The 57,121-nt window shown below is 71.7% G+C and carries 53 protein-coding genes and 1 riboswitch (2 of these 54 cut by a window edge); of the genes, 30 read left to right on the forward strand and 23 right to left on the reverse strand.

The features are described from left to right. Positions 1–1,607, reverse strand: partial view of a ThuA domain-containing protein gene (locus ACLQ23_RS15220; protein WP_425880747.1) — the 5' portion only. Its footprint begins 4,237 nt before the window's first position; 1,607 of the gene's 5,844 nt are visible here — the first part of the coding sequence; its start codon is at positions 1,605–1,607; its stop codon lies off the left edge, out of view. A gap of 293 nt (positions 1,608–1,900) precedes the next feature. Further along, positions 1,901–2,009, forward strand: a riboswitch (TPP riboswitch). Here ACLQ23_RS15220 and thiE point away from each other — a divergent pair. From thiE to thiC, 7 genes are all read left to right on the forward strand, one after another. Then, positions 2,004–2,630 carry a thiamine phosphate synthase gene (gene thiE / locus ACLQ23_RS15225; protein WP_425880748.1) on the forward strand — a complete coding sequence of 209 codons (627 nt, stop codon included), beginning with the start codon at positions 2,004–2,006 and terminating at the stop codon, positions 2,628–2,630. (Overlaps the previous riboswitch by 6 nt.) Next, a complete protein-coding gene (gene thiO / locus ACLQ23_RS15230; RefSeq protein WP_425880749.1) occupies positions 2,624–3,838 on the forward strand; it encodes a glycine oxidase ThiO in 1,215 nt (404 codons plus the stop codon). The genes thiE and thiO overlap by 7 nt, the downstream gene beginning before the upstream one ends. Continuing rightward, positions 3,829–4,029, forward strand: a complete 201-nt coding sequence (gene thiS / locus ACLQ23_RS15235; RefSeq protein WP_355590505.1) for a sulfur carrier protein ThiS — start codon at positions 3,829–3,831, stop codon at positions 4,027–4,029. The genes thiO and thiS overlap by 10 nt, the downstream gene beginning before the upstream one ends. Then, positions 4,026–4,805 carry a thiazole synthase gene (locus tag ACLQ23_RS15240; protein WP_355590508.1) on the forward strand — a complete coding sequence of 260 codons (780 nt, stop codon included), beginning with the start codon at positions 4,026–4,028 and terminating at the stop codon, positions 4,803–4,805. The genes thiS and ACLQ23_RS15240 overlap by 4 nt, the downstream gene beginning before the upstream one ends. A gap of 92 nt (positions 4,806–4,897) precedes the next feature. After that, the gene (locus tag ACLQ23_RS15245; RefSeq protein WP_425734894.1) at positions 4,898–5,551 is read left to right on the forward strand and encodes a thiamine phosphate synthase; all 654 of its coding nucleotides are present in this window, start codon (positions 4,898–4,900) and stop codon (positions 5,549–5,551) included. Continuing rightward, a complete protein-coding gene (gene thiD / locus ACLQ23_RS15250; RefSeq protein ID WP_355590511.1) occupies positions 5,548–6,333 on the forward strand; it encodes a bifunctional hydroxymethylpyrimidine kinase/phosphomethylpyrimidine kinase in 786 nt (261 codons plus the stop codon). The genes ACLQ23_RS15245 and thiD overlap by 4 nt, the downstream gene beginning before the upstream one ends. Positions 6,334–6,350: 17 nt before the next feature. Continuing rightward, positions 6,351–7,943 (forward strand): phosphomethylpyrimidine synthase ThiC, encoded by a 1,593-nt coding sequence (gene thiC, locus ACLQ23_RS15255; protein WP_355631810.1) that lies wholly within the window; start codon positions 6,351–6,353, stop codon positions 7,941–7,943. A gap of 5 nt (positions 7,944–7,948) precedes the next feature. On the opposite strand, the gene ACLQ23_RS15260 is transcribed toward thiC, so the two are convergent. From ACLQ23_RS15260 to ACLQ23_RS15275, 4 genes are all read right to left on the reverse strand, one after another. After that, positions 7,949–10,705, reverse strand: a complete 2,757-nt coding sequence (locus ACLQ23_RS15260; RefSeq protein ID WP_355631809.1) for a hypothetical protein — start codon at positions 10,703–10,705, stop codon at positions 7,949–7,951. Positions 10,706–10,783: 78 nt separating this feature from the next. Next, entirely contained in the window at positions 10,784–11,092 is a 309-nt protein-coding gene (locus ACLQ23_RS15265) for a cupin (RefSeq protein ID WP_355590520.1), read from the reverse strand. Next, positions 11,089–12,039, reverse strand: a complete 951-nt coding sequence (locus ACLQ23_RS15270; protein ID WP_355591369.1) for an LLM class F420-dependent oxidoreductase — start codon at positions 12,037–12,039, stop codon at positions 11,089–11,091. Before ACLQ23_RS15270 ends, ACLQ23_RS15265 begins: the two co-directional genes overlap by 4 nt. A 2-nt stretch (positions 12,040–12,041) precedes the next feature. Then, the gene (locus ACLQ23_RS15275; RefSeq protein WP_355590523.1) at positions 12,042–12,827 is read right to left on the reverse strand and encodes an ABC transporter ATP-binding protein; all 786 of its coding nucleotides are present in this window, start codon (positions 12,825–12,827) and stop codon (positions 12,042–12,044) included. A gap of 269 nt (positions 12,828–13,096) precedes the next feature. Between ACLQ23_RS15275 and ACLQ23_RS15280 the strand changes: the two genes are divergently transcribed. Then, on the forward strand, positions 13,097–14,128 hold the full coding sequence (locus ACLQ23_RS15280; protein WP_355590526.1) for an ABC transporter substrate-binding protein: 1,032 nt from the start codon (positions 13,097–13,099) through the stop codon (positions 14,126–14,128). A 163-nt stretch (positions 14,129–14,291) separates the two neighbouring features. Continuing rightward, the gene (locus ACLQ23_RS15285; protein ID WP_425880783.1) at positions 14,292–15,089 is read left to right on the forward strand and encodes an ABC transporter permease; all 798 of its coding nucleotides are present in this window, start codon (positions 14,292–14,294) and stop codon (positions 15,087–15,089) included. A 141-nt stretch (positions 15,090–15,230) separates the two neighbouring features. Here the strand turns inward: ACLQ23_RS15285 and ACLQ23_RS15290 are convergent, their stop codons facing one another. Continuing rightward, on the reverse strand, positions 15,231–16,412 hold the full coding sequence (locus ACLQ23_RS15290) for an ABC transporter substrate-binding protein (protein WP_355590532.1): 1,182 nt from the start codon (positions 16,410–16,412) through the stop codon (positions 15,231–15,233). Positions 16,413–16,858: 446 nt separating this feature from the next. Between ACLQ23_RS15290 and ACLQ23_RS15295 the strand changes: the two genes are divergently transcribed. The 4 genes from ACLQ23_RS15295 (at position 16,859) to ACLQ23_RS15310 (ending at position 21,495) form a co-directional block, all read left to right on the forward strand. Continuing rightward, complete coding sequence (locus ACLQ23_RS15295; protein ID WP_425880750.1) at positions 16,859–20,035, forward strand: nitrate- and nitrite sensing domain-containing protein; 3,177 nt, start codon at positions 16,859–16,861, stop codon at positions 20,033–20,035. After that, positions 20,032–20,439, forward strand: coding sequence for a roadblock/LC7 domain-containing protein (locus ACLQ23_RS15300; protein ID WP_007465177.1), 408 nt, complete (start codon positions 20,032–20,034; stop codon positions 20,437–20,439). Before ACLQ23_RS15295 ends, ACLQ23_RS15300 begins: the two co-directional genes overlap by 4 nt. An 86-nt stretch (positions 20,440–20,525) precedes the next feature. Further along, positions 20,526–20,891 carry a DUF742 domain-containing protein gene (locus tag ACLQ23_RS15305; protein ID WP_007465174.1) on the forward strand — a complete coding sequence of 122 codons (366 nt, stop codon included), beginning with the start codon at positions 20,526–20,528 and terminating at the stop codon, positions 20,889–20,891. Beyond that, a complete protein-coding gene (locus ACLQ23_RS15310) occupies positions 20,872–21,495 on the forward strand; it encodes a GTP-binding protein (protein WP_053653883.1) in 624 nt (207 codons plus the stop codon). Before ACLQ23_RS15305 ends, ACLQ23_RS15310 begins: the two co-directional genes overlap by 20 nt. Positions 21,496–21,535: 40 nt before the next feature. Here ACLQ23_RS15310 and ACLQ23_RS15315 read toward each other — a convergent pair whose 3' ends face one another. The 5 genes from ACLQ23_RS15315 to ACLQ23_RS15335 are packed head-to-tail and all read right to left on the reverse strand — an operon-like array spanning position 21,536 to position 29,112. Beyond that, a complete protein-coding gene (locus ACLQ23_RS15315; protein WP_355590538.1) occupies positions 21,536–22,624 on the reverse strand; it encodes a uroporphyrinogen-III synthase in 1,089 nt (362 codons plus the stop codon). Further along, on the reverse strand, positions 22,624–22,971 hold the full coding sequence (gene nirD / locus ACLQ23_RS15320) for a nitrite reductase small subunit NirD (protein WP_355590541.1): 348 nt from the start codon (positions 22,969–22,971) through the stop codon (positions 22,624–22,626). Before nirD ends, ACLQ23_RS15315 begins: the two co-directional genes overlap by 1 nt. After that, positions 22,968–25,472, reverse strand: coding sequence for a nitrite reductase large subunit NirB (nirB, locus tag ACLQ23_RS15325; RefSeq protein WP_355590544.1), 2,505 nt, complete (start codon positions 25,470–25,472; stop codon positions 22,968–22,970). Before nirB ends, nirD begins: the two co-directional genes overlap by 4 nt. Next, positions 25,469–26,911, reverse strand: a complete 1,443-nt coding sequence (locus ACLQ23_RS15330) for an FAD-dependent oxidoreductase (RefSeq protein WP_355631481.1) — start codon at positions 26,909–26,911, stop codon at positions 25,469–25,471. Before ACLQ23_RS15330 ends, nirB begins: the two co-directional genes overlap by 4 nt. Beyond that, positions 26,908–29,112 carry a molybdopterin oxidoreductase family protein gene (locus ACLQ23_RS15335; protein ID WP_425880751.1) on the reverse strand — a complete coding sequence of 735 codons (2,205 nt, stop codon included), beginning with the start codon at positions 29,110–29,112 and terminating at the stop codon, positions 26,908–26,910. The genes ACLQ23_RS15330 and ACLQ23_RS15335 overlap by 4 nt, the downstream gene beginning before the upstream one ends. Positions 29,113–29,349: 237 nt before the next feature. On the opposite strand from ACLQ23_RS15335, the gene ACLQ23_RS15340 reads away from it, so the two are divergent. The 7 genes from ACLQ23_RS15340 to glmM all read left to right on the forward strand — a co-directional run bounded on the left by ACLQ23_RS15340 (position 29,350) and on the right by glmM (position 34,796). Further along, entirely contained in the window at positions 29,350–30,057 is a 708-nt protein-coding gene (locus ACLQ23_RS15340; RefSeq protein WP_355631487.1) for a class I SAM-dependent methyltransferase, read from the forward strand. 50 nt (positions 30,058–30,107) lie between these two features. Further along, the gene (locus ACLQ23_RS15345) at positions 30,108–30,395 is read left to right on the forward strand and encodes a DUF6364 family protein (protein WP_355631490.1); all 288 of its coding nucleotides are present in this window, start codon (positions 30,108–30,110) and stop codon (positions 30,393–30,395) included. Then, positions 30,385–30,678 carry a hypothetical protein gene (locus ACLQ23_RS15350; protein WP_053653868.1) on the forward strand — a complete coding sequence of 98 codons (294 nt, stop codon included), beginning with the start codon at positions 30,385–30,387 and terminating at the stop codon, positions 30,676–30,678. Before ACLQ23_RS15345 ends, ACLQ23_RS15350 begins: the two co-directional genes overlap by 11 nt. A gap of 126 nt (positions 30,679–30,804) precedes the next feature. Further along, complete coding sequence (locus ACLQ23_RS15355) at positions 30,805–32,184, forward strand: MFS transporter (RefSeq protein WP_355631493.1); 1,380 nt, start codon at positions 30,805–30,807, stop codon at positions 32,182–32,184. A gap of 209 nt (positions 32,185–32,393) precedes the next feature. Further along, positions 32,394–32,837, forward strand: a complete 444-nt coding sequence (gene rplM / locus ACLQ23_RS15360; protein WP_053653864.1) for a 50S ribosomal protein L13 — start codon at positions 32,394–32,396, stop codon at positions 32,835–32,837. A 20-nt stretch (positions 32,838–32,857) separates the two neighbouring features. Further along, positions 32,858–33,322, forward strand: coding sequence for a 30S ribosomal protein S9 (rpsI, locus tag ACLQ23_RS15365; protein WP_139582597.1), 465 nt, complete (start codon positions 32,858–32,860; stop codon positions 33,320–33,322). Between the two features lie 118 nt (positions 33,323–33,440). Then, positions 33,441–34,796: a phosphoglucosamine mutase gene (glmM, locus tag ACLQ23_RS15370; RefSeq protein WP_355590563.1), complete on the forward strand. Its 1,356-nt coding sequence runs from the start codon at positions 33,441–33,443 to the stop codon at positions 34,794–34,796. Between the two features lie 142 nt (positions 34,797–34,938). On the opposite strand, the gene ACLQ23_RS15375 is transcribed toward glmM, so the two are convergent. After that, complete coding sequence (locus ACLQ23_RS15375) at positions 34,939–36,132, reverse strand: pyridoxal phosphate-dependent aminotransferase (protein ID WP_355590566.1); 1,194 nt, start codon at positions 36,130–36,132, stop codon at positions 34,939–34,941. Positions 36,133–37,074: 942 nt separating this feature from the next. Here ACLQ23_RS15375 and glmS point away from each other — a divergent pair. Beyond that, entirely contained in the window at positions 37,075–38,988 is a 1,914-nt protein-coding gene (gene glmS / locus ACLQ23_RS15380; RefSeq protein WP_425880752.1) for a glutamine--fructose-6-phosphate transaminase (isomerizing), read from the forward strand. A gap of 3 nt (positions 38,989–38,991) precedes the next feature. On the opposite strand, the gene ACLQ23_RS15385 is transcribed toward glmS, so the two are convergent. Together ACLQ23_RS15385 and ACLQ23_RS15390 are read right to left on the reverse strand one after the other, a co-directional pair. Then, on the reverse strand, positions 38,992–40,584 hold the full coding sequence (locus ACLQ23_RS15385) for an alpha/beta hydrolase (RefSeq protein WP_355631496.1): 1,593 nt from the start codon (positions 40,582–40,584) through the stop codon (positions 38,992–38,994). Then, entirely contained in the window at positions 40,581–40,877 is a 297-nt protein-coding gene (locus ACLQ23_RS15390; protein ID WP_355590575.1) for a hypothetical protein, read from the reverse strand. The genes ACLQ23_RS15385 and ACLQ23_RS15390 overlap by 4 nt, the downstream gene beginning before the upstream one ends. Before the next feature lie 239 nt (positions 40,878–41,116). On the opposite strand from ACLQ23_RS15390, the gene ACLQ23_RS15395 reads away from it, so the two are divergent. From ACLQ23_RS15395 to ung, 5 genes are all read left to right on the forward strand, one after another. After that, positions 41,117–42,589: an NAD(P)H-hydrate dehydratase gene (locus ACLQ23_RS15395; protein ID WP_355631499.1), complete on the forward strand. Its 1,473-nt coding sequence runs from the start codon at positions 41,117–41,119 to the stop codon at positions 42,587–42,589. 85 nt (positions 42,590–42,674) lie between these two features. Then, positions 42,675–43,796: an alanine racemase gene (alr, locus tag ACLQ23_RS15400; protein ID WP_425734834.1), complete on the forward strand. Its 1,122-nt coding sequence runs from the start codon at positions 42,675–42,677 to the stop codon at positions 43,794–43,796. A gap of 55 nt (positions 43,797–43,851) precedes the next feature. Beyond that, on the forward strand, positions 43,852–44,952 hold the full coding sequence (locus tag ACLQ23_RS15405) for an alpha/beta fold hydrolase (protein WP_355590584.1): 1,101 nt from the start codon (positions 43,852–43,854) through the stop codon (positions 44,950–44,952). Next, positions 44,949–45,431: a tRNA (adenosine(37)-N6)-threonylcarbamoyltransferase complex ATPase subunit type 1 TsaE gene (gene tsaE / locus ACLQ23_RS15410; protein WP_355590587.1), complete on the forward strand. Its 483-nt coding sequence runs from the start codon at positions 44,949–44,951 to the stop codon at positions 45,429–45,431. The genes ACLQ23_RS15405 and tsaE overlap by 4 nt, the downstream gene beginning before the upstream one ends. 69 nt (positions 45,432–45,500) lie before the next feature. Further along, on the forward strand, positions 45,501–46,202 hold the full coding sequence (ung, locus tag ACLQ23_RS15415) for a uracil-DNA glycosylase (protein WP_355590590.1): 702 nt from the start codon (positions 45,501–45,503) through the stop codon (positions 46,200–46,202). 87 nt (positions 46,203–46,289) lie between these two features. On the opposite strand, the gene ACLQ23_RS15420 is transcribed toward ung, so the two are convergent. Further along, entirely contained in the window at positions 46,290–46,994 is a 705-nt protein-coding gene (locus ACLQ23_RS15420) for a helix-turn-helix domain-containing protein (RefSeq protein WP_355590593.1), read from the reverse strand. A gap of 519 nt (positions 46,995–47,513) precedes the next feature. On the opposite strand from ACLQ23_RS15420, the gene tsaB reads away from it, so the two are divergent. The 4 genes from tsaB to ACLQ23_RS15440 are packed head-to-tail and all read left to right on the forward strand — an operon-like array spanning position 47,514 to position 49,981. Continuing rightward, entirely contained in the window at positions 47,514–48,191 is a 678-nt protein-coding gene (gene tsaB, locus ACLQ23_RS15425) for a tRNA (adenosine(37)-N6)-threonylcarbamoyltransferase complex dimerization subunit type 1 TsaB (RefSeq protein ID WP_355590596.1), read from the forward strand. Further along, complete coding sequence (gene rimI / locus ACLQ23_RS15430) at positions 48,188–48,673, forward strand: ribosomal protein S18-alanine N-acetyltransferase (RefSeq protein ID WP_355590599.1); 486 nt, start codon at positions 48,188–48,190, stop codon at positions 48,671–48,673. Before tsaB ends, rimI begins: the two co-directional genes overlap by 4 nt. Then, positions 48,666–49,712, forward strand: a complete 1,047-nt coding sequence (tsaD, locus tag ACLQ23_RS15435; protein WP_355631505.1) for a tRNA (adenosine(37)-N6)-threonylcarbamoyltransferase complex transferase subunit TsaD — start codon at positions 48,666–48,668, stop codon at positions 49,710–49,712. Before rimI ends, tsaD begins: the two co-directional genes overlap by 8 nt. 14 nt (positions 49,713–49,726) lie before the next feature. Further along, on the forward strand, positions 49,727–49,981 hold the full coding sequence (locus tag ACLQ23_RS15440) for a hypothetical protein (protein ID WP_053660576.1): 255 nt from the start codon (positions 49,727–49,729) through the stop codon (positions 49,979–49,981). Between the two features lie 30 nt (positions 49,982–50,011). Here ACLQ23_RS15440 and ACLQ23_RS15445 read toward each other — a convergent pair whose 3' ends face one another. The 8 genes from ACLQ23_RS15445 to ACLQ23_RS15480 form a co-directional block, all read right to left on the reverse strand. After that, the gene (locus tag ACLQ23_RS15445) at positions 50,012–50,752 is read right to left on the reverse strand and encodes a DUF4142 domain-containing protein (RefSeq protein WP_355590605.1); all 741 of its coding nucleotides are present in this window, start codon (positions 50,750–50,752) and stop codon (positions 50,012–50,014) included. Positions 50,753–50,876: 124 nt separating this feature from the next. After that, positions 50,877–51,185 (reverse strand): DUF1707 SHOCT-like domain-containing protein, encoded by a 309-nt coding sequence (locus ACLQ23_RS15450; RefSeq protein ID WP_355590607.1) that lies wholly within the window; start codon positions 51,183–51,185, stop codon positions 50,877–50,879. A gap of 19 nt (positions 51,186–51,204) precedes the next feature. Next, the gene (locus tag ACLQ23_RS15455) at positions 51,205–52,386 is read right to left on the reverse strand and encodes an ROK family protein (RefSeq protein ID WP_355590609.1); all 1,182 of its coding nucleotides are present in this window, start codon (positions 52,384–52,386) and stop codon (positions 51,205–51,207) included. A 24-nt stretch (positions 52,387–52,410) separates the two neighbouring features. Further along, positions 52,411–53,673, reverse strand: a complete 1,263-nt coding sequence (locus ACLQ23_RS15460) for a sugar ABC transporter permease (RefSeq protein WP_425880753.1) — start codon at positions 53,671–53,673, stop codon at positions 52,411–52,413. Beyond that, a complete protein-coding gene (locus tag ACLQ23_RS15465; protein WP_355590613.1) occupies positions 53,670–54,494 on the reverse strand; it encodes an ATP-binding cassette domain-containing protein in 825 nt (274 codons plus the stop codon). The genes ACLQ23_RS15460 and ACLQ23_RS15465 overlap by 4 nt, the downstream gene beginning before the upstream one ends. Positions 54,495–54,603: 109 nt before the next feature. Continuing rightward, a complete protein-coding gene (locus ACLQ23_RS15470) occupies positions 54,604–55,698 on the reverse strand; it encodes a sugar ABC transporter substrate-binding protein (protein ID WP_355590615.1) in 1,095 nt (364 codons plus the stop codon). Between the two features lie 178 nt (positions 55,699–55,876). Continuing rightward, on the reverse strand, positions 55,877–56,356 hold the full coding sequence (ybaK, locus tag ACLQ23_RS15475; protein ID WP_355629024.1) for a Cys-tRNA(Pro) deacylase: 480 nt from the start codon (positions 56,354–56,356) through the stop codon (positions 55,877–55,879). Positions 56,357–56,366: 10 nt separating this feature from the next. Beyond that, positions 56,367–57,121 carry the 3' portion of a THUMP-like domain-containing protein gene (locus ACLQ23_RS15480; protein WP_355629021.1) on the reverse strand. 442 nt of this gene lie beyond the right edge of the window, so 755 of the gene's 1,197 nt are visible here — the last part of the coding sequence; its start codon lies beyond the right edge, outside the window; it ends in the stop codon at positions 56,367–56,369.

The following is a 57,121-nucleotide window of genomic DNA, read 5'->3' on the forward strand; positions in this document are numbered from 1 at the left end:
TTCGGGTTGTCCGAGTTGGCGTCCGGCCCGTAGTCCGCCACGTACAGCGTGTTGGTCTTGGGGTCGGTGCCGATCCGGAACGGGTTGCGGAAGCCCATCGCGTAGATCTCCGGACGGGTCTTCTCGGTGCCCGGTGCGAAGAGGTTGCCCGCCGGGACGGTGTACGTCCCGTCGTCCTCCGGGTGGATCCGGATCACCTTGCCGCGCAGGTCGTTGGTGTTGCCAGAGGTGCGCTGCGCGTCGTAGTCCTGGCGGCCCGGCCGCTCGTCGATAGGCGTGTACGCGCTCGACTCGAACGGGTTGGTGTTGTCACCGGTGGCCAGGTACAGGTTGCCGTCGCTGTCGAAGGTCATGCTGCCGCCCGCGTGGCAGCAGGTGTTGCGCTGGGTGTCGACCCGCAGCACCTGCTTCTCGCTTGCCGCGTCGATGGTGTCGCCAGTCACCGTGAACCGGGACAGCAGGTTGCGGGCGACGTTGTCGTTCGGGGCGTAGTAGAGATACACCCACTTGTTCGTGGCGAAGTCCGGGTCGAGCCGGATGCCGATCAGGCCGTCCTCGTTGCCGGTGAAGACGTCCAGGTCGATGGCGGTGACGGTGTTGCCGGTGTCCGGCTTGATGATCTGGACCCGACCGTCGCGCTCGATGTAGAAGACCCGCCCGTCCGGGGCGATGTCCAGCTCCATCGGGTTGCTGGTGTTGCTGTCGAGGGTGACCTTCTCGAAGTTTGAGGTCTTCGAGGCGCCGCAGTCGGCGTCGACAACGCCGGCAGCCGTCTGGATGCCACCGAGCAGATGGCTGAGGAACTCCGGCTCGGCGAACGACTCACGCGTGTGCCCGCCCCCGGTGTACCAGGAACGGCCGCCGTCGAAGTCCTGACACCAGGCCGTCGGGTGATCGGCGCCCATCGCGCCGGCGCCCGGGCTGTAGCTCTTCTCGTCCAGGCTGGCCAGCACGTGCACGTCCGGCCGCGGGTTGGTCTGGAAGTTGTACCACTCGTCGAAGCGGGACCAGCGGTCGGGCAGCTCCGCAGTGGACGGGTGGGCGTGGTCCTCCACCTTGACGGTGGCCTGCTGGTTGGCCGGGTGGTTGGCGAAGTACGCGCCGACCAGATCGCCGTACCAGGCCCAGCTGTACTCGGTGTCCGAGGCGGCGTGGATGCCGACGTAACCGCCGCCGGCCTGCACGTACCGCTCGAACGCCGCCTGCTGTTCGGCGTTGAGGACGTCGCCGGTGGTGGAGAGCCAGATCACCGCCTTGTACTTGGCGAGGTTGGCGTCGTTGAACGCCGCGCCGTCCTCAGTGGCGTCCACTGTGAACCCGTTCGTCGCCCCGAGCTGCTGGATGGCGGCGACGCCGGTGGGGATGGAGTCGTGCCGGAATCCGGCGGTCTTGGAGAAGACCAGGACCGAGAAGGGATCAGCGGCGGCGGCCTTCGGTGCCTTCGGCACCACCTGACTGACGGGGGTGACGGCCTGCGCGTCCCGCGGGGGGACCTGGGCGGGGGCCGGGGCTGCCTGTGCGGGCAGGCCGAACAGGGTGGTCGAGACGAGGGCCAGGGAGAGCAGGGTAGCGGTTAGTGGTACGCGGGCACGACGAGATCGTGACACGCCGCCTCCTATGTCGCGGTGGACAGGAAATGCGGGGGGCGGCTCGCCGAAGACCGTCCCAGATGGAGCCGGGTGAGGCACCGTGCCAGGGTGCCCGCGCCGGCATTTTTGTCGAATCGCTGAACAAATTAATTCCGTTGGATCTATGTCGGGCAAGATGCCGGCGGGTAACGGTTCTGCAACGGTGGGCGACATTCCTGGCAGGACCGGGATGAAGTGCCCGACGGATCCCGCCATCTGAGCCGGGGCATCCCGCCCTTGGCACGTCAACAGAACTGTCGTACGGTGATGTGCAAGTAACCCACGGGAGCCCGGTGTGCCGGGCTGAGAGGGGGGCTGAAGCCCCCGACCGTCGAACCTGATCCGGGTAATGCCGGCGCAGGGAGGAGAGTTGCCGTGCCGTCCCTCGGTCGACTGCATCTGATCACCGACACCCGCCCCGGGCAGGACCCCCTAACAGTCGTCCGGGCCGCCCTCACCGCGGCCCGCGCCGACCTGGTCGTCCAGGTGCGGGTCGAGGACTCCGCCACCGACCGTGAGGCGTACGACCTGGCCCGCCGGGTCCTCGCGCTCTGCACGCCGTACGGGGCGACGTGCCTGGTCAACGACCGCCTGCACGTGGCGCTCGCGGTGGGAGCCGCCGGTGGCCACGTCGGCGCCGACGACCTGCCGGTCGCCGCCGGACGCCGGGTGCTCGGCCCCACAGGCGTGCTGGGCGCCACCGCCCGGGCGCCGGAAACAGCGATCGCTGCCATCGCGGCGGGCGCCGACTACCTGGGCGTCGGCCCGTGCCACGCCACCACCACCAAGACCGGGCTGCCGGACCCGATCGGCCCCTCAGGGGTACGCGCCGTCGTCGACGCCGTCGACGTACCCGTCATCGCGATCGGCGGGGTGACCGCCGCCCGGGTGCCGGCACTGCGCGACGCCGGGGCGTACGGGGTGGCTGTCGTCGGCGCGGTCTCCGCAGCCGCCGACCCCGCTCAGGCCACTGCCGAGCTGCTGCAGGCGCTGACGTGTTAAGAGGGGGCCCTTCCTCTACAGCAGCCGTTAACAAGGGGCCCTTCCTTGCGGACGTGGCGGTGGTGGGGGCGGGGCCGATCGGGTTGGCGATCGCCTGGCGGTGCGCCGTACGCGGCCTGCGGGTGGCGCTGCACGACGCGGCACCCGGGTCGGGCGCATCCGCAGTGGCCGCCGGGATGCTCGCCCCGGTCTCCGAGGCGTACTTCGGCGAGCGGCAGCTCACCGACCTGCTGGTGGCCTCCGCCGCCCGCTGGCCCGCGTTCGCCGCAGAGCTGACCGAGACGACAGGCGCCGACCTCGGCTATCGGACCGACGGCACACTGCTCGTCGGGTTGACCGGCGACGACCTGGCCGAGGCGCGCCGGCTGTGGGCGTACCAACAGGGTCTGGGATTGCCGGTGACCCCGCTGCGTCCCAGCGAGCTGCGCCACCACGAGCCGGCGCTCGCGCCACGGGTGCGCGGTGGCGCGCTCGCACCCACCGACCACCAGGTCGACCCACGGCTGCTGGTGCCGGCGCTGCGCACTGCCGCGCAGCGGGCCGGCGTGGTCTTCGTGCCGAGCGCCGTCGACCGTCTGTCCGATGTGGACGCCGACCTCATCGTGGTCGCCGCCGGCTGCGGCGCCGCGGCACTCACCGGTCTGCCCGTGCGGCCGGTGAAGGGCCAGATCCTCCGGCTACGCGCGCCCGGCGGCGTCGCGCCGGGCTTCCGGCACGTGATCCGGGGGTACGCCGACGGGGAGCCCGTCTACCTGGTGCCCCGCGCGGACGGTGAGGTGGTGCTCGGCGCGACAGTCGAGGAGCGCTCCGACACAGGCGTCACCGCCGGTGCCGTGCAGCGGCTGCTGCGCGCCGGTGTCGACCTGCTGCCCGAGCTGGCCGAGTACGACATCGTCGAGGCCGTCGCGGGCCTGCGCCCCGGCACCCCTGACAACGCGCCGATCCTCGGGCCGCTGCCCGGACGGCCCGACGTGCTCGCCGCCACCGGCCACCACCGGCACGGCATCGTGCTCACCCCGATCACCGCAGACCTGATCGCCGACCTGGTGGTCACCGGTGTGGCCGACCCGCTGCTCGCGCCCTTCGGGGCGGACCGGTTCGGCACCTCGGATCGCGAGGGACGCGTTGCCGGCGGGGTGCACGTTCCCGCCGGAGCGGTCGGTGTGGGCGGACCTGAACGGACGATGGAGGAGAACCGGTGGAGTTGACGGTGAACGGGACCGGCCGCAGCGTGGCCGGTGGGACGTCGGTGGCCGACCTCGTCGGCGACATCGCCGGGCAGCACCGCGGGGTGGCGGTGGCGGTGAACGGCGAGGTGGTGCCCCGGGCCGGCTGGCCGGCGACCGTGCTGCGCGACGGCGACCGCGTCGAGGTGCTCACCGCCGCGCAGGGTGGGTGAGCTGCGTGCCGTTCGAACTGGGCGGGGTCACGTTCACCTCGCGGTTGATCCTCGGTACCGGCGGGGCCGCGAACCTGCATGTGCTGGAGCAGGCGATCCGTGCCTCCGGCACCGAGCTGGTCACAGTGGCGCTGCGCCGCGTGGACACCGCACCGGGAACCGCCGGTGGGCTGCTGGACCTGCTGGAGCGGTGCGACGTACGCCTGCTGCCGAACACCGCTGGCTGCTACACGGCTACCGAGGCGGTGAAGGTGGCCCGGCTGGCCCGGGAGGCGTTCGACACCGACTGGATCAAGCTTGAGGTGATCGGCGACGAGCGGACCCTGTTGCCCGACGGCGTGGAGTTGCTCCGCGCCGCCGAGGAACTCGTCGCCGACGGCTTCACAGTGCTGCCGTACACGAGCGACGACCCGGTGCTCGCCCGTCGACTCGCCGACGTGGGCTGCGCCGCAGTGATGCCGGCCGGCTCGCCGATCGGCTCCGGGCTCGGCATCGGCAACCCGCACCACATCCGGCTGATCCGGCAGAGCGTTGACGTGCCCGTCATCCTCGACGCCGGCATCGGCACCGCGTCCGACGCGGCCCTGGCCATGGAGTTGGGCTGCGACGCCGTCCTGCTTGCCAGCGCTGTCACCCGGGCCGCCGACCCGGTGGGGATGGCGACGGCGATGCGGTACGCGGTCGAGGCGGGCCGCCTGGCCGCTCGCGCGGGCCGGATCGAGCGGCGCTTCCACGCCCTCGGATCCACCCCGGACGAGGGAAGACCCGACCTGTGACCCCCCACCCGCTCGCCGCTGATCACCCACGTGCAGATCTTGGAAGCGAACTGCCCCGCACGGGGCCGAATCCTTCCAAGATCTCGGCGGGGATCGTGCCGTCAGGTGTCGTGCTGCTCACCGATCGGCTTGTCGCGTCGGGACCACTCGACCTGGTTGTCGCTCGGGCGGTGGCCGGGGGAGTGCGGTGGGTCGTCCTGCGGGAGAAGGACCTGCCCCGCGTCGAGCGCCTCGCCCTCGCCGGCGACCTGCGCGCGATCCTCGCCGACGTGGGCGGAACCCTCATCGTGGCTGGCCCGGATCCGCTCGACGGTGACGCCGTCCACCTGCCCGCCGCTGGCCCGTACCCGCCGTCGACCCACACAGTCGTCGGCCGCTCCTGCCACGACCGGGCCGAGCTGGCCCGGCTGACCACCGAGCACTACGCCACCATCTCCCCGGTCTATCCCACAAGGACGAAACCCGGGTACGGCCCCCCGCTGCGACCCGACGGACTCCGCAACCTGATCCAGGTCAGCGGCGTGCCAGTCCTCGCCCTCGGCGGCGTGGAAACACCGGAGCAGGTCAATGCATGCGTGCGCGCGGGAGCCGCCGGAGTGGCCGTGCTGGGCGCGCTCATGCGAGCAGAAGACCCCACCGAAACAGCCACCACGCTGACCAGAGCGTTCAAGGAGGCGGTCGCCCCAAGCTCGCGCAGAGGCAGCCAGGTCCCAACGCCCCAAAGCGCAACCAAAGAGGGAACATGACCCCGCGCACAGTCCTCACCATCGCCGGCTCCGACTCCGGCGGTGGCGCCGGCATCCAGGCCGACCTCAAGGTCTTCGCGGCGCTCGGCGCGTACGGCACAAGCGTCCTCACGGCGATCACCGCGCAGAACACCCAGGGTGTCGACGCCGTACTGCCGCTGCCCCCGCGCACGATCACCGAGCAGATGGACAGCGTGCTCGCCGACTTCACAGTGAGCGCTGTCAAGACGGGAATGCTCGGCACACCCGCCGTCGCCGACGCTGTGGCACAGGCCGCCCGCGACGGCCGGCTGCCACAGCTCGTCGTCGATCCGGTGCTCGTCGCCACGAGTGGCCACCGGCTCGGCGTGGTGGCGTCGGTGGAGCGGCTGCTGCCGTACGCGAGGGTGGCGACGCCGAACTGCGCGGAGGCCGCGGCGATCACCGGACGCCCTGTGGACGACGTGGCCGCGATGGTCGTGGCGGCCGAAGCACTCGGTGCCGGCGGCCCGGAACACGTCGTCGTCACCGGCGGCGACCTGGACGGCGACGAGGCGGTCGACGTGCTGTGCGGCGGTGGCGTCACCACGGTGCTGCGCGGGCCACGGGTGGACACCCGGCACACCCACGGCACCGGGTGCTCGTTCTCGGCGGCGATCGCCGTGCGGCTCGCGCTCGGCGATCCGGTGCCGGCGGCGGTCGCTTCCGCAAAGGAGTACGTGCTCCGCGCGCTTACCGGTGGGCGGGGTTGGGAGCTGGGTGCGGGCCGCGGGCCGCTTGATCACTTCGGCTGGTCCGCTTGATCACCAGGGAGGCTGTCATGCAGGCACGAGGCAAGGTGTACGTCGAAGGGTCGCGCCCCGATGTCCGGGTGCCGTTCGCCGAGGTGACGCTCACCGGTGATCACCCGCCGGTGCGCCTCTACGACACGTCCGGGCCCGGTTCCGACCCGGAGGTGGGGCTTCCGCCGCTGCGCGGGCCGTGGATCGCCGAGCGCGGTGACGTGGCGCCGGTGCGGGGCGCGGGCACGCCGCTCGCCGGGGCGGACGGTCGCCGACCCACCCAACTCGCGTACGCGCGGGCCGGTGTGGTGACGCCGGAGATGGAGTTCGTGGCGATCCGGGAGAACGTCGACGCGGAACTGGTCCGGGCCGAGATCGCCGCCGGCCGGGCGGTGCTACCGCTGAACGTCAACCACCCGGAGTGCGAACCGGCGATCATCGGCAAGGCGTTCCTGGTGAAGGTGAACGCCAACATCGGCACCTCGGCCGTCAGCTCGTCGGTCGCCGAGGAGGTGGAGAAGCTCACCTGGGCCACCCGCTGGGGCGCGGACACCGTGATGGACCTGTCCACCGGCAAGCGGATCCACGAGACCCGCGAGGCGATCGTGCGGAACTCGCCGGTCCCGATCGGCACGGTGCCGATCTACCAGGCCCTCGAGAAGGTCGGCGGCGACCCGGTGAAGCTGAGCTGGGAGGTCTTCCGCGAGACGGTGATCGAGCAGGCCGAGCAGGGCGTCGACTACATGACGGTGCACGCTGGCGTGCTGCTGCCGTACGTGCCGCTGGCAGTGGACCGGGTCACCGGGATCGTCTCGCGGGGCGGCTCGATCATGGCGGCGTGGTGCCTGGCCCACCACGAGGAGAACTTCCTCTACACGAACTTCGCCGAGCTGTGCCAGATCCTGGCGCGCTACGACGTGACGTTCTCCCTCGGTGACGGGCTGCGCCCCGGCTCGATCGCCGACGCCAACGACGAGGCGCAGTTCGCCGAACTGCGTACCCTCGGCGAGCTGACGACAGTCGCCTGGGAACACGACGTACAGGTGATGATCGAGGGGCCGGGGCACGTGCCCATGCACAAGATCAAGGAGAACGTGGATCTCCAGCAGGAGTGGTGCCACGAGGCGCCGTTCTACACGCTCGGCCCGCTGACCACTGACATCGCGCCAGCGTACGACCACATCACCTCGGCGATCGGCGCCGCGATGATCGGCATGTTCGGCACCGCGATGCTCTGCTACGTCACCCCGAAGGAGCACCTCGGCCTGCCCGACCGCGACGACGTCAAGGCGGGCGTGATCGCGTACAAGATCGCGGCCCACGCGGCGGACCTGGCCAAGGGACACCCGGGTGCGCAGGCGTGGGACGACGCGCTGTCGAAGGCGCGGTTCGAGTTCCGCTGGGAGGACCAGTTCAACCTCTCACTGGACCCGGAGACGGCGCGCTCCTACCACGACGCGACGCTGCCCGCCGAGCCGGCGAAGACGGCGCACTTCTGCTCGATGTGCGGCCCCAAGTTCTGCTCCATGAAGATCACCCAGGAACTCAAGGAGTACGCGGCACGCGGCATGAAGGACAAGTCGGAGGAGTTCGTCTCCGGTGGTGGACGGGTCTACCTCCCGCTGGCCTGATCAGCTCAGTCGCGGTGGTGGCGGCCGGTGGAGCGCAGGGAGCGCCGGCCGTCCTCCTGCTCCGGTTCGTTGTCCGCGACAGGCTTGCCGAGGCCGGCGACCCAGTCGACGAACTCTTCGTCCTGCGTGGGCAGCGGCTCCGACGCAGCCGTCCCGGGTCGATTCTCCGCCTCGGTCCGGGACCGGCCGCGCCGGAACAGGCTGCCGAGCCGTTCGCGCCGGCTGGGCTGCTCCGCGTCGCCGCTGGTCGGCCCGTCGGTGGTGCCGGGCTGTCCCGGTACCACAGTGGACGCGCCTGGTCCGGCCGGGGCTGCCGTCTCGGAGGCAGCACCTTGCTCGGAGTCGTCGATGGCACTGGTGGCCTGGCCGGGAGTCCGTGGGACTGCCGTCGGACCGGGCTGCGAAGCCGTCGGGTCGGTGCGGCGGGCCGTGTTGAAGGCGTCCCAGCTGCTGACCCGGCTCAGGTCCGGCAGCGGTGCCCGGTGCCGGGGCCGGGGTGTCCACCCGGACGACTCCTCGGAGGTGCCCGACGTGCCCGGAGCAGGCGCTGCGGTGTCATCGACCTGCGGTGACGTCGTCCACGTCGGGGCCACGGGCCAGGCCGGCGGAGCCGGCGTCCAGCGGTCGGTCCCCGGATCTGCGGCGGCCGGCGTGCCGAACAGCGAGCCGCCGGCAGCAGCTTCGGTCGCGGGCTGGGCGGCGCGGGCCGCATTGGACGCGTCGGCGATCGCGGGCTCGCTCGTCGGCCCGGCTGTGGCGTCCGGCTGCGCTGCCGGCCCTGCGTCGGAGGTGCCTGCGGTAGCAGTGGTTGTGGAACCGGTCATGGCCCGCTGACCCTTTCGGCCGGTCGTGGTGGCCCGGCCCGCCTTTTCGCGGGTCGGCGTGGCCTGGCTCTCGCCGGCCGGCTGAGCGTCGCCCTCTTCGCCGGGGCGAGTGCCGCCCTCCTCTGCCGGGGCGTCGGCGCTGATGTCGGCGCTTACCCTGCCGGACCGGGCGGACTTGCGGGCGCGGCCGGCAGCCGGTGCCGCCGCGACAGCGGGTCCGTCCTGCGCGGCGCTTTCGGTGACGGTGCCGGGCGCGGGCACGGCCTCGGTGCCGGATGCGGCGGCCTCGGTGGTGCTTGTCGCTGCGGCCTTCGTCTTGTGGGTCCGACGCGGCTTGGGGGCCGGCCCGTCGCCCGCACTCCCGGTGGCCGCGCTCGCACCTGTCGCATCGGTGCCGGCTGTGCTCGCGCCCGGCGTGCTCGTGCTCGTCGGGACCGTGCCCGCGTCCGCCGTACCTGTGCCTGTCTCGACGCCCGTCCTGCCCGTGGTCGGGTGGTCTGTCAGCACGCTGTCGCTTGTCGGCTGGGCCGCGCCACTCGTGGCCGTCGCCGCGCTGGCGGCGAGGCCGCCATCGGCCGTGCCGTCCACTGGGCCTGCGTCTCCGGTGCGACCAGTGTCTCCGATGTGCCCTGCGGCTGCGGCGCGGCCTGTGTCGCCGATACGGCCGGCCGGGACGCTTGACGTCGAGGTGGTGCCGGCCGAGCCGATGATCTCGGTGCTGGCCGTTCCGGACGGCCCGGAGAGGCCGTCGCCTGTCGTACCGGTCGGTGGGGAAGCATCTGTCGACGCGCCCGCTCGCGCCGGGCTGGTGGTGGCTGGCCCGTACTGACCGCTGGCCGTGGTCGTCGGCCAGTCCCAGTGGGCGGGGACGGTGCGTACGGCGGCGATGTCGTCGGTGGCGCGCGGGCCTGGACGGGCCCCGGCCAGCTCGGCGCCGACGGTGGTCGGGTCGGTGGCCGCTGTGGTGTCGCCGTCGCCCGCCGGATCCGCCGATGTCGCAGGCGCGGTGCCCGGTAGCGCCGGGCCGGCGGCGAGCGGACGCAGGATGTCGGTGGGCTCGATCGCCTGTCGACCGGAGGTGCTGCCGGCACCGATGGGCCAGCGCAACAGGGCGGCCGCGGCGGCTCCGAGCGCACCGGCGAGAACCGCGATCAACGCGCCGTAGTAGGGGGTTGCCTGGTAGCGGTCCACAGCATCGCCGGGGCCGGCGGTCAGGTAGGCGAACGCCACAAGGACCGGACCGGCCACCCCTGTCGCGCCGCTGACCAGCGGAACCTGGCCGCGCGAGCGGGCCAGCGCGGCTGTCGCCGCTCCCGCGAGCAGCGCCACGATGGGCAGCAGGACGAGCGCCAGCCGTTGCGCTGCGGCGTCGTCCAGCCAGCTCGGTTCGAGTACGCCGAGTCGGACCGTGGGCAGCGGGCCGACTGTGCCGAGGGACGGCAGGACGGAGATCAGCGCCAGGAGCCAGACCGCGCCGGCCACGGCCGCCATGTTCCAGCCCAGTTCGGGTCGGAGCAGGACGGCGATCGCCGCACCGGCCCCGATCACCGCGCCGAGCACGGCGCAGATGCCGACCGCCCAGACCGGGTCGACGGAGATAAGCTCGGCGGCCCGTGCGGGCTGCATGCAGAGCGGGGCGACCACCGTGGCGCCGAGCGCGGCGGCACCGCCGACGGCCAGTTGCCGGCCGGTGCTGGCCGTCGGGGCGTCCCGGCGGGCCAGGCGACCGGTAAGGACGGCGCCGGCCACTGCCGCGTTCGCGGCGAACCAGCCGACCCACACGAGCTGGGCCGGCCACTGGTTGACGGTCGTGCCGGTGAACGCGCCGGTGAGTCGGACGATGCCGAAGCCGTACGCGACGCCGAGCTGGCCCGCTCCGGCCAGCACGCTCACCCCAAGCGCCGTGAGCAGGAGCTTGCCCCAGGTCCGATAGGCCATGTCGGGCACGTTACGCACCCGGTACACCCGATCGCCACCGGCGCGCCGCGCGGCGCGCCGAGGCGCGCTACGGCGGGTCTACTTGAGTTCGACCAGGCGGGCCAGGTATGTCGTGTCCCCGACATTGGTGAGCATATGCACCGCTCCGGGGTCGCGGTAGACGACACCGCCGGTGGGTTCGTCGGCGTCGATCCGCGTGCCGTCGATGGTCTGCACGATGTTCTTGGCGCCCTGAACCGCGATCACCAGGTAGGGGTGGTCGTGCCGGTGCAGGGGCTGCCGCTCGCCCGGTTCGAGCCGGATGTGCCACACCCGGACCCGGTCGTTCTCGTACACGATCTCCTGGCCCACCGGCCCGAGTTCGGTTTCGTCGATCGTTTCGCTCATCGTGCACCGTCCAGTTGCGGGAGCACCTCGGCGGCGATCAGCTCGAGGTGGTCGAGGTCTGAGAGGTCGGTCATGCGCAGGTGCACCCGGGTGGTGCCGATCTCGGCGAACTCACCGATCCGCTGCACGAGCTGTGCGGGCGAGCCGACCACCGGGTCCTCCGGCGGCAGCGCGCTCTTCTCGTGCAGTGGTGCGGCCCGCCGCTGCGCCTCCGCGTCGGTACGCCCGATGGCCACCACGATCCCGGCGGACAGCACCAGCGGCGGGCGCCCCGATTCGGCACGGGCGGTACGGGCGCACGCCTCGCGTACGCGGTCGTACGCGCCGGAGGTCTCCGCCACGGACTTGAAGGGCATGTTGAACTCGGTCGCATAGCGGGCGGCCAGGTCGGGGGTGCGCTTGGGGCCGCGTCCGCCCACGATGATCGGCGGGCCGGGCACCTGCACGGGCTTGGGCAGGGCGGGCGCGTCGACCAGCTGGTAGTGGTCGCCGGTGAAGCTGTACGTCTCGCCCGGCGGGGTGGTCCACAGGCCGGTGAGCACCTCAAGCTGCTCGGCAAGCCGGTCGAAGCGCTCGCCGACGGCCGGGAACGGGATGCCGTACGAGGTGTGTTCGCGGGCGTACCAGCCGGCGCCGATGCCCAGCTCGATCCGGCCCCCGCTCATCTGGTCGACCTGCGCGACCATCACCGCCAGCGGGCCGGGCAGGCGGAACGTCGCCGACGTCACAAGGGTGCCGAGGCGGATCCGTTCGGTCTCGCGGGCAAGCGCGGCGAGGGTCAGCCAGGCGTCAGTGGGGCCGGGCAGACCCGGGTCGTCACCCATCGCCTGGTAGTGGTCGGCGCGGAGGAAACCCTCGTAGCCGGCGGCCTCCACGAGGCGGGCGAACCGCAGTTGGTCGTCGTAGCTTGCGCCCCGGTGCGGCTCGGTGAACACCGACACCCGCATGGTCATCGTCCTTCCGCGCCGGCCGCGGCCGGCTGGTCGCGTTCCATCAACAGCTCGTGCAGGTCGGCGCTGACCTGGGCCACGTCGGCGAGGTGGGCGTTGCGGCCCAGGGTGCGGGGTCGGGGGATGTTCACCTCGACGACCTTGCGGATCCGCCCGGGGCGAGGGCTCAGCACGACCACCCGGTCGGCGAGCAGGACCGCCTCGTCGATCGAGTGGGTGACGAAGACGATCGTGGGCTTGTTCTCCATGTGCACGCGCTGGAGCTCGCCGGAGAGTTCCTCGCGGGTGAGCGCGTCCAGCGCCGAGAACGGCTCGTCCATCAGCATCACCCGGGGGTCGCCGATCAGCGACCGGCACAGCGACACCCGCTGCTGCATGCCGCCGGAAAGCTCGTGCGGCAGCCGCTTCTCGAACCCGGCAAGCCCTGCCACGTCGAGCAGTTGCTGGGCCCGCTCGCGGTGCTTGGCGCGGCTCCAGCCGAAGATCTCCACCGGCAGCAGGACGTTGTCGAGCACTGTGCGCCAGGGCAGCAGGGCCGGCTTCTGGAACAGCATGGCGATGTCCCGGCGGGGACGGGTGATCGGCGTACCGGCCACTGTGATCTCGCCGGCGGTCAGCGGGATCAGCCCGGCGATCAGCCGCAGCAGCGTGGACTTACCGCAGCCGGAGCGCCCGAGCACGGCGACGAACTCGCCCTCGGCGACGTCGAGGTCGATGCCGCGCAGCGCCTCCACACGGCCGGACCGGCCCTCGAAGGTACGCGACACCCCGGACAGTCGGATCATCTCCGGCGGACCTCCGCTGAGTGGACGGTCAGGAATCCGACAAAGGCTAGCGGTCGCGTCTCGGTATCGCACCGTCCGGGGTGGTCGTCATGTTGTTTCCGTTCCGCAACCCGATATGCCTGGCGTCGCAACTGTGGGTTTCTCGTACGCTGTGCCCGCGAAGAGTCCCCTCACGACGGCGGTGCCCGGCTTCTACCCCTCCTGCCGGTTCCGTCGCGACAACCCCTCCGTGGCCTGCGGCCCCGGTCGGAAAGGACATGGTGCTACTGATGAGAAGGCTGACCCGTACGGTCGCTACGGCCGCGTTGGCCACTGCCCTCGCCCTCGTCTCCGCCTGCAGCAGCGGGTCGGACTCGTCGGACGACGCCAAGGGCGGCAACGGCGGGACGTTGGAGAAGGTGACCTACCTCACCTCCTTCGGCAACTTCGGCCGCGACTCCTACGCCTGGGTGGCGAAGGAGAAGGGCTTCTTCAAGGACGCCGGGTTCGACGTAGAGATCAAGGCTGGTCAGGGCACCGGCGGCGTGATCCAGACCGTCGTCGGCGGCCAGGCCGACTTCGGGCCGATCGACCTCACCGGCGGTCTGCTCCAGCTCGGCAACGGGCAGGCGAAGGACTTCGTGGCGGTGGCCGCGATCCAGCAGCGCACGATGGCCGCCATCGCCACCGTCGAGGGCAAGAACATCAACTCTCCGAAGGACCTCGAGGGCAAGAAGCTTGCCGACACGCCGGGGTCCGTGGTCCGCAACCTGTTCCCGACGTACGCCCGGCTCGCCGGTGTGGATGTCAGCAAGGTGACCTGGGTCAACGGTGAGGCGCAGGCGCTGATCGGCACGCTTGCCAACGGTTCGGTGGACGGCATCGGCCAGTTCGTCGTCGGCCAGCCGACCATCGAGGCGGTGTCCAAGAAGAAGGCAGTCATGCTGCCGTACAGCAACGTGATGCAGGACCTCTACGGCAACGTGCTGATCACCTCCTCGAAGATCGCCAAGGAGAAGCCCGACATGGTGAAGCGCTTCACCGCGGCGCTGCTCAAGGGCCTGGAGTACAGCCTGGCGAACTCCAAGGAGGCCGGCGAGATCCTGAAGAAGAACGTCGACGCCGCCAACCCGGCCGCCGCCGCCGCGGAGCTGGACCTGATGGCCGCCTACGTCCGCTCGGGTAACTCGGGCACCGCGATCGGCACGCTGGACAGCGGCCGCGTCGCGAAGAGCATCGCGATCCTGCAGGGCGCTGGCGCGCTCAAGCAGAACATCGCCCCGGAGCAGATCATCGACTTCAGCCTCGCGCCGAAGGCCTGATCGTCCGGTCGTCACAAGGGGGGTACGTCGCGCCGGTTCCGGCGTGACGTACCCCCGTCGCTCGTCGGCCCCAAGGGCCTTCGGATATCGAGGAGGAAAGATGGCCGACGTCCGGTCAGCGGAGCCGGCGGTGACGGCGGCCCCATCCCCGGGCACCGGGCCGGTGGCGGGGTCGACGGGTCGGGGCTCCGGCCTGCGTGCCGGGACCGGAGCGGCGTTGCTGCCCGTGGCCGGCCTCCTGATCGCCTTGGCGGTGTGGTGGCTGGTCGCCCGGCTGGAGCTGGTGCACCCGGCTGCGCTGCCGCCGCCGGGGGACGTGCTCACCGCGTTCGTTGACAAGCCCGTCCAGATGCTGGAGCACACTTGGGCCACGCTGCTGGAGATCCTGATCGGCTTCGCCCTCTCGGCGGTCGCCGGTGTCCTGATCGGACTCTCCCTGGCCAGCTCCCGCACCGTGGAGCAGATGTTCACGCCGCTGCTTGTCGCGATCAACGCCGTACCCAAGATCACGTTGGGTCCGCTGCTGGTGGTGGCGCTCGGGTGGGGTCAGAAGCCGATCCTGACCATGGTGTTCCTGCTCTGCTTCTTTCCGATCGTGCTCTCCACGGCGACCGGGCTGACCACCACGCCGGCCGATCTGGCCGAGCTGGTCCGCTCCTGGAACGCCTCCCGCTGGCAGGCGTTCCGCAAGGTACGGTTCCCGGCCGCGCTGCCGCAGATCTTCGTCGGGCTCAAGGTGGCGATGCCGCTGGCCGCGATCGGCGCGGTGATCGGTGAGTTCCAGGCCGGCGAGGACGGCCTGGGCTACGTGATCCTCCAGTACGCGGGTGTCGGCGACACAGCGACCGCCTGGGCGGCGATCATGCTGGTGGCGCTGGTGAGCATCCTGCTGTATGCGGCGCTGCTGCTCATCGAGCGGCTCGCCCTGCCCTGGGTCCGAGAAACCACAAGCAGCCACTGAGAAACCAAAGATCAACCCACAAAACGCAAAGGGCCGGCCCCAACCAGGGGCCGGCCCTTTGCGTTCGACGCTGCCCCACCCCACCACCCGGCACACGACGAGAGCCAAGCCGGACGACAAGAACCAAGGAGGCCCGGCGCGTTACCCAGCCAACCGCCACCGGCCGTTGCGGGCGACAAGCGTGGTGAGTGCCTGCGGCATCAGTCCGGAGTGGTTGTCGGGCGTCATCCGGATGGGGCCGGACAGGCCGTCCATCTGGGACGTCTCCAGCACGTCACGGATGCCGTCGCGGTCGACCTGACCGATCGGGCCGCCGGCACGCAGCTCGGCGTCGGCGATGAGCTGGATCGCGTCGGCGGCGAAGGACGAGGACCCGTTGTACCCGCCGAAGCGTGCCGTGTACTCCTGGAACCACTGGCGTCGGGCAGCCTTCGCCGGTGTGGTGGCAATCACGTCGTCGATCACCATCGTTTGAGTGAAGATCAACGTAGCTCGTTCGGTGGCCCGGGCCGCCGCGCCGAGGAAGAGGTCGCCGGCCGCTGCGGCGTCGAAGAAGAGCGCCCCCCGGAAGCCAGCCTGCTGGGCGCTGGTGGCCGTGAGGGCTGCCTGCTCCGGCGGGGTCCAGACCACCAGGGCGTCGGGCTTGAGCCGGTTGAGCTTGCCGACCTGCTGACCGACCTCCGTGTCGGTGTTCTTCACCGACTCCTCACCGGCGGCCTTGATGTTGGCCTTGGTCAGTTCGCGGCGTAGCGCTACCACGCCCTCCCGGCCGTAATCGTCGTCGCTGTAGAGCAGGCCGACCTTGCGGATGTTCTTGCGGCGCAGTTCGGCGGTGAGTGCGGCGGCGCTGTCGACGGCGTTCGGACCGAGCTTGAACACGTAACGCCGCTGGGCGACCGGGCTGGCGATCGCCCCGGAAGCGGCTAGCGCAATGGTGGGAATCCGCTTCTCGTTGATGACGCCAACCGCGCCGACAGCGCATTCGTTGCAGCCGCCCATGATGATGGCGCTGACCCGGGAATCGCTGCTGAAGTCGGCGATGTTGCGCAGTGACTCGGCGGCGTCGGAACGGTTGTCCTTCACCTTCAGCTCGATCTTCCGGTCATTCAGTGCTCCGGAGGAGTTCAACTGGTCTCTCTTGAGTTCCAGCGCGCGCTGGTATGCCCGGCCGACGGGTGCGGCGGCGCCGGACAGTTCGAGGTCGGCGGCGATCACGATCGGACTCGTGTCCCGCTCCGCTCCGCCGAACTGGCAGCCGGTGAGCGTGGTGGCCACTACGGCCGATGCGAGCGCCGCGATGGTCGCGGAGCGGATGGGGCTCAACTCAGTCCTCCAGGTGCGGGCGCGGGCGCTGCCCGGTCACCGCCGCTAATCCGTCCTCAGTGGAGGACGGGATCTCCTCTGCCGTACGGTGTGTGCGCGAAGCGTGCAAAACCTTGCCAATGGCTGGCGCTGTGGTCAAGCGCGGACCCCGGTCGCATTTTCGGGACGGCCATCCCACATGCTGGGGTAGCGCAATGTTTGCAAAAGCTCACTTTGCATACACGCGTGACCACTCTGGAGTTACATGCCCTGTTCAGGGGCTTGCGGAAATGAAGGTATCAGTTGACCGGATCACGGGTTCCGCGCCGTCCGACCGTTTCCTACCGCCCTGCGGCTTCCCAAACAGGATCTTCTCTGATGAAATCGCGGCCGTGCCGCGCGTGGTCCCCTCCGCTTACGGCATGGTTCGGCGGGTCAAGCGGGGAAGAAACGACGGAGGCGATGTCGTGAGCACCGGACCGACGACCCTGCCCGCGCCCGGCGACGCCGCTGGGCGTACGCGCCGGAGGCTGCCGAGACTGCGGGACGCCCGGATCCGGTCCAAACTGGCGCTGATCCTGGTCGTTCCGGTGGCCGCGGTGATCGCGCTGGCCACCGTCCGGCTCATCTCGGTGGGCGAGGGCGCCTTCGACGCCACCCGGGCGCGGTCGCTCACCGCGCTCTCCATCGACGTCAGTGCGCTGACCCAGGATCTCCACGCCGAGCGGATGGCCGCAGCCGCCTATCTGGCTGCCCCGCAGCAGCCGGCCGACGCCTACAACCTGCGGGTGCGGCAGACGCAGCAGCGGACGGACGAGTACCGCGCCGAGCGCGCCCGGATCGGCGAGGTGCCGGCGGCGCTGCGAGGCCGGCTCAAGGCCATCGACGACCACCTGGCCACACTGGACGGCACCCGCCAGGAGGTGCTGGACCGCCGGCAGATGGCCGTCGCCGAGGCGTTGCTGCGCTACGGCGTCATCCTCACCGACCTGGTCGCCTACGGCGACGGGCTGGCTCAGCTGCCCGGCGACGAAGGCCTCTCGGACAGCCGCCGGGCGGTCGCCGCGTTCGCCCATGCCAAGGCGGCCGTCGCCGAGGAGGAGGCGGTCGCCTTCTCGGCGCTGACCGCCGGCCAGCTCGACCCGGAACAGTTCTCGTCCTTCGTGGCAACGTTGACCAGCCAGCAGGAGGCCCTTGTCGCCTTCTCACTCGCCGCCGACCCCACGCAGCGGTCGCTGGTCAACAGCACGGTGGCCGGTGACGCGGTCGGCCTGGCCGACCGGGTGGCGAGCGACATCACCCGCTCCGTCGGGCAGCGTCCGCTGGTAAGCGCCCAGGACGCCACCGCCGCCATCGGCGCGGTGAACGACCTGATGCGCTGGGCCGAGATCCAACTTCAGGACCGGCTGCTCGCGCAGGCCGACGAGGCGCGTGCGGCAGTCATCCGGCAGGCAGTGGTCGAGTCCATCCTGGTGCTGCTCACCCTCATCATCGCCATCTCGCTGGCCGTGGTGCTGGCTCGTTCGCTCAACCACTCGCTGCGCCGCCTCCGTGAGGGTGCGCTCTCGGTGGCCAACCACGACCTGCCCGACGCCGTGCAACGCCTACAGAACATGGGCAGCGTCGGTGACGGCGGGGTGGAGGAGATCGTCCGGCAGGTCCGGGACCCCATCCAGCTCAACAACCGCGACGAGGTCGGCCAGGTGGCATTGGCCTTCAACGTCGTCCACCGCGAGGCGGTACGGGTCGCGGCCGAGCAGGCAGCTCTGCGTACCAGCGTCTCGGCGATGTTCCTCAACCTGGCCCGCCGCAGTCAGACCCTGGTCGACCGGATGATCGGCGAGCTGGACGCGATCGAGCGCGGCGAGGAGGACCCGAAGCGGCTGGCGCAGCTCTTCGAGCTGGACCACCTGGCCACCCGAATGCGCCGCAACGACGAGAACCTGCTGGTCCTGGCCGGCGCAGACTCCGCAGTGCCGCGCCGCGACGACGCGCTTGTCGTGGACGTCCTGCGCGCCGCCCAGTCCGAGGTGGAGCTGTACAACCGCATCGAGTTCGGCACCGTCGACACCGACATCTCGGTGGCCGCGCACGCCGTCAACGACGTGGTACGGCTCGTCGCCGAACTGCTCGACAACGCCACAAGGTTCTCGCCGCCGAACACCACTGTCGTCGCCGACGGTCGCCGCATCCGCGACTACGTGCTGATCCAGATCGAGGACCGCGGCCTCGGCCTCAGTGACGAGCAGCTCGAATCGCTCAACCGGCGACTGGCCGCGCCACCGAGCGTGGACGTCGCCGCGTTCCGCCTGATGGGTCTCGCCGTGGTGAGCAAGCTCGCCGCCCGCTACAGCATCCGGGTGGAGCTGCGCCGCAACGTCGAGGGCGGCACCGTCGCCCAGGTGACACTGCCCGCCGCCACAGTGGTGCTGCCCACCAACCGGGGGCGCGAGCAGACGCTCACCCGGCAGCGCCAGCCGATGGCAGTCGAGCAGACGCCGCTCACCCCCGTCGGCCACGCCGAGTCGTACGCCGGAGCCACCACCTCGGCCCCGACGTTGCCGGACCAGTGGCGGACCAGCGCGCCGGCACCGGCGCCGGCACAGTGGCAGTCCCCGCTCGACACGCGGGACACCACTCCCGCCGTGCAGGCCGGCGGCTTCGCCGGAGCACGCCCGACGGCACCGCCCGCCGCGGCACCCGCCGCCCCGCTTCCACCGGCCCGGCCCGCGTACAGCAACGGCGCGGGCACCTCGATGGGCAGCCCGACAGTGGCGTACCCGACCATCGCCCCGCTGCCCCGGCGCAGCGCGACGGCCGACCCCGCCGACGGTCGGAACGCACCGGTGCTGCCGGTCGGACCGGTCGCCGGCCCCGGTGCCGTCGCGCCGCCCGCCGCCCCGCCAGCCCGGCCGGTCGCGCCGCCCACGCCGCCCGCCCCGGTGACCAACCGGCCGGACTTCCCGGCAGAGGCACCGATATTCCGGGAGATGGAGGCGGTCTGGTTCCGGTCACACGGGGACGACGCCACAGCGATCTTCACCCGGCCGCAGTTCGACACGCCGCCTGCACCCGCCGACGCAGGCCTGGCGAATGCCGGGATGCGCGCGAGCACCGCAGGCCAGACGGCCGCCGCGTCCGCGCCGACAGTGACACCGGCCCGGCCGCCGCTGCCGACGCGTACCCCGGGTAGCTCCGGCGACGGCACCGGAACGGCAGGCGGGGGGAGCATGGACGGGTTCAGCAGCGGAAGCAACGGCGGCCGCGACGCCGCGCCGTCGACGCCACCACCGTCGTACACGCCGCCGCCGGCCGCCCGGCCGGTGCCGGCAGCGGCCACCCCTCCGCCCGCGCCCCCCGCCCCCGACGCGGACGCCTGGCGGACCGCGGCGGACGAGGGCTGGTCCCGCGCCAGCCGGGCCGCCGAGCCGGCGCCGGCGGGCACCACCCGCTCGGGTCTGCCCAAGCGGGTGCCGCAGGCGCAGCTCGTGCCGGGCGGCATCGAACCCAAGGGTGGCCGGGACCGCAGCCGGCGGACCCCCGATGAAGTACGCGGCCTGCTGTCGGCCTACCACCGCGGCGTGCAGCGCGGCCGGTCGGCCGGCACGGACCTGAACAGCACCTCGACCAAGGAGAGCCGATGAACAGGCCAGCTGCCATGCAGGACATGGGTTGGCTGCTCACCAACTTCGCCGACAGCGTGGCGGGGATCGCCCACGTGGTGGCGGTGTCCGCCGACGGGCTGCTGCTCGCCTCCTCCCGGGACCTGCCGGGGGACCGGGCGGACCAGCTCGCCGCCATCACCTCCGGCGTGGTGAGCCTGACCGAGGGCGCGGCACGGATGTTCAGTGCGGGCGGGGTGTTGCAGACCGTCATCGAGATGGACAGCGGCTACCTGTTCCTCATGTCGATCAGCGACGGCTCGTCGATGGCAGTGCTCGCGGCGCGCAGTTGCGACGTGGGCCAGGTCGGCTACGAGATGGCGCTGCTTGTGGAGCGGGTGGGTGCCGCGCTGGTGCCGCTGCCGCGAGACGCGGTGCGCTCGTAGCGCCGAAACCGGATGCGGACCGCGTGCCGGAACAGGGATGGGAGGCGGTGTGCGCCGACTCCACCACGACGAGGAGGTGATCGGGGATGGACCAACGACGCGCTGACCCGCGCGGCGCTCTGGTACGTCCGTACGCGGTCACCCGCGGTCGTACCGAGCCCCGGCAGGACATCGCCCTCGAGGCGGTCCTCACGGCCTCCCCCACCCAGGTTGCCGAGTCCCGCTTCGCGGGGCACGACAAGCACCGCATCGCCACGGTCTGCGAGGGCCGGGCGCAGTCGCTGGCGGAGATCGCCGCGTACACCCGGATGCCGCTTGGCGTCGCCCGGGTGCTGGTCGCCGACATGGTGGCCGAGAGCCTGCTGACGTTACACACTGCTGCTCCCGCCGAGGGGTTCGAGGAGCGGATGGAACTGCTTGGAAGGGTGCTAAGTGGACTTCGCAGGCTATGACCCCGCTGGGGGGCGGCCGGGCCGGGGAATCGTCTCCGCGAAGATCGTTGTCGCGGGCGGGTTCGGCGTCGGTAAGACGACCCTTGTCGGTTCGATCTCCGAGATCCAACCGCTGACGACAGAGGCGGTGATGACCGCGGCCGGTGTCGGCATCGACGACCCGTCCAAGGTGCCGGGCAAGGAGACCACAACGGTCGCCATGGACTTCGGCCGCATCACGATGGCCCAGGACCTGATCCTGTACCTCTTCGGTACACCGGGTCAGACCCGCTTCTGGTTCATGTGGGACGAGATCATCCGGGGCGCGGTGGGTGCCGCAGTGCTTGTGGACACCCGACGGATCACCGACGCGTTCGCCCCGCTCGACTACTTCGAGAACCGCAACCTGCCGTACGTGGTGGCGCTCAACCACTTCGACGGCGCTCCGCAGTACGAGCTGGACGAGGTCCGCGAGGCGTTGGCCATCTCGCCGCAGGTGCCGCTGGTGATGACCGATGCCCGGCACCGGGACTCGGTAAAGCAGGTGCTGGTGACTGTCGTCGAGCACGCCATGCTCCGGTTGCAGGCCGAGCACGGTCGCGGGTTCCCCACGCCGGTCGGCTGACCGTCCCGGCCGGCCGGCGTACACCGGCCGGCCGGGCAGCTCAGTCGACCCGGAGCCGGTAGCCGCGTTTGACCACGGTCTGCACCACACGTGGCGCGCGCAGGCCGGCCCGCAGCCGGGCCACCGCCATCTCCACGGCGTGCTCGTCCGCGCCCCGGGGCAGGGTCCGCAGCAGTGCCGTACGCGACAGCACCCGACCGGGGGACTGGGCCAGCGCCCGCAGCACCGCCATCGGCGCGGGTGCCAGGGGTCGCAGCTCGCCGTCGATCACCGCTGCGTGCCCGCGCAGGGTGAGCAGGTGCCCGCCGGCCTTGAACGTCACGGTCCGGCGAGGTAGCTCGTCGGCGATGGTCCGCACCAGCGCGCCCAGCCGTGCCCGCCCCGGCGCGCTCACCGGAACCCCGTGCCGCAGCAGGGGTTCGGCCGTCACCGCGCCGACGCAGCTGGCGAGCACGTCGCTGCGGAACGCCGACACCACCGCGTCGGTGCGGTCGCCGGCCGCCCGCAGCAGCGCCTCGGCCGCCGGCGCCGAGGTGAACGTCACCGCGTCCACCAGCCGGCCGGCGATCAGGTCGATGAGCCGGTGCAGCGGCGCCAGGTCGGTAGGCGGCGCCCAGCGGTAGACCGGAACCTCGATCACAGTGGCGCCGGCGGCCTCCAGCGCGAGCGTGCACTCCGGCTGCCGCTCCCCGTGCAACTGCATGGCGATCACCTGCCCGGCCACACCGCGCCGACGCAGGTGGTCGACCACCTCGTCGCAGCTCTCCGAATCCGGTGACCACTGGTCGTGCAGCCCTGCCGCCCGGATCGCGCCACGTGCCTTCGGGCCTCGGGCCACCACGTAGGACTGGGCCAGCACCGAGCGCAGCGGCTCCGCCAGCCCCCAACCTTCGGCCGCCTCCAACCACCCGCGCATACCGATGCCGGTGTTGGCCATCAGGATGTCCGGCGGCTGGTCAAGGCAGGCGCGCGTCGCCTCGCGCAGCTCGGTGTCGTCGGAGAGCGGAACGATCCGCAGCGCAGGGGCGAGCACCACACGTGCGCCCCGGCGTTCGAGCAGCGCTGCCAACTCGTCGCGCCGCCGGTCGGCGGTCACCCCGATCGTGAAGCCGGCCAGTTCCTCCCGCATCAGCCCTCCCGTCTCAGCCGCACCTCGACAAGCCCGTCACGGCAGCGAGCGTCATGCCGGGCCACTGCCACCTCGGGCAGATCGAGGCAGGCGCCGCTGCGCAGGTCGTACACCTGCTTGTGCAGCGGCGAGGCGACAGTCGGCACTCCGGCGCGGCTGCCCACGATGCCCCGGGACAGCACGTACACGCCGGAGACCGGATCGCGGTTGTCGATCGCGAACAGCCCTTCTGCGGTGCGGAAGAGGGCGACCTGAACCCCGTCGACAAGGGCGGCGACGCCCCGGTCGGGGTCCAGCCGGTCGATGGGGCAGACAGCTGTCCAGTCCAGTGTGCTGTGGTGGCTCATCGCCGTACCTCCGGGAGGCCGAGCGTCACCGGCTGCCGGCGGTGGCCGTTCGCCGGCACCGGTTGGCCGCGTTCCTGCGTGAAGGTGATCGACGGGTCGGGCACGTCGGGGGCGTTGACGAAGGAGGTGTAGCGGCGCAGCCGGTCCGGGTCGTTCAGCACGTCGCGCCACTCGTCGGAGTACGTGGTCACGTGCCGGGCCATCGCCGCGTCGAGGTCTGCGCACAGGCCCAGGGAGTCGTCGACGATCACCGAGCGCAGGTGGTCCAGGCCGCCGTCCATCGACTCGATCCAGCCGGCGGTGCGTTGCAGCCGGTCGGCGGTGCGGATGTAATACATCAAGAATCTATCGATTAGTCGAATCAGCGTTTCTGTCGACACATCGGTGGCGAACAGGTCGGCGTGCCGGGGCCGGAAACCGCCGTTGCCGCCGACGTAGAGGTTCCAGCCGGTCTCGGTGGCGATGATGCCGAAGTCCTTGCTGCGGGCCTCGGCGCACTCGCGGGCGCAGCCGGACACCGCCGACTTGAGCTTGTGCGGGGCGCGCAGCCCGCGGTAGCGCAACTCCAGCGCCACGGCCAGCCCCACCGAGTCCTGCACCCCGTACCGGCACCAGGTTTCACCGACGCAGGACTTCACAGTGCGCAGCGCCTTGCCGTACGCGTGACCGGACTCGAAGCCGGCGTCCACCAGCCGCCGCCAGATCAGCGGCAACTGTTCCACCCGTGCGCCGAACAGGTCGATCCGCTGCCCGCCGGTGATCTTCGTGTAGAGCTGGAAGTCCCGGGCGACCTCACCGATCACGATCAGCTTCTCCGGGGTGATCTCGCCGCCGGGGATCCGGGGCACCACCGAGTAGCTGCCGTCGCGTTGCAGGTTGGCAAGGAAGTGGTCGTTTGTGTCCTGCAACGACGCCTGCTCCCCGTCGAGCACGTGCCCGTTGCCCAGCGAGGCGAGGATCGACGCCACCACCGGCTTGCAGATGTCGCAGCCGCGCCCCCGGCCGTGCTCGGCGACCAACCGGGAGAACGTTCGGATGCCGCGTACCCGGACGATCTCGAACAGGTCCCGCCGGCCCACGTCGAAGTGCTCGCACAGCGCGGCGGACTGCGCCACCCCGGCCGCGTCAAGCAGTTGCTTGAGCATCGGCACGCAGGACCCGCAGCTGGTGCCCGCTCTGGTGCACGCCTTCAACGCCGGCACGTCCACGCAGCCGTCGGCGATTGCGGCGTCCACGTCGCCGCGGGTCACCGCGTTGCAGGAGCAGACCTGCGCGCTTGCGGGCAGCGCGCCGGCGTCCGCGCCGCCGCCGTCCGGCGCGAGCAACGCAAGCGGCGCGGCCGGCAGCGGGCCGCCCACACTGGCCCGCAACGTCGGGTACGCGCTGGCGTCGCCCACCAGCACCCCGCCCAGCAGGGTGTGCGCGTCGTCGGACAGGACCAGCTTCGCGTAGACCCGGGTGGCCGGATCGGTGAACGTGACGTCCAGGCAGCCCTCGGTGGTGCCGTGCGCGTCACCGAACGAGGCCACGTCCACGCCGAGCAGCTTCAGCTTGGTGGCGGTGTCCGCGCCCGGGAAGGTCGCCGCGCCGCCGACCAGCCGGTCGGCCACCACCTCGGCCGTCGCGTACCCGGGAGCGACCAGACCGTGGCAGGTGCCGTCGACCGCAGCGCACTCACCGACCGCCCAGATCCGCTCGTCGGCGCTGCGGCAGGTCGCGTCGACAAGCACCCCGCCGCGCGGGCCGAGCGGCAGGTCGGCGGCCCGCGCCAGCTCGTCGCGCGGTCGGATGCCGGCGGCCACCACCACCAGGTCCGCGTCGACGGTACGGCCGTCGGAGAGTTCCAGGGCCTCGACAGCGCCGTCCGCCCCGGCCCGGATCGCCGTGGTGCCCACCCCGAGGTGGGTACGCACACCCAACTCCTCGACGTACCGACGGAGCATCGCCGCGCCGGCCTGATCGACCTGCACCGGCATGAGGCGGGGCGCGAACTCGACAACGTCGGTGCTCAGGCCCAGCAGTCGCAGGGCGTTTGCCGCCTCCAACCCGAGCAGCCCACCGCCGATCACCGCGCCGACCCGCCGGCCCTGCGCGTACGCCCGGATCGCCGCCAGGTCGTCAAGGGTGCGGTAGACGAAGACTCCGGGCAGGTCGGCGCCGGGCACCGGAGGCACGAACGGGTACGAGCCGGTGGCCAGCACCAGCGCGTCATACGGGTACTCGCCGTCGACGGTGGTCACCACCCGCCGGTCACGGTCGATGGCGGTGGCCGGCTCGCCGAGGCGCAGCCGCACCCCGTCGTGCGGGGTGTGCACGTTGAGTTCGTCCTCGCCCACCCCGTCGAAGAACGCCGAGAGCCGCACCCTGTCGTACGCCGGACGCCGCTCCTCGGCCAACACGGTGACCCGCCAGTGTTGCTGTGGATCGCGGGCGCGCAGCGCGTCGACGAAACGCTGCCCCACCATGCCGTTGCCGATGACGACCAGGTCACCGCCGCTCATCGCGTCACCTCCACCGATTCCGCTTGGGACAGCCAGTCGACGATGCCGGCGACGGCGTCCCGGCACCCCCCGCATCCGGTGCCGGCGCGGGTGGACGCCACCACCGCGTCGACAGTTCGCGCTCCGGCCCGCCAGCACCGCACAAGCGTTCCCTTGGTGACGGCGTTGCACTGGCAGACGACTGCGGCGTCCGGCATGAGCGCAGGTGTTGCGGCCGGAGTCGTGGCGGCACCGCCGCCGAGCGCTCGGCCCAGCAGCAGCGCCCGCCGGTCGGCCGGCACCGGGTGACCACGGTCGAAGAGCTGGATCACCGTGCCGACTGCCGGGTTGTCGCCCAGCAGGATCGCGCCGGTAAGCCGCTCGTCGTGGATCCGCAGCCGCGCGTACGTCCCCCGGGTCGGGTCGGCGAAGGTCAGCACCTCGCCCGGCTCGCCGCCCACCGGGTCGCCCATGGCCGCCAGGTCGATCCCGGCCGCCTTGAGCCGGGTCACCACTGGCCGGGGCCGGTAGCGGGCCAGCGGGTCCGTCCCGGTCAGCACGTCGGCGAGCACCCGGGCCTGCGCCCAGGCGGGTGCGACGAGCCCGGTGAGTACGCCGTCGTGCTCGGCGCAGTCGCCGATCGCCGAGACGCGCCGGTCGTTTGTGCGCAGCCTGTCGTCCACCACCACGCCGCGTCGCACGGCCAGCCCGGCGGCCGTCGCGAGGGCGGTGTCGGGGCGTACCCCGCAGCAGAGCACAAGCAGGTCGGCGGTGAGCGTCCGGCCGTCGGCCAGGTCGAGGCGGACCCGGTCGGCGTCCGCTTCGATCCCGGCCGCCGGCACCGCGAGCTCGACCGTGACGCCGAGCCCGGCGAGCGTGCCGGCGAGCACCGCGCTTGCCGCCGGGTCGAGTTGCCGTTCCATCAGGTGCTCCCTCGGGTGCACCACTGTGGTGACAAGCCCTCGGGTGGCGAGCCCTCGGGCGGCCTCCAGGCCGAGCAGCCCGCCGCCGAGCACGATCGCGGTGCCGGCGCCGTCAGCCACGGCGAGGATCCGGCGGCAGTCGTCGAGGGTCCGGAACGGGACCACCCGGTCCGGTAGGTGGGCCGGGTCGAGGCCGGGCAGCGCCGGCAGCACCGGCCGGCTGCCGGTGGCCAGCACCAGATGGTCGTAGCCGATGCGTTCGCCGTCGGCGGTCTGGACCTCGCGGCCCGACCGGTCCACGGCGGTCACCTGCACGCCGGTACGCCTGTCGATGCCGTGCCCGGCGGCCTCGGTCAGCTCCACGTCCGGCTCGCCGATCCGGCCCGCCAGCAGGGTGGAGAGCATGATCCGGTTGTACGCGCGGTGCTGCTCCGCCCCGAGCACTGTGACCTTCCGGTCGCCCTCGCGGGTGTGCAGTTCGCTCGCGAGACGGGCACCGGCCATCCCGTTGCCGACGATCACGACGCGGCCGCTCATGCCTTCTCCACCCGGACCGCGCAGATCTTGAACTCGGGCATCCCGGAGATCGGGTCCACCGCGTCGTTCGTCACCGAGTTGGCACGGGCCGCACCGGGCCAGTGGAACGGCGCGAAGACAGTGTCCGGCCGGATCCCCGGGCTGAGTCGGGCCGGGGCGTGCAGCTCCCCTCGGCGCGAGGTCACCCGCACCCTGTCACCGTCGTCGACGCCCAACCGGGCGGCCAGGTCGGGGTGCAGCTCGACGAAAGCCTCACCCGCGGCCCGGCGCAACGCGTCAACCCTGCGGGTCTGGGTGCCGGACTGATACTGCGCCAGCACCCGGCCGGTGGTGAAGTGCAGCGGGTACGCGTCGCAGACCTCCTCGGCGGCCGGCCGGTGGTCCACGGGATGGAAGCGGGCACGACCGTCCGGGGTGCCGAACCGGTCGGCGAAGAGCCGTGGCGTGTCCGGCCCGTCCTCGGTCGGGCAGGGCCAGAAGACGCCGTCGGCGGCGTCGATCCGATCCCAACTGATGCCTGCGTAATCGGCTACCCCGCCGGCGGAGGCGCGGCGCAACTCGGCGAACACGGCGGCCGGGTCACTCGGAAACCGCGTCGCCGCGGCACTCCGCGCGCGGGCGCTGGCGGCTTCGGTGGTGCCCCGTGCAGGGCTCGGCGTCGCGGCGACGGTCGGGCCGGTGCCGGTTTCCTCCGCGGCTGCCAGCCGGGCCGCGAGGTCGGCGATGATGGCCAGGTCGGTGCGGACGTCCGGCGGGGGTGGGCGCAGCGCGCGTCGGCGCAGCACCCGGCCCTCCAGGTTGGTCATGGTGCCGTCCTCCTCGGCCCACTGCGCGGTGGGCAGCACCACGTCGGCCAGCGCCGCGGTCTCGGAGAGCAGCAGGTCGGCGACGACAAGCAGGTCGAGGTCGCGCAGCCGGCCCTCGATCCTGCTCGCGCGGGGAGCGGAGACCACCGGGTTCGAGCCGAACACCAGCAGCGCCCAGGGGCCGCCGGGAGTGCCGAGCGAGTCGAGCAGTTGCAGGGCCGGCACGCCGGGACCGGGCAGGTCGTCGGCCGGTACGCCCCAGACCCCCGCCACGTGCTCCCGGGCCGCCGGGTCGTCGATCCGCCGGTAGCCGGGGAGTTGGTCGGCCTTCTGCCCGTGCTCACGCCCGCCCTGGCCGTTGCCCTGGCCGGTGAGGCAGCCGTACCCGGAGCCCTCCCGGCCGGGCAGACCGAGGGCGAGGGCCAGATTGACGTACGCGGTGACAGTGTCGACGCCCTTGGCATGCTGTTCGGCGCCGCGAGCGGTCAGGATGATCACCCGCCCGCCGGTGCCCAACGCGCGGGCGGTCGCCTCCAGGTCGGCCACCGGAACGCCGGAGAGTTGTTCGGCGCGGGCCGGCCACCAGGCGGCGACGCTGCGGCGGACCGCCTCGAAGCCGGTCGTGCGGTCGGCGACGTACGCCTTGTCGACCCAGCCCTCCGTGAGCGCGATGTGCAGCAGCGCGTTGGCAACCGCGAGGTCGGTGCCGGGCAGCGGTTGCAGGTGCAGGTCGGCCTGACGGGCGGTGGCGGTGAGCCGGGGGTCGACGACGATCAGCTTTCCGCCGCCCTGCCGCTGCTCGGTCAGCCAGCGCATCAGCGGCGGCATGGTCTCCGCCGGGTTCGCGCCGACCAGCAGCAGGGTGTCGGCGCGGCCGAGGTCGGCCAGCGGGAAGGGCAGGCCCCTGTCGACACCGAAGGCGCGCATCCCGGCCGCCGCCGCCGAGGACATGCAGAACCGTCCGTTGTAGTCGATGTGCCTGGTGCGCAGCGCGACGCGGGCGAACTTTCCCAGCGCGTACGCCTTCTCGTTGGTGAGCCCACCGCCACCGAAGACGGCGACGGCGTCCCGGCCGGCGCTGCCCTGGACGGCGTGGATGCCGGTGACGATCCGGCCCAGCGCTTCGTCCCAGCTCGCGGGGCGCAGGTCACCGGTGACCGGGTCGCGCAGCAGCGGGCTGGTCAGCCGCTCCGGATGGTCGAGCAGGTCGGCGGAGGTCCAGCCCTTCTGGCAGAGGCCGCCCCGGTTGGTGGGGAACTGGCGGGGGAGCACCGTCACCCGGCCGTCGTCCTCCCGCAGTGTCATCCCACACTGGAGTGCGCAGTACGGGCAGTGTGTGGCTGCCTCCCGGGGCGTCCGCCCCGGTCGAGTTGCCGACCATGCACCGTCTGTCATGTCGGGAAAGCGTGCCGCCGGGCGGTTTCGCGTCGGCGTCCCTTCTGTTTCGGTCCTGTCAAGTACGGCTCACACCGCACGAAGGCATCGGAAGTGACGGCTGGGTCCTGATCGCCGACCTGCCGGCCGCCTCGCGGGAGGCGTCCGGCAGGTGTCTCACGCTGCGGTCAGGGGTGCACCGACCGACCGCTGAGGGTCTACTATCTGGGAAAGTCGTCTCAATTCTTGGGAGTCACGATGAGTGTGGCGGAAGCGTTCGACGCGGTGGCCGGCACCTACGACGAGGCACGCCGCAGGCTGGTGCCCTGCTTCGATTCCTTCTACGGCACCGCCGTCCAGGTGGCCGCGCCACCGTTGCGCGCCGCGCTGGCCGCCGGCCGTACCCCAGAGGTGTTGGACCTGGGCGCCGGCACCGGCCTGCTCTCGCTCCTGCTCGCCGCCGCGGTGCCGGGAGTGCGGCTGACCCTGGTGGACGCCGCGCCGGCAATGCTGTCCCGCGCCGCCGACCAGTTGCGCGCCCGCGCCGTGCCGCACCGGACCGTCCGGGCCGACCTGGCCGACGACCTGCCGACCGGCCGGTACGACGCAGTGGTCAGCGCGCTGGCGATCCACCACCTGGACGACGCCGGCAAGCGGGCGCTCTACCGGCGGGCCGCCGGCACGCTGGCACCCGGCGGCGTCTTCGTCAACGCCGAGCAGGTGGCCGGGCCGACCCCTGCCCTGGACCGGCGCTACGACGAGGTGTGGACGGCGCGGATCACCGAGCTGGGCTCGCCTCCCGACGAGATCGCCGCCGCACGGGAGCGGATGCGGCACGACCGGCCCGCTACCGTCGCCGACCAGTGCCGGTGGCTCGACGAGGCGGGGCTGGTCGACGTCGACTGTTTCTTCAAGGAGTGGCGCTTCGCGGTGTTCGGCGGCCGGGCAGGCGAGCAGGCCCGGTGAATTGCGCCTTTCGCCCGCCAGTGGCAAGCGGGTAAGCGTGCGGATGACTGATGGTCATACCGTTGGGTAATCTCCTCGGCATGACTGCCAAGGTGACGTTGTCGTTCACGGACGAGACAATCGAGGACGCCCGACGCTTCGCCAAGCGTGAAGGGCTCTCGCTCTCGGCCTGGATGGACCAGGCCGCCCGGGAAAAGGCGCTGCGCGAGGTCTTCACCGCGCACGCCGCCGCCGTGGGCCGCGCCAGCCTCGACCTGGAGTCCGCAGCCCTCGCCGACGCCCGCGAGGCAGGCATGGTCAACGACCTCCTCGCCGACGGACGGCCGCGTGCTGCGTAGGGGTGAGGTCTGGCGCATCGAGGGCGCCCGGGAACGCCTCGGCCTGGTGATCAGCTCAGACGTCTACAACTCCACCGACGTGCCCATCGTGATCGTCGTCGAGGTTGTCGAGGAGTCGCTGCTGCGGGATTCCCCGCTCGCCGTGTCCATGGGCCGCTACGTGGTGATGCCCGACCGGATCTCGTCACCCATGAAGAAGTGGTTCACCAGTTGCGTGGACGTCGCCGACACCGACACCATGCTCCGGGTCGGCCGCGCGCTGCGCATCCTCCAGCAACTCTGACCGCGCTCACCATCGTCGTCGGCCCGTGGTGCGGTCCCCGTATCCCGGCCGACCCGCGACGGGCACTGCCGGGTAATCCGGTGTTCCTAGCGTTCCTCCCTGTCACATCGACGAGGAGGAGCCGCCGTGAGCACGCTCACCAGCACCGCAGTCAGCGCCGGCCCACCGGCCACCACCGCGACCCGACACCGGCTCGACGACTGGCGACCCGAGGACCCCGAATTCTGGCGGACCACCGGCGCGCCGATTGCCCGACGGAACCTCTGGGTGTCGATCTTCGCCGAGCACGTCGGTTTCTCCGTGTGGAGCCTCTGGTCGGTGACAGTGCTCTTCCTCGGCCCCGAGTACGGCATCGACCCGGCCGGCAAGTTCCTGCTCACCGCCGTGCCCGCCGCGCTGGGCGCGGTGCTGCGGCTGCCGTACACGCTGGCCGTGGCCCGCTTCGGCGGCCGGCGCTGGACGATCATCAGCGCCCTGCTGCTGCTCGTACCGACAGTGCCGATGGCGGTGCTACTGGAACCCGGGGTGTCCTACGGCACGCTCATGGTGCTCGCCTGCCTCACCGGGGTCGGCGGCGGCAACTTCGCCTCCTCGATGGCGAACATCAACCTGTTCTACCCGTCCCGGCTCAAGGGGCGGGCCCTCGGGCTCAACGCGGGCGGCGGCAACCTGGGCGTACCCGCTGTGCAGTTGGTCGGGCTCGCGGTCCTCGCGACCGCCGGTGCCGCGTACCCCCGGCTGGTGCCGGCGGTCTACCTGCCGCTGATCGTGCTTGCCGCGCTGGCGGCGGCCCGCTGGTTGGACACCGTGCCCGGCGCGCGCAACGAGCCCGGAGCGCTGCGCGAGGCCGCCCGCGATCCGCACACCTGGATCATGTCCCTGCTGTACGTCGGCACGTTCGGCTCGTTCATCGGGTTCGGCTTCGCCTTCGGCCAGGTGCTGCAACTCGAGTTCGCGGAGCGGTTCCCCACCCCCGTCGACGCGGCCTGGCTGACCTTCCTCGGCCCGCTCGTCGGTTCGCTGATCCGGCCGCTGGGCGGGCACCTTGCCGACCGCCTGGGCGGCGCCCGGGTGACCTTCTGGAACTTCGTGGCGATGGCAGCCGGCGCCAGCACCGTGCTGTACGCGGCCCGGGAACGCTCCTTCGGGCTCTACCTGACCGGGTTCATCGCCCTCTTCGTGTTCTCCGGCATCGGCAACGGCTCCACCTACAAGATGATCCCGGCCATCTTCCGGGCCCGGGCGGCGGACGCGGTGGTAGCCGGGCGTGACCCGGAGGACGCCGCCCGCTGGGCACGGCGGATGACCGGTTCGTTGATCGGCATCGCCGGTGCCGTCGGCGCCTCCGGCGGGGTGCTCGTCAACATCTCCTTCCGCCAGTCGTTCCTCGGCTCCGGCAACGCCGACGCCGCCTACCTCGTCTTCATCGGCTGGTACGCGCTCTGTTTCGCCGTCACCTGGGTGGTCTACCGTCGTCCGCGTGCCGGGCAGCTCGCCGGAGTGTGAGCTGAACCACGGCCGGCGCGTCGGCGCGCGGGACCGCACCCCCGTTTTGACCTGCGGACGGGGCGCCGGGTATCGTTGCCTGCTGTTGTACGACATCCAGAGGCGTGCCCTATCAGGTACGCTTGGTCGTTCGTGCGCGCTGGTCCGGCCTGCAAGATCTGGTCACCTCGGCGCGCGACCCCAGACCGACGACGAGACAAGGTAGACCTGTGCGTACGTACAGCCCGAAGCCGGGTGAGATCGAGCGTCAGTGGCACGTCATCGACGCCTCTGATGTCGTGCTGGGCCGCCTGGCCACCCACGCCGCCACGTTGCTGCGTGGTAAGCACAAGCCGACTTTCGCGCCGCACGTCGACACGGGCGACTTCGTCGTCATCGTGAACGCGGGCAAGGTTGCGCTGACCGGCAACAAGCGCCAGACCAAGGTCGCTTACCGCCACTCCGGTTACCCGGGTGGCCTGAAGCAGATCGGCTACGACGAGCTGCTGACCAAGCGCCCGGAGCGGGCCATCGAGCTCGCTGTGAAGGGAATGCTCCCGCACAACAAGCTCGGCCGTCAGCTGATCAAGAAGCTGAAGGTCTACGCCGGTGCCGAGCACCCGCACCTCGCGCAGCAGCCGGTGCCGTTCGAGATCAAGCAGATCGCGCAGTGAGCGCGGGCGAAGGAAGCAGCATGACCGACATCACCGAGACCGAGGTTGCCCCCGAGGCCACCGAGGCGCCGGCGCCCGTCGCCCGCGCGCCGCGTGGTGACCGCCCGATCCAGACCGTGGGTCGGCGCAAGGAGGCCATCGTCCGGGTTCGTATCGTCCCGGGCACCGGCAAGATCACGTGCAACGGCCGTGACCTCGAGGCGTACTTCCCGAGCAAGGTGCACCAGCAGCTCATCAAGGACCCGCTGGTCACCGCCGAGAAGCCCGAGGCGTTCGACGTCATCGCCAACCTGCGCGGCGGCGGCACCACCGGCCAGGCCGGTGCGCTGCGGCTGGCCATCGCCCGTGCGCTGATCGTCAGCGAGCCGGACGACCGCCCGGCCCTCAAGAAGGCCGGCTTCCTCACCCGTGACGCCCGGGTCAAGGAGAGCAAGAAGTACGGCCTCAAGAAGGCCCGTAAGGCTCCCCAGTACTCGAAGCGCTGATCTTTCCCAGCGCGTTGTACTTCTGACGGACGGCCGGTCCGCCTCCCCCCGAACGGGGGAGGTGGACCGGCCGTTCCGCTTTCTCCTCATTGGCAGTGCTCATCGGAGGTTGGCGGGTATGGGTCGGTTGTTCGGCACGGACGGCGTACGCGGGCGGGCGAACGCGGATCTCACACCGGAGTTGGCGCTCGCGCTCGCCGTGGCCGCCGCGCACACGCTCTCCGAGACGGATCGCAGCCATCCGCCGCTCGCCGTCGTCGGCCGCGACACCCGGGCCAGCGGCGAGATGCTGGAAGCCGCAGTCGTGGCGGGGCTCACCAGTGCCGGCGCGAACGTGGTGCGGGTGGGCGTGCTGCCCACCCCGGCCGTGGCGTTCCTCACCGCCGAGGCCAAGGCCGACCTCGGGGTGATGCTGTCCGCGTCACACAACCCGATGCCGGACAACGGCATCAAGCTCTTCGCCGCCGGCGGCCACAAGCTGCCCGACGAGATCGAGATGCGGATCGAGGCGGCAGTCGAGACGAACGCCACCACCGCCTGGGACCGGCCGACCGGCGCCGGCGTCGGCCGGGTGCACGACCTGCTCGACGGGGCGGACCACTACGTCCAGCACCTGGTCGGCACCCTGCCGCACCGGCTCGACGGGATCAAGGTCGTGGTCGACTGCGCCAACGGCGCCGCCGCCGAGGTCGCCCCGGTCGCCTACCGGGAGGCCGGCGCCGAGGTCATCGCCATCCACGCCGAGCCCGACGGGCTCAACATCAACGACGACTGCGGCTCCAACCACATCGAGACGCTGCGCGAAGCCGTTGTCGAGCACGGCGCCCACCTCGGCATCGCCCACGACGGCGACGCCGACCGCTGCCTGGCGGTCACCGCCGACGGTGACGAGGTCGACGGCGACCAGGTGATGGCGATCCTCGCGCTGGCAATGCGGGAGGCCGGAACGCTCACCCAGGACACCCTGGTGGCCACCGTGATGAGCAACCTCGGCCTGCGACTCGCGATGTCCGCGCAGGGCATCCGGCTGATCGAGACCAAGGTCGGCGACCGGTACGTCCTGGAGGAGCTACGTGCCTCCGGCCTGGCGCTCGGCGGCGAGCAGAGCGGGCACATCGTCATGCCCGCACATGCCACCACCGGCGACGGCGTCCTCACCGGCCTGCACCTGATGGCCCGCATGGCAGCCACCGGCCAGTCCCTCGCCGAACTGGCGTCCGTGATCACCAAGCTGCCTCAGGTGCTCATCAACGTGCCCGTCGGCGACCGGACCGTCGGCGCCAACGCGCCGGCCGTACGTGCCGAGGTCGAACGGGCCGAGGCGGAGTTGGGCGAGACCGGCCGGGTGCTGCTGCGTCCCTCGGGCACCGAACCGCTGGTCCGCGTCATGGTCGAGGCGGCAACCGAGGCGACGGCGCGGTCCGTGGCCGAACGCATCGCGGATCTCGTCCGCACCGCCAGCCCCGCTAGCTAGGAGCAGCACCTCCGCGCCCGTGCCCAGGCCGGCCTGCTCGGGCTGGCCTGGCTCGGGCTGGCCTGGGCTGACTCGGTTCGGGCTGGCCTGGCTCGGTCTGGGCTGGCCCAGGGTCGGCCGGCTGGCTCGGGTGATCCGTCGGTCAGCGGTCCGGGGTCAGCGCGCGTAGTCGGGTGACCGCCTCGCTCAGCACCTCCGGGCGCTTGCAGAAGGCGAACCGCACCAACCGCCGGCCCGCCTCGACGTCGTCGTAGAAGACCTGCGTCGGCACCGCCACCACGCCGCAGCGCTCCGGTAGCGACCGGCAGAACTCCACCCCGTCCGAACCGCCGAGTGGCGTGATGTCGGCGGTGACGAAGTACGTCCCCTCCGGCACCAGCACCTCGAACCCGGCGTCGGTCAGGCCGCCCACGAGTTGGTCACGTTGCTGTTGGAGCCCATCGCGGAAGCCTGTGAAGTAGTCATCCGGCAGTGCCAGCGCCACGGCGACAGCCGGTTGCAGCGGGGAGGCGTTCACGAACGTGAGGAACTGCTTCACCCGCAGCACGGCCGACACCAGAGCGGCGGGACCACTGGCCCAGCCGACCTTCCAGCCCGTACAGGAGAAGGTCTTGCCGGCCGACGAGATCCGCAACGTACGCTCGCGCATCCCCGGCAGCGTGGCCAGCGGCACGTGTGCGCTCGACGCGTCGCTGAACACCAGGTGCTCGTACACCTCGTCGGTGACCGCGTACGCGTCGAACTCCTGGCACAGCTCGGCGACAAGCGCCAGCTCGGCCGGCGTGAACACCTTGCCGGTCGGGTTGTGCGGCGAGTTGAGCAGCACCAGGCGGGTGCGCGGGCCGAACGCCGCGCGCAGCGCCGCCGGGTCGAAGGCGTACCGGCCGCCGTCGACGGGACGCAACGTGACCGGCCGCCGGACCGCACCGGCCAGAGCGATCGATGCGGCGTACGAGTCGTAGTACGGCTCGAAGCACACCACCTCGTCGCCCGGCTCGCAGAGAGCGAGGATGCTCGCCGCCACCGCCTCCGTCGCACCCGCCGTGATCACGATCTCGCCGTCGGGGTCGTACTCCAGCTCGTGGAACCGCCGCTGATGGGCCGCGACCGCCGCACGGAGGGCGGGGATCCCCGGACCGGGCGGGTACTGGTTCTGCCCACTGCGGAGCGCCTCGGCCGCAGCGGCCAGCATCTCCGGAGGGCCGTCGGTGTCCGGGAAACCCTGGCCCAGGTTGACCGCCCCGGTGCGTACGGCGAGAGCGGACATCTCAGCGAAGATCGTCGTGCCGAACGGCCGCATCCGGGCCACCAGCGGGTCGACATCGGTGCTCGTCACCTGCGCCAGCCTACGGCCACCCCAGCGTCCCGGATACAAGAGAGATTCAGGCGCAGCCTTCCCAACAAACCCCGCCCAGCCCTCGCCCCGCCCAGCCCCAGTCCTCACCAGCCCTGGCCCCGGCTCAGCCCTGGCCCCGGCCCCGGCCCCGGCGCAGCCGCAGCCGCAGCCGCAGCCGCAGCCGCAGCTCAGCCCCAGCCCTGGCCCGACCAGCCCTTGTTCCCGGGCCCGCTCAGCTCTCATCGGGCGCGGCTGGCCCTTGTCCCGGGCCCGACCAGCCCTCGTCCCCGGCCGCCCAGCTCGGCCCTGTCCGCCTAGCTCTGCACCCGACCCTGTCCCGGGCCGCCTAGCTCCGCACCGCCCCGGTTCCTGTCCGCCTAGCTCCGCTCCGATCCCGCCCCGTCGATCATGGAGTTGTGGTGGTAGACGAAAGCGACATCGCAGCACTCTCCGGGCACCACAACTCCATGATCGACGGGGCGGGATCGTGGGGCGGCGGTTCTCGGCCTTCTTCCTGCGGATCTTGCACTTGCTGCCGTGGCATAGCGGTCGTTCCACGCGTAACGGCGACACGAACTGCATGATCGCTGGGGCTGGGGCTGGGGCTGGGGCTGGGGCTGGGGCTGGGGCTGGGGCTGGGGCTGGGGCTGGGGCTGGGGCTGGGGCGGCATGGGCTGGACTGGGGCGGCATGGCTGGATCGGGCTGGGATGGCATGGCAGGTTGGGTCGGGCTGGACCGGGGCTGGTCGATTCGGGTCGGGGTGGACCGGGTGGGTGAGGTGAGTGGGAACGGGTATGGCTTGCGGGCTGGCTGGCTCTTGTATTCGAGTGGCTCGGGTTGTCCTGGTCTGGACGCTCTACCCGCCGATCGCTCAGATTCCGTGATTGATAGGCCGACTTTCGAGCACCCATGGTGAGCGAAACTGGGTTAGGCTGCGGGCCATGTGTGGAATCGTGGGATACGCGGGCGCGCGCCCCGCACTGGGCATCGTGCTCGATGGGCTGCGGCGGTTGGAATACCGCGGCTACGACTCGGCGGGCGTCGCGATCGTTTGTGACGGTCAACTGCTGGCCGAGAAGAAGGCCGGCAAGCTCGCCAACCTGGAGAAGGTGCTCTCCGAGCGGGCCGCCGACGACCCGACCTCCTGCGCGGCCAGCCCGTTGGGCATTGGTGACGGCACCACAGGCATCGGGCACACCCGCTGGGCCACCCACGGCGGTCCCACGGACCGCAACGCCCACCCGCACACCGCCCCCGACGGCCGGGTCGCGGTCATCCACAACGGCATCATCGAGAACTTCGCCAAGCTCCGCGCGGAGTTGGAGGACGACGGCGTCCAGTTCACCAGCGACACCGACACCGAGTGCGCCGCGCATCTGCTCTCTGCGGCGCTGGCCGACCTGCGGGCCGCCGGTCAGCCGGACAGCCCGCAACTGCTCGCCGCCGGCATGCGGGTGGTCTGCCAGCGGCTGGAGGGCGCGTTCACACTGCTGGCGGTCGACGCCGCGGTGCCCGGCGCGGTCGTCGGCGCCCGCCGCAACTCGCCGCTGGTGGTCGGCCGGGGCGACGGAGAAAACTACCTGGCCAGCGACGTGGCCGCGTTCATCGAGCACACGCGGGACGCCGTGGAGCTGGGCCAGGACCAGATCGTCCTGATCACCGGCGACAGCATCGAGATCACCGACTTCGACGGCCAGCCCGCAAGCGGTAAGGACTTCCACATCGACTGGGACTCGTCGGCGGCCGAGAAGGGCGGCTACGACTGGTTCATGCTCAAGGAGATCGAGGAGCAGCCGCAGGCCATCGCCGACACCCTGCTCGGCCGGCTCACCGAGACCGGTGAGATCGCCCTGGACGAGGTCCGCCTCAGCGACCAGGATCTGCGGGACGTCGACAAGATCTTCATCGTGGCCTGCGGCACGGCGTACCACTCCGGCATGGTCGCCAAGTACGCCATCGAGCACTGGACAAGGATCCCGTGCGAGGTGGAGCTTGCCAGCGAGTTCCGCTACCGCGACCCGGTGCTCGACCGGTCCACGCTGATCGTGGTGATCTCGCAGTCCGGCGAGACGATGGACACCCTGATGGCGCTGCGGCACGCAAAGGAGCAGAAGGCCCGGGTGCTGGCCATCTGCAACACCAACGGCTCGACGATCCCGCGCGAGTCCGACGCCGTCCTCTACACCCACGGCGGGCCGGAGATCGCCGTCGCCTCCACAAAGGCGTTCCTCACCCAGCTCGTCGCCTGCTATCTGATCGGGCTGCACCTGGCCCAGGTACGCGGCATCAAGTTCGCTGACGAGGTAGGCGCGGTTGTCGCCCAGTTGCAGGAGATGCCGGGCAAGCTGCGTGAGCTGCTAGCCCGGATCGAGCCCGTCCGCGAGCTGGCCCGAGAGCTGAAGGCCGAGCCCACCATCCTGTTCATCGGTCGGCACGTCGGCTACCCGGTCGCCCTGGAGGGCGCGCTGAAGCTCAAGGAACTTGCGTACATGCACGCCGAGGGCTTCGCGGCCGGCGAGCTGAAGCACGGCCCGATCGCCCTTATCGACAAGGGCACCCCGGTGATCTGCGTAGTGCCGTCGCCGGTCGGCCGGGGAATGCTGCACGACAAGGTCGTCTCCAACATCCAGGAGGTACGGGCGCGCGGCGCACGCACCATCGTGATCGCCGAGGAGGGCGACGAGGCTGTCGTCCGGTACGCCGACCATCTGATCTACGTGCCGCGTACGCCGACCCTGCTGGCACCTCTGGTCACCACGGTCCCGTTGCAGGTGCTCGCCGCCGAGATCGCCGCCGCCCGGGGGCACGACGTGGACCAGCCCCGCAACCTGGCCAAGTCGGTCACCGTCGAGTAGCCCTCAGCGGCCCAGCACGACCCGGGCCATCCCGTCCAGTGCGGGGTTGCCCGGGTCCCAGTAACCGGAGTGCCCGCCTCGCCCGCTGCGGAAGACCCGACCGCCGAACCCTGGATCGGCAGGGTCGTGACCGAACCACAGCTCGTGGCCGGTGCGGTCGGGCCAGCCCAGCACGGCGGCGAGTGGTGCCGCGCCGAGCAGGGCCCGCCGGCCGAACTCGTCCACCGGCTGGGCCAGGCGGATCACGTCGTCGGGGGCCTGGCTGGCCCAGACCTGACCCGGCGGTACGCCCAACTCGCCGGCGTGTGCCGCACCGACCCCGGGTGAGCCGACGAACATCAGCGCGTCGGCGGCCAACCCGTGCTCCCGGGCGGCCACACCCACCACGAGCGACCCGTAGCTGTGCCCGAGCACGGTCTGCCGGGCTGGCGGTCCCTCGTGGCTGGCGCGCAGCCCCTCCTGGAAGCGGTGCAGCGCCGGGCCTGCATCCCGGGCCTGGCCGGCCGACGCCGCCTCGTGAAGGAAATCCGGCGCGTCGTAGTCCAGCCAGAGCACCGCCGCGCTGCGCTCACCCGGGGCGAGCGCGGCGCACCGGTCGAGCACCCGCGCCGCCCGACCCAGTTCGCCGGGGGCGTCGTCCAGACCGGAGCCCGTCCCCGGCACGTACGTAAACACCCGGTCGGCTTGGTCCGGGTCGCCGAGCGCCACCACCACCCGGCCCTCGCCTGCGGGATCCAGCCCCAGCAGGTACGCCCGCGGCTCCCCGGACGCCGTCAGGCGCTCGACAAGCGCGTCCAGGCCGGCCAGGCGGGCCGCCACCGCCCGCAGCCGCACCGACGCGACAGGCCCCGGGGGCACCCGCGCCAACAGCCGCCGACGCTCGGCGAGCAACTCCGCACGTCGGGACCCGAGCAGCAGCCGGTTGGCCTGGTCCCGGGCGGCCACCGGCACCCCGTCCAGGCGGCCGACCAGGGCCGGCTCGCGCACCACCAGCCACCGTCGCTGGGCCGGGGTCAACCCGGACCACCAGGCGCGCACCAGGGCCGGCGAGGCCCCGGGAGCGGGCCGGCCGGGCGGCGGTGGGGACACCCAACCGGAACCGGCGGCCCGGGCCAGCTCGTCCAGTCGGTCGGCGGCCAGCCGGTCCGCCGCGCCGGCCCGGTCGAGGGCGTCCCGCAGCGCTGCCGTGGCCCCGGCCGCCGCGACGCCGGCCCGCTCGGTCGGCGCCACCCGGGACGGATCGGCCCGCACCGCGCCCGTCCGATCCACCACCAGACCCGCTGCGTCGGCCAGTCTGACCGCCTCGGCCAGCCGGGCCTTCGCCACCGTCAGCCGCCCGGCCAGCTCGGCCAGCACCTGATCGGCCTCGATCAGCGCGGGGGCGACCGATGCCAACTCCTCGCGGAGACCGCCGAGGCGGGCACCGGCAGCGGTGGCCGCCGCACCCGACCACCCGCTGCGCAACCGCCCGGCGGTCGCTCCCAGGCCGTCGACGCGCTGCTGCACCGGCACTGTCAACCCGGCCCAGGCCGCCCCGGCGGCCCGCCACCTGCCCGGGTCGGCGGCCCAGAGCTGCCGGTAGCCGACGCCGGTCACCGGGGCAGGCCGGTGAACCGGCCGGCGGCCCGGTCGTCCACAGTCTCGTACGCCTCAGCTGACGCCCGCACCCCACCCGAGGCCGCCGCCACCTGGGCGCCCAGCCGGCAGAACCAGGAGTGCCCGGCCGCCTCCAGCCCGGCCAACGCCGTGGCGGCCCGCCAACCGTCCGCCGGCACCAGCAGGCCGGGCACCCGGGCCAGACCCAACGCCAGCCGGTACGCCTCGTCGTCGAGCGCACCGGCCACGACGCGCAACTCCTGCGGCTGGACGGCGAACGGCTCCTCGGTCATGACCCCACCCCCGTGGACGATCGGCATCGACGCGCTGACGCTAGGCCCGGTCGGAGGGAGGCGGGGTGCCCTGTGGACAGCGGGCTGTCGGCGTACCCCCTGGGTGTCCACAGGCGTTGCCCACCGCGTGCCCGACGGCTAATCTGCGGCCCCCGCCGCCGGTAGGGTGAAGTGGTGATCGTCGGCATCGGCCCTGTGGGCCGCGCCGGCCCATTCGTGAACGGATGGAGCACGGTGACATGAGACCGGTGTGGCGGGTGGCCGACGTGCGGGCGGCCGAGGCGGGGCTGATGGGCACGCTGCCGAGCGGCACGCTTATGCAGCGCGCCGCCGCCGGGCTTGCCCGCCGGGCCGCGCTGCTGCTCGCCGAGCGGGGCGGGGTGTACGGCGGCCGGGTGCTGCTGTTTGTCGGCTCCGGCGACAACGGTGGTGACGCGCTCTACGCCGGGGAGCGGCTGGCCCGCCGGGGCGTCGAGGTGTCCGCCCTGCTGATCGCCCCCGGACGGGCGCACGCCGCGGGCCTGGCCGCGCTGCGGGCCGCCGGCGGTCGGCTGGTCCAGGGCCCGAGCGGCCCTGTCGACCTTGTCCTCGACGGCATCGTCGGCATCGGTGGTACGGGCGGGTTGCGGGCGAACGCCGCCGGGATGGTCCAGCGCCTCGACGAGCTGCGCGGCCGTGACGGAGGGCGGGCCACAGTGCTGGCCGTGGACGTGCCGAGCGGGGTGGCCGTAGACACCGGGCACGTCCCGCCGGCCGTGTCCGATCGGCCTACAGCGGTACGCGCCGACGTGACTGTGACGTTCGGTGCGCTGAAGCCCGCCCTGGTGGTCGGGCCGGCAGCCGCGCTGGCCGGGCAGGTGGAACTTGTCGACATCGGGCTGCGGCCATGGCTGCGGGGCACCCCCGCGCTGCAGGTCACCGAGTGGTCCGACGTCGTGCGGTGGTGGCCGGAGCTGGGCGCGGCGTCGGAGAAGTACACCCGGGGTGTGGTCGGGGTGGCGACCGGCTCGGCGACGTACCCGGGTGCGGCGGTGCTCTCCGTCGGCGGCGCCCTCGCGGGACCGACCGGCCTGGTCCGCTACGCCGGGGGCGCCCGGGGCGAGGTGCTGCACCAGCACCCCTCGGTGATCGCCACCGGCCGGGTCGCCGACGCCGGCCGGGTGCAGGCCTGGGTGTGCGGCTCCGGACTGGGCACCGGCGAGGACGCGGCAGCCGAGCTGCGGGCAGTCCTGGCCGCCCCGGTGCCTGTGGTGCTCGACGCCGACGCGCTTACCCTGCTTGTGGACGGCTCCCTCGCCGACCGGCTGCGCGGCCGGGACGCGCCGATCGTGGTCACCCCGCACGACCGGGAGTTCACCCGGCTCTGTGGGGAGGAGCCCGGCGCCGACCGGGTCGGTGCCGCACTGCGGCTGGCCGCCTGGATGAACGCGGTGGTCCTGCTCAAGGGGGACCGTACGGTGATCGGCACGCCGGACGGCCGGGCGTACGTCAACCCGACCGGCAGCCCGGCGTTGGCCACCGGTGGCACTGGTGATGTGCTGGCCGGACTGCTCGGCTCGTTCCTGGCGGCCGGAGTGCCGGCGGACCGGTCCGCTGCCGCAGCCGCGTACCTGCACGGGCTGGCCGGTCGGGAGGCGGCCCGGAGTGGCCCGGTGACCGCGCCCGACGTGGTGACCGGGCTGCGCCCGGTCATCGCCCAGTTGGGCAGGTAGTGACCGTTTCGGGTTGACTGTCGGGTTGACGGTCGGGCCGTGCGTCGCCGCCCGCGGTGATCAGCGCGGAAAGTAGGCTGGGTGCATGTGGCAGGCCGAGGTACGTGTCGACCTTGACGCGATCCGTGAGAACGTGAGCCGGCTCCGCTCCGGCACGACCGCCGAGGTGATGGCGGTCGTCAAGGGCGACGGGTACGGCCACGGCATGCTCCCGGCCGCCCGCGCCGCCCTGGACGCTGGCGCCGACTGGCTCGGCGTGTGCACCCTCGACGAGGCGCTCACGCTGCGCCGGGCCGGGATCACCGCACCGGTGCTGGCCTGGTTGCTCGCACCCGGGTTGCCCCTGCACGAGGGGGTAAGCGCAGGGGTGGACCTGAGCGCGGCCAGCCTGCCGCAACTGGACGAGATGATCGAGGCGAGCCGCCGCGCCGAGCGTCCGGCCAGGCTGCACCTGAAGATCGACACTGGGCTCTCCCGAGGTGGCGCCACAGTCGCCGACTGGCCGGAGATGCTGGACGCCGCCGCGAAGGCGCAGACCGACGGCCTGGTCGAGGTGGTCGGTGTGTGGAGCCACTTCGTGTACGCGGACATGCCCGGCCACCCCACCACCGACCGCCAGTTGGCCGTCTTCCACGAGGGCCTGGCCATGGTCGAGCAGGCCGGCCTGCGACCGCGCTGGCGGCACCTGGCCAACTCGGCGGCCACTCTGACCCGTCCCGACACCCACTTCGACCTGGTCCGCCCCGGGCTGGCCGTCTACGGTCTGTCTCCGGTGGCCGGCGAGACGTACGGGCTGCGGCCGGCGATGACCGCCCGCGCCCGGGTGATGCTCACCAAGCGGGTGCCCGCCGGCACCGGCGTCTCCTACGGGCACACGTACACCACGGAGGCGGACGCGAATCTGGCCCTGGTGCCTCTCGGGTACGCCGACGGGGTGCCCCGGCACGCGTCCAACACCGGGCCGGTGCAGCTTGCCGGGGCACGCCGGACCATCGCCGGGCGGGTCTGCATGGACCAGTTCGTGATCGACTGTGGTGACGACCCGGTGGTCGACGGCGACGTCGCGACGTTGTTCGGCGACGGCAGGGACGGCGCACCGACCGCCGACGACTGGGCCGAGGCGGCCGGCACGATCAACTACGAGATCGTCACGCGGTTCGGCAGCACGCGGGTGCCGCGTGTCTACGACGGCGAGCGGGCGCCGTGAGCGCGAGGAGTGAGCCGGGTTTGCGGGCCCGGCGGTCGCGGGCAACGGTGACGCCGTGAGCTATCGCATTCCTCGTCCGCGGACGGCGGCCGGTCGGGTCGCCGGCCTGCTGGGCGCGGTGGGTGTCGCCGCGGCCGGTCTGGCCGTCGGCGTCGCTACCGAACGCACCCTGGTGCGCCGGCTCAAAGCCGACCCCACTGACCGGTACGCGCACGAGACGTTCGACGAGTTGCCGTGCGACGAGGCGTTCCGACTGGAGCTACCGGACGGCACCGACATCCACGTCGAGGTGGTCGAGCCGACCCGCCCGGCGCCCGGGCATCCCACTGTGGTGCTTGTGCACGGCTTCTGCCTGGACATGGGCACATTCCACTTCCAACGCCAGATGCTCGCCGCCCGTGGCGACTACCGGATCGTCGCGTACGACCAGCCGGGTCACGGCCGGTCCGGCCGGTTGGAGACCGGGGAGTACGACCTGGCGGTGCTGGGCCGGACGCTGCGCCAGGTGATCGACCGGACCGCCCCGGACGGGCCGCTGGTGCTTGTCGGCCACTCGATGGGCGGCATGACCATCATGGCGTTCGCCGAGTTGTTCCCCGAGATGTTCGGTGACCGGGTGGTGGGCACCGTGCTGATGGCCACCTCGGGCGGTCTGATCGCGGAGACCAAGCTGGTCGCGCCGGCGCTGCTCGGCAGGGTCGGCGGCCCGGTGCTGTACATGGCAAGCAACGCCACCCGGTACGGCGGCCAGGTGATCGACAAGGCCCGCAAGTCCACGTCGAACGTGGCCTGGCTGCTCACCCGCAAGTACGGCTTCGGCACGCGTAAGCCCAGCCCTGCGCTGGTGTCCTACGTGGAGATGATGAACTCCCGGACGTCGGCCGACACGGTGACCCGCTACCTGCGCACCATCGCCACGCACTCGCGGTTCCCGGCGCTTGCCGCATTGGCGAACGTCCCGGTGCTTGTGGTCGTCGGCGACAAGGACATGATCACTCCGGTGACCCACTCGGAGGAGATCGTCCGGCGTTTGCCGCATGCCGAGTTCGTCAAGATCAAAGACAGCGGGCACGTGGTGATGCTGGAGCACGCCGACGAGGTAAACGCCGCTCTGGAGCGGTTTCTCGAGTCACTGGAGAGCGTGGAGGACCGGTGAGTCACGTCGTCAAACTGCCTACCGTCGAGGACACCCGCGAGTTCGGCCGCAGGCTGGCCGGCCTGCTGCGCGCCGGTGACCTGGTGCTGTTGACCGGGCCGCTGGGCGCCGGAAAGACGGCACTCACCCAGGGCATCGGCGCCGGGCTCGGCGTGCTGGGCGACATCACCTCGCCGACGTTCGTTATCGCCCGGGTGCACCGGCCCGACCAGGCACGGGGTGGCCAGGTGTCGTTGGTGCACGCCGACGCGTACCGCCTGGGCGACGCCAGCGACCCCCGCGCCGAGATCGACGACCTGGACCTGGACGCCTCGGTGGACGAGTCGGTCACCGTTGTGGAGTGGGGCGAGGGCCTTGTGGAACAGTTGGTCGACGCGCACCTGCGGGTCCGCATCGACCGCCGCGACGACGACACCCGGATCATCGAGCTGGACCCGGTGGGCGGCGACTGGGCACGGAGGATCGCCGACCTGGGTTAGGCCGACGGGCCGCTGTCGTACGCGGTGCCTAGAGTGCGGAGGACCGACCCGCGCTGGAAGAGGTTCCTGATGCCCGACGACGCTCCCGCCCTGGATCTGTTGGCCCTGTTGCCGGAGCCGTGGCTTTCCGTGCTCACCCCCCACCTGGATCCGGCCCGCACCACCGCGCTGGCCGAGTTCGTCACCCGGGAGTACGCGACGCACACGGTCTTCCCACCTCTGGAGGACCTGTTCTCGGCATACCGGCTCTGCCCGCCGCAGAGCACCCGCGTGCTGATCCTCGGGCAGGACCCTTACCACCGGGCCGGGCAGGCGCACGGGCTGAGCTTCAGCGTCCGGGACGGGGTTGCGGTGCCGCCGTCACTGCGCAACGTCTTCAAGGAGTTGGCCGAGGACGTCGGCGTGCCCAAGCCGAGTGGCGGCAACCTCGCCGGCTGGGCCTCGCAGGGCGTGCTGCTGCTCAACGCGGTGCTTACCGTGCGCCAGGCCACGCCGGGCTCGCACGCCAACGCCGGCTGGGAAGAGTTCACCGACGCCACCATCCGCGCACTTGACGCCTCGACGGACCGGGTGGTCTTCCTGCTCTGGGGCGGCTACGCCCGCAAAAAGGCGGCACTGGTCACCAACCCGCAGCACGTCGTGCTGGAGGCCGGTCACCCCAGCCCGATGAACCCCCGTGGCTTCCTGGGCAGCCGCCCGTTCAGCGCTGCCAACAAGGCCCTCGCCGACGCTGGCCTACCCACCATCGACTGGGAGCGCACCGCCGGTTGACCGGGCCTGCCGTCTGCTGACCGGGCCTGCCGTCTGCTGACCGCGCCTGGCGTCTGCTTACCGCGCCGCAGCTGCTGGCCGGTGGGGTCAACCCCCGCTGGCCAGCTGTCGGGCCCGATAGCGGCGCAGCAGCTCGGCGGCCCTCGGTTCGGTCAACTCCAGCTCGACCAGCGGCACCACCTGGTAACCCCGCCCGTCGTGGCGTACCTCGATCGTTGCCGGCAGCTCGTCGCACATCGTGGCCCGGATCTCGCCGTAGCGGGTCGACCAACGGTGCTCGCCCGGTTCTTCAGGATCCAGCCACACCCCGCCGAACTCACCCCAGCGGGCGTTCCACCGCTGGCCGTAGTTCGCCTCCAACCAGCCTGTGAACTGTTTCGAGTCCTGCCAGCGCAGGGCGATCTCCAGCGCGTCGACCGGCACCGGCGCGCCCTGCAACAGTGCTGCAGTGCTTCCGGTGATCACCTGCGGGAGATCGGGGAGCCGGTCGAGCAACCGACCCAGACCCAGTTCATCGATCCGCTCGGCGATCGGTCGGGCGGCCAGGTCGTCGATCCGGGCGTCGAGGTGCGCGTCGAGGGGTTCGACCCCGACGGTCAGCTGGAGGCCCATGGCCGCGAGCAGCCGCTCCAGCACGGGGATGCTCGGCGTGCGCTCGCCGCGTTCGATATGCGCCACCGCCCCCTGGGTGACCCCGGCCAGCGCTGCCAACTGTCGCTGGCTCAACTCGCGCAGGTTTCGTTGTTGCCGCACTGCGGCGCCGAGGAGGGAGACAAGGCGAGTGGGTGACATCCCGGCATGGTGGAACAAGCCGGGCGGCTTGTTCCACCGGTGCGGCGTATTCACGACTCGGCGTTGCGCCGGCCGAGGTCAGCGCCGGATCGATGACCTGCTGGTGGGCGGTGCCCTGTCCAATGAACGTGATGTCTGTGAGTCATTTTGATGACTCACAGACATCACGCTCATCGAGGGACGCCGCCCGTCGCCGTCAGGTGGGCGGGCCGCAGGTGGTGGCCGCGGCGAGTGGGGCCGATGCGGCTGCAAGGTGACGCCAGCCCGGTAGAACCGGAGCGACGGCAATGCGGCGGGGTGCCGAGGTTGCGGGCGTGGCGGGCGTGGTGGGCGTGGCGGGGCGGCGGGCCTGGCGAGGTTGCGGGCGTGGCGAGGTGGGGCGTCGTGAGGTGAGGGCGCGACGAGGTTGCGGGCGTGGCTGGGCGGGGGCGTCGCGGGATGGCGGGGGGTGGCGGGCGTGGGCAGGAGCTGACCGGGGCGGCGGTCGTGGTGGCGGTGGGGCGGCTAGGCTGGCTAACCGTGCTCGTACTCGTGGTGGACAGCTCAACCCCCGCGGTGACCGCAGCGCTGGTGGAGGTCTCGGCTGCCGGCGTGACGTCCCGTGCGCACCGGTGCACGGTCGACGCCCGCGCGCACGGTGAACTGCTCGCGCCCCAGATCGACGCGGTCCTCGCCGACGTCGACGCGCGTCCGGGTGACCTGACCGCCATCGTCGCCGGGCTCGGTCCGGGGCCGTTCACGGGGCTGCGGGTCGGGCTGGTCACCGCCGCGACGATGGGTCAGGTGCTCGGCATCCCCACGTACGGCGTCTGCTCCCTCGACGGGATCGGCCACCCGGCAGCCGTCGGCGAGCCGGTGCTGGCGGCCAGCGACGCCCGCCGGCGGGAACTGTACTGGGCCGTCTACGACGGCGCGGGCCAGCGAATCGTCGGTCCGGAGGTGTCCACGCCGGCAGTGGCCGCCGCCCGCGCCCGGGAACTGGGAGCGACTGTCGCGGTGGGCGACGGAGCACACCGGTACGCCGAGGTCCTGGAGATGCCGGTACGGGTCGAGCCCCGTTACCCGGATGCCACAGTGCTGGCGCTGCTTGCCGGCGAGCGGATCCGGGCCGGCGCGCCCGGTGAACGGCTCACCCCGCTCTACCTGCGCCGCCCGGACGCGGTGGCGGCGACCGGCCGCAAACCGGTCCTCCCGTGAGCACGACCGTCCGGCTGGACCCGTTCCGTTGGTGGCACATCGACGAGGTGCTGCCGATCGAGGCGGACCTCTTCGGCGCTGAGCAGTGGTCGCCGGCGATGTTCTGGAACGAACTGGCCAACGGGCATTACTACCGTGTCGCGGTCGACGCCGACGGCACCGTTCTCGGCTACGCAGGGCTCGCCGGAGCCCCGCCGGACGAGGTGTGGGTGCAGAACATCGCAGTCCGCCGGGACGCCCAGCGACGCGGCGTGGGACGTGCCCTGCTGGAGGACCTGCTCGCCGAGGCGGCCCGGCGCGGCGCACGCAACACCCTGCTGGAGGTCGCCGCGGACAACGTCGCCGCGCAGCGGCTCTACGCGATGTACGGCTTCGAGCCGATCGGGGTGCGGCGCGGCTACTACCAACCGAGCAACACCGACGCGCTGGTCATGCAACGCGTCGCCGAGCCGACCGGGAACGGACCACACGACAATGGCTGACGAACCGCTGATCCTGGGCATCGAGACCTCCTGCGACGAGACCGGCATCGGCATCGTGCGGGGGCACACCCTGCTTGCCGACGCGCTCGCGTCAAGCGTCGAGGAGCACGCCCGCTTCGGTGGCGTGGTGCCCGAGGTGGCCAGCCGGGCCCACCTGGAGGCCATCGTGCCGACAATGCAGCGGGCGCTTACCGAAGCCGGTGTCACCCTGGCCGACATCGACGCCATCGCGGTCACCTCCGGGCCTGGTCTCGCCGGTGCCCTGCTCGTCGGCGTCGCCGCTGCCAAGGGGTACGCGCTGGCCGCCGAGAAGCCGGTGTACGGCGTGAACCACCTCGCCGCGCACGTCGCGGTCGACACGTTGGAACACGGGCCGCTGCCGGAACCCGCCATCGCGTTGCTCGTCTCCGGCGGGCACTCGTCCCTGCTGCTCGTCGACGACCTGGCCCGTGGCGTCACCCCGCTCGGCGCCACAATCGACGACGCGGCCGGCGAGGCGTTCGACAAGGTCGCCCGGCTGCTCGGGTTGCCGTTCCCGGGCGGTCCGCCCATCGACCGGGAGGCGCGGGCCGGTGACGCCGCCTCGATCGCCTTCCCGCGGGGCCTGACCGCCGCCAAGGACCTCGCCGCCCACCGGTACGACTTCTCGTTCTCCGGGCTGAAGACCGCAGTGGCCCGTTGGGTCGAGGCTCGGCAGCGCGCCGGTGAGCCGGTGCCGGTGGCCGACGTGGCCGCGTCCTTCCAGGAGGCGGTGTGCGACGTGCTGACCAGCAAGGCGCTCGCCGCCTGCCGCGCGAACGGCATCGACACGCTGGTGATCGGCGGGGGAGTGGCGGCGAACTCCCGGCTGCGGGCGATGGCCGAGCAGCGGGCCGAGAAGTACGGCATCCGGGTCCGGGTGCCCCGGCCGAAACTGTGCACCGACAACGGGGCGATGGTGGCGGCGCTCGGTTCGCACCTGGTCGCCGCCGGGGTCGCGCCGAGCCGGCTGGACCTGCCTGCCGACTCGGCGCTGCCGCTGACAACGGTAAGCGTGTGACGGGGGCACCGGAGATGATCGTGCGGATGTGGGAGGCGCGGGCCGAGGCGTACGGTGTCGCGGACCTGATCACGTGGGTGTGCGACACGGCCTTGCCCGAGTTGGAGCACGACCCGCTGCACGTGTCCAGCGAGGTTTTCTCCTCCACCGACCACCGGGTGGTGGTGATCTCCAAGTGGCGCAGCAACCCGCGCCCACTGCCCGACCCGCCTGCCCTGCTGGTGGCCCGCGCCCCGCACTCCTGGGACTTCACCCAGGTCGACCGCTGAACGGGGCCACCAACGACGGACTGTGGACTGTCAGTTGCGGCGCAACATGCGGTAGGTGGCGATTCCGCCGGTGCCCAGCGCGGCGAGGAAGACCAGCCAGACGACAGTGCTGCTGACCCCGACCTGTGGGCCGGTGTTGGCTGCGGCGGCGGCCAGCAGCCCGTCTGAGCCCGGAGCAGGCAGGGCGGCCGGCGGCAGTTCCGGCCAGCGGACCAGGCCGGTGCTCTCCAGCATCTGCATGTGGTGCATGACAAAGCCGTTGGCGTCGTCGCAGAGCTTGCGGACCGTCGCGTCACGGGTGCTGGCCCGCACCGCGCCGATCACCGGGAAGATCTTGCCGTGGGCCACCCGGAGCCGGGTGACGAAGATCTGGTCGAACCGGGCGCCGGATGCCTTCTGCATCTCGGCCAGCCAGCCCTTCTGCTCGGCGGTCGGCTCGCTGGGGATGGTCGCGCCGAGTTTGTTCGCGGCATCCACGACGAGCTGGTCGAGCTGCTGGTGCTCGTTTGCGATGCCCGCACCGATCTCCCGGACCTTTGCCGACTGCCCCTTCTCGGCGGCCATCTGGCCGGCGGGCATCTCCCACAGCCCGGCCAGCCGCACCCCGTTGAGCAGCGTCATGTCTGCGGCGTTGAGCTGCTGCCCACCAGCGGGAGCGGCGACGGCCACCCCGGGCAGCACACCGATCCCCGCGACGATCGCGATGAGTAGCATCGCCGCCCGGTGGGTCCGGTTGCCCGGCTGGCGACGGGCGGATCTGATCGGTGCCATGTCTGGGGTGCCTCCTCGGTCCGGACCGAAACGCGTCTGGACCGGGCAGCCGTTGCCTGCCGGCTGCCCGTCCGTCCACTGGTACGGACTTTCCGCCCGATCAGTTCATCGGCGCGGGCGCGGATCAGCGGGTGATGGCGAGGAAACCACCGAGCAGCAGCAGGGTGACAGCGGCGACAGCGAAGAGCACCAGCAGCTCCCGGCGGCCGTGCCCCAGATGTTCGGTGCCGGCCGGGGTGCTGGCGCCGGCGCCAGGCAGAGCTGGCAGGTCACGGGTCAGCACGGCGAGGTCACCGAGGGTACGCGCCGTCCACACCGCACCGACCCGCTCGGAGAACTCGTCGAGCGTCAACCGGCCCGCTGTGGTGTGCCGGTGCAGCTCGGCGACCACCCGGTGGCGGTCGTCGTCGGAGGCGCGCAGCTCGACATCCACGCCGGACAGGGTACGCGCGTCAGCCCACGTCGAGGGGGTCTGCGAGGAGCCGTTCGAAGGCCAACTCGGCGGCGCCGATCAGGGGTGCGTCCTCGCCCAGCTGGGGGGTGCGCAGCCGGACGTGCTCCAGGCATGCGCCGAGCGCGTTGGAGTTGAGGCGGCTGCGGATCTGGGCTGCCGCGGCGAGGTAGAGGTCGCGCATGGTGCCGCCGAAGATGAGCATCTCGGGGTTGAAGACGTTCACCAGGTTGGCCACTCCGAAGCCGAGCCAGTCGCCGGCCTGACGTACCGCCGTCTGGGCTCGTGCGTCACCGCGGTCGGCGGCGTCGAAGACGGCCAGCAGCGCGTCGCGGCCCCGGGCGTCGGAGCGGCCGGCGGCGCGCAGCAGACCGTGCTCGCCGATCTCGGTCTCCCAGCAGCCCCGGGCGCCGCACTCGCAGGGCAGGCCGTCGCGGACCACCTTCATGTGGCCGACCTCGCCGCCGTATCCGCCGTGCCCAGTGAGCCTGCGTCCACCGGCGATGATGCCGGCGCCGACGCCGACGTCGCCGTACAGGTAGATGACGTTGTCGCAGCCGGCCGCGACGCCCCTGGTGTGTTCGGCGAACGCCGCCACGTCGGCCACGTTGCCCACCGTGATCGGTACGTCGATGCCGAGTTCGGCACCGAGCGCCGCACCGATCGGCTCGTCCACCCAGCCGGTGGTGGGACCGAGCCGGACCAGGCCGTCGTCCCGGCGGACCATGCCGCAGACGGCCACGCCGGCGCCGACGCAGATCGCGTCGGCGGGCACCGTCTGCTGCATCTCCTTGACCGCGCCGGCAAGCAGCGGCGCGGCCTCGGCGGCCAGCAGGCCGCGTGGTCGGTCCAGGTCGCGGCGCTCCAGCACCGCTCCGCCGAGCCCGACGCGGGCGGCGCGCAGCCGGTCAACCTCGACGGAGTACGCGTACGCGTACACCCGGTTGGATTCGGGCCGGACGACCAGTGACGGACGTCCGGCCCGGCCGGTCTCCTTCGGTGTGCCCTCGCTGACCAGCCCCACTGAGGTCAGGTCGGCGGTGAGTGCCCCGATGGTGCTGCGGTTCAGCCTCAGGGTGGTGGTCAGTTCAGCCCGTGTGGTCGCCCCGTGGACGTGTACGTGGCGCAGCAGAGCCCCCAGGTTCTGCCGCCGGACCTCGTCCTGGCTTGGTGCCGGGCGCATGTGGTGTCACCTCCCCCCGCGTGATCAGCGGGTGCCGGTGGCGGCTGCCCGGCGGCGGGAGAAGGCGTCGACGCTGGCGGCGAGCATGAGCACGACGCCGGTGACCACGTACTTGACTCCCGCGCTGTAACCCATGAGGCCCATTCCGTTGTCGATGACCGCGACCACCGCTCCACCGAGGACGGCGTCGAAGACCCGGCCCTTGCCACCGAAGAGGCTTGTGCCGCCGATCACCGCCGCCCCGACGGCGTAGAGCAGTACGTTACTGCCCCCGGTGTTGGGGTCGACCGAGTTGGCTCGGCTGGCAGCCACGATGCCGCCGACGGCAGCCATCGAGGAGCAGATGACGAATACCGAGATCCGGATGCGGTCCACCTCGATGCCGGCGCGTCGGGCGGCTTCCCGGTTGCCGCCCACAGCGTAGATGTGGCGGCCGTAGCTGGTGCGCTGGAGCACGAAGGTCCAGATGATGAGCAGTACCGCGATGACCGGTACGACGATCGGCACGCCCTTGAGGGAGACGACCAGCACGTTGCGGCTGCGCTCCAGGTTGAGGATGAAGACCGCCGTGCCGAGCAGGACGGCGAGCCCGACGATCCGGGCGGCCACGACGGCCAGCGGATCGGTGATCAGGCCCCGGGCGATCCGGTTGCGGTGCCTCAGCAGTTGCACGGCCGCGTAACCGGCGACCGCGACGATGGTGAGCACCCAGCCCAGGACGGGGCCGAGGTTGCGGTTGGCGATGGCGACAAGCACGTCGTCGCGTACGGAGATGTTCGTGCCTTCCTTCATGAGCATCAGCACGATGCCCTGGAAGGCGAGGAAGCCGGCGAGGGTGACCACGAAGGACGGAATGCCGATCTTCGCGACGAGCAGGCCGAGGGCGGTGCCGATGACGACGCCGGTGGCGACAGCGGCGAGCACGGCGACCCACCAGGGGTAGCCGAGCACTGTGACCACATTGGCGAGTACGGCCGCGCAGACGCCGCTGGCGAAGCCGGCGGAGAGGTCGATCTCGCCGAGCAGCAGCACGAAGACCAGGCCCATCGCGATGAGCGTGACCGCCGCGCCCTGGGTGAAGAGGTTGGCGAAGTTACCGGCCGACAGGAACGACGACGGCCGCATGACCGCGAAGACGGTGCAGAGCACGATCAGGCCCAGCACCGCGGGCAGCGCGCCGACGTCGCCGCCGCGTACCCGACTCAGGTAGGTGCGGGCGTGGCTCCCGACGGTCGGCGGCGGTGTGACGGCCGCTGTGCCGTCCTTCCGCACGGCGGTGGTGGTCATCGGTCGCCTCCTGAGGTCGAGTCGGCCAGCTGGTTGCCGTTGCCGTTGCCGCCCGTACCCGGGTCGGTGGCGAGGCCGAGCCCGCCCGAGCGCCCTGCGGTGATCAGCTCGACCACCTGGGAATGAGTGATGTCGGTGGTCTTCACCTGGGCGACCATCTGGCCGAGGTACAGCGCGGCGATGCGGTCGGAGACGGCGAAGACGTCGTTCATGTTGTGCGAGATGAGCACCACGGCGAGGCCGTTGTCGGCGAGCCGGCGGACCAGTTCGAGCACCTGGGCGGTCTGCGCGACGCCGAGCGCCGCGGTCGGCTCGTCCAGGATGACAAGCTTGCTGTTCCACAGCACCGCCTTGGCGATGGCCACGGTCTGTCGCTGGCCGCCGGAGAGGCTGGAGACGTGCTGGCGCAGCGAGGTGACGGTGCGCACGGAGAGCCCGGCGAGTGTCTCAGCGGCGAGCTGTTCCATCGTCGGCTCGTCCAGGACGATGCCGCGGCGCTTCTCCCGGCCGAGGAACATGTTCTGCACGATGTCGAGGTTGTCGCAGAGCGCGAGGTCCTGGTAGACGACCTCGATGCCGAGGGCCGCAGCGTCGCGCGGGTTGCTGATGTTCACCTGTTCGCCGTTGAACAGGACCTCGCCGGCGTCGATGGGGTGAATGCCGCTGATGCACTTGACCAGTGTCGACTTGCCGGCGCCGTTGTCACCGACCAGCGCGGTCACTTCGCCTGGGTGGACGGTGAAGGCGACATCGCGGAGCACCTGTACGGGACCGAAGCTCTTGTCGATCCCGCGTAGTTCCAGCAGGGGGGTCGCGGACACGGGGGTCTCCTTAGGAGGGTCGGGGCCTGGCCGGCGGGCGCCGCCCGGCACGGGAGGGTGCTCCCGTGCCGGGCGGCGGGTGTCGTCCCGGCGGGTACTGCGTCGTCGGTCAGCTGATGCCGGCGTCGGCGCAGAGCTTGGCGTACGTCCCGGCGCAGACCTCTTCCTTGGTCACGTACCCGTCGGCGATGACGTCCTTGACGTTCTCCTTGTAGATGGCCTTCGGGGTGAGCAGCACCGAGGGGACGTCGCGGCCGCCTTCGGGGTCCTTCACCGTCTGGCCGGTGTCCTTCTTCTCGCCCTTGGCCAGTGCGATGGCCAGGTCGGAGGCGGCCTTGGCCTCTTCCCGGACGGCCTTGTAGACGGTCATGCACTGGTCGCCGGTGAGGATGTTCTGCAGGCCCTCGGTGCTGGCGTCCTGCCCGGTCACCGGCACCTTGCCGTTGAGCTTGTTCTTCTTCAGCACGGAGATGGCGGCGTTGCCGAGGCCGTCGTTGGCGGCCAGCACGCCGTCGATCTTGCCGTTGGCCTTGGTGAGCTGCTGCTCGAAGATCGTCGTCGCCTGCGCGTTGTCCCAGGCCGGTACGGCGTCCTCGGGGCCCTTGACGTATTCCTTGGAGTCGAACTTCGGCTTGAGCACCGAGTCGTAGCCGTTCTTGAACAGGGTGGCGTTGTTGTCGGTGGGGGAGCCGTTCAGGTACGACACGACCGGGTTCTTGACGCCCTGGGTGGTCAGGCACTTGGCCAGGCCCTCGCCCTGGAGCTTGCCGACGGTCTCGTTGTCGAAGCTGACGTAGTACTGGGCCGAGCCGCCCAGGGTGAGCCGGTCGTAGTCGATGGTGGCGACGCCCTGCGACTTGGCCTTGTCGAGCACGGCCTTACCGGTGCCGGAGTCCAGGTTGACGATCATCAGGACGGTGACGCCACTGGTGATCATCTGGTCGGCGATGGTCTGGAAGGCGGACTTGTCGTTCTGCGCGTTCTGGATGTCGTACTGGACGCCGGCGGCCTCGAACGCTTCCTTGAGGAACTTGCGGTCCGCGGTCTCCCAGCGGACGGAGGACTTGCTGTCCGGGAGGATCACGCCGATCTTGGGAGTCTTGGCGGAGCTGGCCTGGCCGCCGGAGTCGTCGTCGCCACAGGCGGTCAAGCCGCCGGTCGCGAGCAGGCCCACGGCGGCGATGGTGAGGATCCCCTTACGCATGTGCAGGGTCCTTTCGGAAGGTGGGGGAGGTGTAGTTTGTTGTGCCCGGCAACGTATTGCGCGGCGCGCCGAGTCCACAAGACCGCGTAGGTGCAGAGTTTGTTGATAGCGATAACAATTCAGCAACGCGACTGTTACTCATCGCTCATCCACCGGACGTCGACCGTCATGAAAGCCCTCAGTGGGCTTGCAACGCCGCGGTGCGGGCCTCGGTCAGAGCCACCAGGTCAGCCGCCGCCAGCTCCAGTTGCAGACCGCGCCTACCAGCGGAGACGTAGATCGTCGGCAGGTCCAGTGCGGACTCGTCAAGCACTGTGGGCAGGCGCCGACGCTGCCCGAGCGGGCTGATGCCACCCCGTACGTAGCCGGTGGCCCGCTCAGCGACCGCCCGGTCGGCGAGCGTCGCCCGCTTGCCGCCGGCCGCCGCCGCGAGGGCCTTGAGGTCCAGTTCTCCGGTGACCGGAACGACTGCCACCGTGAGCGCGCCGTCGACCTCGGTCACCAACGACTTGAACACCCGCTCCGGTGCCACACCGAGCGCCGCCGCCACCAGCGCGCCGTAGTTCGGCGCGTCCGGAGACACCCGGTACGGATGGATGCGATGCGCGACGCCATGCTTTACCAGCAGTGCCGTCGCCGGAGTGCCCTGTCCCGCCACGCCTGAGAACCTAGTCGACAGGCCGGCAGACGAGCACTGTCGGCGACCCGGCGACCCGGGTCAGCACCAGGCTCGCCGCCTGGTCGCCGGCCAGCCGCAGGTCCTTGCGGAGCTGCTCCGGGGTGAGCGCCGAGCCCCGCTTGAGGATCTCCACCCGCCCCACCCCGCGGTCGCGCAGCAGTGCCCGCAGGCGCTTGAGCGAGAACGGCAGCACGTCGGTGACCTCCAGGCAGCGCGCGTACGGGGTGCGGGTCGGCTGGTCGGCGTAGAGGTAGGCGATGCTCGGATCGCCGAGGGTGGCGTCCAGCTCACCGGCCAGCTCGGCGACGAGGTGCGCGCGTACCACCGCCGCGTCCGGGTCGTACAGGTAGCGGCGTGGCGGCCCGACCGGGGCCTCGACGGCACCCGAGCCGGTGAGTTCGTGGCGGCGGTACCCGGCGCCCTCCTGCCGGTGGACTGTGGCGCGGCGGGGCTCCCGGGCCAGTTCGCCGCACCAGAGCGCGGCCTCGACGAGGTCACCGTCCACGCTCACCCACTCCGCCTCGGCTCCGGGCGGGATGAGCGCGTGGTCCAACCCCGGTGCCACCTTCACCACAGTGCGGGGCACCCGTTCGGCAAGCCCTGTCACGAAGTCCCACGGTGGTGAGTAGGCGCGCGGGTCGAAGATCCGCCGGCCGGTGCCGGCCCGACGTCGGGCCGGGTCGCAGAAGACGCCGTCGACCCGGGAGACGTCGAATGCTGTGGCGTCGCCGCACTCGACCGTGA

The sequence above is a fragment of the Micromonospora sp. DT41 genome, from assembly GCF_049841715.1.
GTDB classification, from domain to species: Bacteria; Actinomycetota; Actinomycetes; order Mycobacteriales; family Micromonosporaceae; genus Micromonospora; species Micromonospora profundi.

Coding starts and splice junctions, on each gene's coding strand:
- glmS (WP_425880752.1), top strand. CDS start 37,075: ATGTGTGGAATCGTGGGATACGCGGGCGCGCGCCCCGCACTGGGCATC.
- ACLQ23_RS15265 (WP_355590520.1), bottom strand. CDS start 11,092: ATGAGCGAAACGATCGACGAAACCGAACTCGGGCCGGTGGGCCAGGAG.
- alr (WP_425734834.1), top strand. CDS start 42,675: ATGTGGCAGGCCGAGGTACGTGTCGACCTTGACGCGATCCGTGAGAAC.
- ACLQ23_RS15455 (WP_355590609.1), bottom strand. CDS start 52,386: ATGCGCCCGGCACCAAGCCAGGACGAGGTCCGGCGGCAGAACCTGGGG.
- ACLQ23_RS15315 (WP_355590538.1), bottom strand. CDS start 22,624: ATGCGGGAGGAACTGGCCGGCTTCACGATCGGGGTGACCGCCGACCGG.
- ACLQ23_RS15460 (WP_425880753.1), bottom strand. CDS start 53,673: ATGACCACCACCGCCGTGCGGAAGGACGGCACAGCGGCCGTCACACCG.
- ung (WP_355590590.1), top strand. CDS start 45,501: ATGCCCGACGACGCTCCCGCCCTGGATCTGTTGGCCCTGTTGCCGGAG.
- rpsI (WP_139582597.1), top strand. CDS start 32,858: ATGACCGACATCACCGAGACCGAGGTTGCCCCCGAGGCCACCGAGGCG.
- nirD (WP_355590541.1), bottom strand. CDS start 22,971: ATGAGCCACCACAGCACACTGGACTGGACAGCTGTCTGCCCCATCGAC.
- ACLQ23_RS15470 (WP_355590615.1), bottom strand. CDS start 55,698: ATGCGTAAGGGGATCCTCACCATCGCCGCCGTGGGCCTGCTCGCGACC.
- glmM (WP_355590563.1), top strand. CDS start 33,441: ATGGGTCGGTTGTTCGGCACGGACGGCGTACGCGGGCGGGCGAACGCG.
- ACLQ23_RS15280 (WP_355590526.1), top strand. CDS start 13,097: ATGAGAAGGCTGACCCGTACGGTCGCTACGGCCGCGTTGGCCACTGCC.
- tsaD (WP_355631505.1), top strand. CDS start 48,666: ATGGCTGACGAACCGCTGATCCTGGGCATCGAGACCTCCTGCGACGAG.
- ACLQ23_RS15270 (WP_355591369.1), bottom strand. CDS start 12,039: ATGCGGGTGTCGGTGTTCACCGAGCCGCACCGGGGCGCAAGCTACGAC.
- ACLQ23_RS15445 (WP_355590605.1), bottom strand. CDS start 50,752: ATGGCACCGATCAGATCCGCCCGTCGCCAGCCGGGCAACCGGACCCAC.
- ACLQ23_RS15335 (WP_425880751.1), bottom strand. CDS start 29,112: ATGACAGACGGTGCATGGTCGGCAACTCGACCGGGGCGGACGCCCCGG.
- ACLQ23_RS15300 (WP_007465177.1), top strand. CDS start 20,032: ATGAACAGGCCAGCTGCCATGCAGGACATGGGTTGGCTGCTCACCAAC.
- ACLQ23_RS15305 (WP_007465174.1), top strand. CDS start 20,526: ATGGACCAACGACGCGCTGACCCGCGCGGCGCTCTGGTACGTCCGTAC.
- ACLQ23_RS15395 (WP_355631499.1), top strand. CDS start 41,117: ATGAGACCGGTGTGGCGGGTGGCCGACGTGCGGGCGGCCGAGGCGGGG.
- ACLQ23_RS15420 (WP_355590593.1), bottom strand. CDS start 46,994: ATGTCACCCACTCGCCTTGTCTCCCTCCTCGGCGCCGCAGTGCGGCAA.
- ACLQ23_RS15440 (WP_053660576.1), top strand. CDS start 49,727: ATGATCGTGCGGATGTGGGAGGCGCGGGCCGAGGCGTACGGTGTCGCG.
- thiD (WP_355590511.1), top strand. CDS start 5,548: ATGACCCCGCGCACAGTCCTCACCATCGCCGGCTCCGACTCCGGCGGT.
- thiC (WP_355631810.1), top strand. CDS start 6,351: ATGCAGGCACGAGGCAAGGTGTACGTCGAAGGGTCGCGCCCCGATGTC.
- nirB (WP_355590544.1), bottom strand. CDS start 25,472: ATGAGCGGCGGTGACCTGGTCGTCATCGGCAACGGCATGGTGGGGCAG.
- ACLQ23_RS15340 (WP_355631487.1), top strand. CDS start 29,350: ATGAGTGTGGCGGAAGCGTTCGACGCGGTGGCCGGCACCTACGACGAG.
- ACLQ23_RS15260 (WP_355631809.1), bottom strand. CDS start 10,705: ATGGCCTATCGGACCTGGGGCAAGCTCCTGCTCACGGCGCTTGGGGTG.
- ACLQ23_RS15345 (WP_355631490.1), top strand. CDS start 30,108: ATGGTCATACCGTTGGGTAATCTCCTCGGCATGACTGCCAAGGTGACG.
- ACLQ23_RS15275 (WP_355590523.1), bottom strand. CDS start 12,827: ATGATCCGACTGTCCGGGGTGTCGCGTACCTTCGAGGGCCGGTCCGGC.
- ACLQ23_RS15390 (WP_355590575.1), bottom strand. CDS start 40,877: ATGACCGAGGAGCCGTTCGCCGTCCAGCCGCAGGAGTTGCGCGTCGTG.
- ACLQ23_RS15330 (WP_355631481.1), bottom strand. CDS start 26,911: ATGAGCGGCCGCGTCGTGATCGTCGGCAACGGGATGGCCGGTGCCCGT.